This is a genomic window from Mesorhizobium sp., assembly GCF_017306585.1.
GTDB lineage: Bacteria > Pseudomonadota > Alphaproteobacteria > Rhizobiales > Rhizobiaceae > Mesorhizobium.
The window spans coordinates 1-56189 of sequence record NZ_JAFKIC010000123.1 but is presented as its reverse complement, the minus strand read 5'-3'; the positions used below and the strand labels follow the sequence as shown (position 1 = coordinate 56189).

The following is a 56189-nucleotide window of genomic DNA, read 5'->3' as shown; positions in this document are numbered from 1 at the left end:
TTCCGCGGCCGCGCGCTTGACGATGCCGAGCGCACGCACGATCGATGCCGGCTGTTTTTCCCAACCGATCTTGAAATTGCCCAGGGAACGCTGCGCCTGCGCACCCCAATAGCGGTCGGCGGCGACCTCGATGGGGCCGAAAGTATCGGTTTCGGTTCTGGTCTTGGGCGTGCTCACGGCAAGTCTCCGGTCTGTCGATTTGGGCAACGGCGTATCGCGTTGCACAATACGCATCAAGCGGAGATTGCGGGCTGTGTGAATGCAAATCGGTTGAAGAAGGTTTCGCGGCAGGATGCCTGGCAGGAAGCCGAACCGCGGCGCGGATTCGTGCCGCCGATCGCTAATCTCTCTTTTGATCCAGACGACCTAAAGGCCGCGGCGACCAAATCCGGTTGGACCCGTGGGACGCCTCGTTTGCGGCGCCACCGGTGCTGGGTCTGTCCTGCCGGTCTGCCGCACCATGCCAGCGGATCGCGGCTGCTGCTGCGCAAAGCGCTCGACCTTCATGCGCGAGATATGGGCGTTGAGATCGTTCCTCGACCCATCCGCACCCGGTGGCGGGCCATAGTCGTTGTTACCGTCCGAACCGGAGAAAAAGCCGCATTCGACCAGCACCCACAGCCCCCCGATATAGGGAATGAACAGGATCAGGGACCACCGGCCCGACTTGTCCAGGTCATGGTATCGCTTGATCGTCGCCGCGAAATTGATCCAGAGCGAAAGGGCGCCGCCGATGAGCAGCACCAGATTGACGCTCAGGCTTTTCGAGGGGAATGATCCGAGCCTGTGTCCCGATGCGCCTGCGACATGGACAAGGGCGGCGAGGGTCACCACCAGGAGAACCAGGATTGCCAACTGGGCCAGCCACCATTGCCCACGCCCGATGCGCCCGGAAAATCCAAAAAAGAGATTCATATACACACCCCCATTGGTGACGGGAGTTATTGCGTCATCAAAGTAAAAAGTCACTAAAGGCACTCTCATGGAATGGTAGATATGGCAAACGAGACGACATAGTAGTTAATCGACGTGAAACGACTTGCGTAAACAACGCTCGATATTATTGTCATGAGTGGGGATGGAATCCTGGCCAGAATGCGATCATCGCTTGGCCGCTTCTCAACCCGCCGTATATCCACCGTCGATGGCGAAGATACCGCCACTGGTCCACGCAGCTTCGTCACTGGCGAGATAAACTGCCATTCCGGCAAGGTCGTCTGGGCGGCCGATACGACCCAGCGGATAGCTGCGATCGACATAGGCTCTCAACTCCGCCTGCGCCGCCGCCGGCAGGTTGTCAACCGTCTTGCGCCGCATGGCCGTGTCGACCGTGCCGGGCGCAATCGCGTTGACGCGGATACCGCGTGGACCGAGTTCGAAGGCCAGCGACCTGGTCAGCGAGTTCAACGCGCCCTTGGACAGGGAATAGAGGCTTGATGGCCGCTTCGAGATCATCTTGCCGGCGAAATAGGAGGAGATGTTGATGACGGATGCGCCGGCGCCGAAATGCGGCAGCACCCCCTGGGTCAGGAAAAACGCGGCCGTCACATTGAGCGCGAAGGAGTGCTGGAATTGCGCCTGGTCGACGCTATCGAACGGCACGAGATAGGCGACGCCGGCATTGTTGACGAGGACGTCCAATGGACGGCCGGATCGTTTGACCTGCTCGACGACGGCTCCGATGCCGGTGTCGGTCGCCAGGTCGGCCGACAATGTCTCTACTGCACCGTGAACTCGTAGCTTCAGTCGCGCGGCTTCGAGTTTGCCGGCGTCTCGGCCGACGATCAGGACGTCGGCGCCCTCGCGCAGAAACCCCTCCGCGATCGCCAGGCCGATGCCGTCCGACCCGCCGGTCACGAGTGCGCGCTTGTCTTGAAGTCTCATCGGGTACTCCACGGCAACTTGGACGAGTCAAAGCACTCCATGTCGGCGGTCGAGGTCAAGCCGATGCCCTATCCCAAGGTATGAACTTCGCCGGTTTTCAGGTGCCGGAGGCCAAACGTCCCTGATCGGCCAGGCGCGCGCTGACATAGCCCTTGACCTGGCGGATCGCCTGTTCGCGCGAAACGCTGCCCGGCTGTAGGCCAAGCCGCAGCCACAGCCCATCGATCAGAGCGGTGACACCGAGCGCGATGTCGTCGGCTTCTCCGGGCGAGGTGAGGCCGCGCAGGCCCGACAACAGGTTCGAGCGCATGCGCCCGTGAATGACCTTCTGGATGCGCGCGAGCTTCTCGTCGCGCGGCACCTCGGCGCAGAGCGAAAGCCAGGCATGGCAAAGCGGCGGCAGGAACAGATGCTCCTCGAAATTGCCTTCTATCACCGCATCGAGGCGCTCGATCGGGGTGCGCGCCTGGCGAAGTCTGGCGACGACGGCATTGCACAGAACCGCATTGGCCTCCCGCATCGCATGCTCGAACAGCTCCTGCTTGTTGCGGAAATAATGCAGCACGATGCCTTTGGAAGCGCCTGCATGGGCGGCCACCTTTTCCAACGTGGCGCCGGCAATGCCTTCGCGTTCCAGGACCGCGAAAGCCGCCTGCCGCAATTCCTTGCGGCGTATGTCTCCGAGACGCTTCAGCTTCATGGGTTCAGTCCACGCATGACGAATCCACGTTGACATCTTCGTCCATCCAGATCAAGAATTGACCAGTGGGACAATAATTAGACCATTCGGTCAATTCAACAATGAGGAGAACGAGGATGTCGCGTATTTTCGCAGGTGGTGTGTGCCTTGCCGCGTTGATGCTGGCCCCCCATGCGGTTAGGGCCGCGGAGCCCGAGCAATGCCGGACCGTCCGCATGGCCGAACCTGGCTGGAACGATCTCGCTTTCACCACGGGGGTCGCCAATGTTCTGTTGCAGGCGCTCGGCTACCAGCCGCAAAGCGAGGTGCTCGGCATCAACGTCATCTACGAAGGCATGAAGAACCGGGATCTCGACCTGTTCCTGGGTTATTGGGACCCGGCCATGGTCACCTACTACGAGCCCTACAAGAAGGACGGCTCGGTGGAGAATGTCCGCGTCAATCTCGTCGGCGCCAAATACACCTTCGCCGTGCCGACCTATGTCTGGGAGGCCGGCGTCAAGGATGTCGCCGACCTGCACAAATTCGCCGACAAGTTCGGCAAGAAAATGTACGGCATCGAGCCCGGCTCGAACCAGCTGATGATGGACGCCATAGCCGATCCCGCCTTTGGCCTCGACGGCTGGCATGTGGTGGAATCGAGCGAAGCCGGCATGCTCTCCGAGGTCGGCTATGAGATCAAGGAGAAGCAGTTCATCGTCTTCCAGGGCTGGGCCCCGCATCCGATGAACACCATGTATGATTTCAAGTATCTGACCGGCGGCGACAAGTTCTTCGGTCCGAACTTCGGCGCCGCGACGGTGACGACCCAGGTGCGCAAGGGCTACTTGCAGGAGTGTCCGAACGTCGCGCAGTTCCTCAAGAATCTGGTTTTCGACATCGACATGGAGAATGTCGGCATGGGTTACCTCATCAATGACGGCATGAAGCCGGAGGAGGGGGCATTGAAGTCGATCCAGCTGAACAAGGGGCGTCTCGACACGTGGCTTGCGGGCGTCACCACATTCGACGGCAAGCCCGGCCTTGCCGCCGTCAAAGAAAAGCTCGGCCTGTGACACCGGCAGCGCAGGGTGCCTTGCCTGGTCTTGAAGCGGAGCAGGATGCCTGGGCCGGGCGCAAGCAGTTCGTCGATGTCGGCGGTCTCGAGATCGCCTATGTCGAGATCGCCGGGGCCGAACCGGCGCTGCTGCTGGTGCATGGGTTTACCGACACCAGCCGCAGCTTTTCCCTCCTGGCACCGCATCTGACCGGTCGTCGGCTGATCATGCCTGACCTGCGCGGCCACGGTGCGTCGTATGACGGCGGCCGCTATGCTGTCGCCGATTTCGCGGACGATATCGCCGGACTGATCCACCGCCTGCGATTGGACCGGCCGATCCTTGTCGGCCATTCGCTGGGTGGCATGGTGGCGATCTCGCTGGCCGCGCGACGGCCGGATCTCATCGGCGGCCTTGTCGTACTGGCCAGCACGTTGAACCCCGGCTTCATGCCGGGCCACCCGCTGCTGGCAGCAATCGAAGCTCTGCACGACCCGATATCGCCGGCCGACCCGCTCTTTGCCTGGTGGCACGCGTGCCAGCATGCTGTGCCGCTAGCCTTCCTTGCGGAATTGGCGAACGACGCATCGGCGATGCCGGCTCGGCGCTGGCGCGCCATCCTGGAGGAAATCTGCCGTACGGACCTGAACGGTTTGGCTCAAGCCGTACAGGCTCGAACACTGATCGTCGCCGGGGCCAGCGATCCATTGTTCGACGGACGGCATCAGCAGGTGCTGTCAAGCGCGCTACCTCACGCACATCTGGTCCAAGCGCAAGGTTGCGGCCACAACCCGCACTGGGAGGCGCCGGCATTTGTCGCCAGGGCCATCACCGATGCGTTTGGCCTCGCTGGTCCCGTGGAATAGTTACTTCAGCAAAGACCGTGCGGTGGGCGTGAGGCGCAGGGTCTCTGCCGGTCTGGCAAAGTCGGCTTCCGCGCGCTGGCGCAGGGCCTGCCAATCGGCCGATCGGCCAAGCGTCGCCGCGTGGCTCGCATGGGCCTCGGCGCTGTCGAATGCGGTCACGCTGACAAAGACATTCTCGCCCGAGCGCACAGGCAGGCGAGGAAAGCTGTTTTCAGCATGTTCCGTAACAAGCGCGGCCAGTGGCCGTGCCCCGTACATTGCCATCAATGGCTTCGCTTCGCCGTTGTAGCGGCTGGCGAAGCCAGCTACGGCGCCGGGCTTCAGATGATGAATCTGGATAACAAGGATGCCAGCCATCGGCTTGTTCTGAATTGGTTTTTTGCCGGCATTCAAATCTGCTCGTTGCGCTCCGGAGAGGTTGAAACCAGCGTTCGGCCATGCCGGCCTCAACAGCAGCACATCATCGGAATCGATCATTGTCGCATTGGCCGCATCGCGGTGCGCCCTCCAGATCGGACCGTCGTAAAATGCCGACAGGGCATCCTTGCGCGCCTCCATGCTGTCGAAGCCGCGCAGCCAGACGAACATGTCGGGGCGGTCAAGGTCCCGGAACTGGCCGATGATGGTCATCCCGGCATCTTCCTGACCTTCGATGAAATTCGCGTCGAAGAGGTCGATCAACGTCTCGCGCTTGCCTGGCTTCAATGTGTACTGGCGCAATTCAAGGATGGGCGAGGCAAGCGCTACAGGCTTCGGCGCGGCATTGAGGGGAAGGCTCATCGAGTGGTCTCCATAAACAGGATGATCAACCTGTTTATAAACAGACCGGTTGCCCTGTTTTGTCAACATGGTATTGTCCAGCAATGTCAGCAGAGACGATCATTCGAACCGTTCCTCGGGCGCGAAAACGCACCAACGATCCTGAAGGGATGCGCAAAAAGGTGTTGGACGTCGCCGAGGCCGCGTTTCAGGCCAGGGGCTATCATGCCTCCAGCCTGGGGGACCTGATGGCGGCGGCGGGTGTCACCGGCGGGGCGCTGCATCACCATTTCCCGACCAAGAAGGCGCTGGCGCTGGCGGTGATCGAGGAGCGCGTGGCGGCGGCGGTCGCGGAAACATGGATCGATCCGGTTTTGGCGGCGACGTCGGCGCGCGACGGGGTACGGTCGGTGTTCGAGGCCGTGGCGGCCGAACTCGAGAAGCAAGGGTTCGTGCGCGGCTGCCCGCTCAACAACCTCGCGCATGAACTGTCGCTTGCCGATCCCGATTTCCGCACGGCACTTGCCCGCATATTCTCGGCATGGCGCGAGGCGATCGCCGACAAGGTCAGGGCCGACCAGCAAAAGGGCAGGGAGCAAGGCACCGATCCCGAGCGCTTCGCGACGCTGGTGATCGCGGCCTATTCCGGTGCAATGTCGATGGCCAAGACGGCACAGGAGGCCACGGTGCTGCGTCAATGCCTGGCTGCCCTGCAGGCCCCTGGTCAGCCGGCGGCCTGATCCTCTCGCAGGCGTTTGGCGCCGTCGACGGTCAGGCCGTCTTGACGGCGATCGAAACTGGACGGAGAGGCGTCGCGTATGCTGAAACTGCGCGGATGATGAATCATCGCTTCCGCACATCGCTTTCGAGACGCAGCTTGTTGACTAAGGCCGCCGGTCTTGCCGCCGCCGGCGCGCTTTCACGCCCGGCGCTGGCTCAGACCGGGCAGCGCGTCCAGCCGATCGACGCCACGTTCCTGTTCATCGCCGATGTCCATGCCTGCCGCATGGCGAGTGGCTTGAGCCCCAACTGCCAGCAGGAGGGCAAGACCGATGCGGCGCTGCTGCGCAATGTCGCCGCGCTGAATGCCATTGGCGACAAGGATTGGCCGGCCGAGATCAACGGCGTCGCCACGGGCCTGCGTTCGGCCGGCAAGCGGATCGGCATGCCGCTCGGCCTCGTCGTCGGCGGTGACATGACCGACGATGGTGGCGGCCAGATCACCCAGCCAAGTGAGGGCACGCAACTTCTCCAGTTCAGCCAGCGCTACAGCCAGGGCGTCGGACCGGACCGCGTTCATATGCCGGTCTATGTCGGGCTCGGAAACCACGATCTCGACCAGAACGGTCCGCCGCAACATGTCGACTGGTACCGGCGCGAGATGCGCGACTATGTCGAGGTCAACCACCGCGCCGGCGTGTTCTTCAAACCACCCGTGCCGGCCACCAGCTACGACGTCGAAACCGACTGCTATTCATGGGACTGGGGTGGTCTCCATCTGGTTCAGACGCATCGTTTCGCCGGCGACACCGGCCACGGCGCCGACTCGAGCCTGCCATGGCTCAAGCAGGATCTGGCGACCTATGCGGCGGATGGCCGCCCTGTCATCCTGTTCCAGCACTATGGCTGGGATACGTTTTCGACGGAGCGATGGGACCCTGCCAGACGGACATTCGACGATGACGGTGCCGGCGCGCCGCATTGGTGGGCCGATGCCGACAGGCAGGCGCTGCTGGCGGCTCTGAAGGGTTACAATGTCGTTGCCGTCTTTCACGGCCACCAGCACGAGACGCCGCTGATCTATCGCGGTGACGGGATCGACCTGTTCAAGCCGAAGGCTGCCTATATGGGTGGTTTTGCGCTGGCGAAGGTGACCAGCGACGGCATGGACGTCGTGCTGGGCGAGGCGACGGACGACCAGGGCGGAATCGCTTTCACCAATGCCTTCAGCAAGGACTGGTCGATATGAAAAAGGCGGTCGTTACGACCGCCTTTCGCTACCACGAAGACAAGTGTTCGCCGTGATCAGAGCGCTTTCTTGACCTTATCCTTCACGTCGCCATAGGCTTTCTGCACCTTGCCGGCGGCCTTGTCCGCCATACCCTCGGCCTGTGTCTGCCGGTTGCCAGTGGCCTTGCCGGCCGCTTCCTTGACCGAACCCTTGACCTGTTTGGCCACGCCGGCGATCTGATCCTTGTTCACCATGTTCGCATCTCCTGGGAGTTTTGAATTCGGAGGAATTCATCCGCGGCTAGCTAACGAGCCGGCACCGGTTAGGTTCCAAGCTTCTTGCTGGCGACGATGAGTTTGCGCAGCTGCTTCCGGCGGCAAGGCTGGCAGGCTAGGTTGGCAAGACACGCTGGACGGAGATCCGGCTCGATTCTGCGCATGGGGAGGAAAATGGCGGAATTCACGCTCTACATCGGCAACAAGTGCTTCTCCTCATGGTCGCTCAGACCATGGGTGGCGATGAGGCATCTGGAAATCCCGTTCGAGGAGGGTTTCGTGCGGCTGCGCACGCCCGAGACCGCCGCCGATCTGGCGAAAGTATCGCCGACCGGCCAGGTGCCGGTCCTGAAGCATAGGCCGTTGAAGGGAGGGGACAGGATCGTCTGGGAAACCCTTGCCATCCTTGAATATCTCGCCGACCTGTTTCCGGAGAAGCAGCTGTGGCCCGCCGATCTCGGCGCCCGGGCGCTGGCACGCGCGGCGGCCACAGAGATGCATTCCGGCTTTCGCGAGGTCCGCTATGGCTGGCCGATGAATTTGCGGCGGCCGAAGGCCCACAAGCCGCTCGACGCCGAAGGCGACGCGCAGCGTGCGCGCATCGAGGCGCTGTGGCGCGAGTGTCGCGAAAAATACGGCAAGGGCGGCCCCTTCCTGTTCGGTCATTTCACCGCGGCGGACGCCATGTATGCGCCGGTCGTTACCCGCTTCGATACCTATGGCGGCGATCTTGCGCCTGACACCAGGGCCTATGTCGACGCAATCCTGGCAACACCGGCGATGCGGCAATGGTATGCCGAGGCGGCAAGGGAGACCTGGCCGGAGCCGGGTCCTGACGAATAGGCGCGAGTTCTGCCTAGCTTCTGGCCACTTCGGCAATTCCATCAATTGCCGTATTGCTTTGTGCTTGATCCTGGCCGAAGAGCTTCCCTGGACACGAACGGAGAGAAGATCGATGGCCACCAAACGCGTGCCACCAACGCCGATCGCTGCCGATGCCACCATCGCGGATATGGTCGAGGTGCTGGACAAGCCGGTCGAATATGTCCGGCGGGTGCTTGAAAGGCTCGAGCGCTGCAAGCGGGCATTTGGCGACGCGCAGGTGCGGATCGCCGTGCGCAGCCGCGCCGAATGCCCGAACTACCTGATCGAATATGTCCGCGAGGATCCCAAGACGCGCCAATTGGTCACTCGTCAGGACGCCGCCTATAGCGGCAGCACGCATCGAGAACTCGGGCCGCACCACATAGAAGCGGAAGGGATGTGGTCGCCTGAGGAAATGAACATTACGGCGGTTTCCGCGCTGATCGGCCGTCTACGCAATCCGCGTGCGCCGTCGCGCCCCGACAATGAGGACTGACATGGCCATTAAATTCTCCGCCAAGACCCAGCCTGCCGCGGCTCCTGTCGCCGCCAGTCCGGCCAAGGCCGCTGCCAAGACCCCGGCCGAGCCCGCCGCGACGGATCTTTTCAATGCTCCCGCGGAGCCGGCCAAGGGCAAACCCAGGAAGAAGAAATAGTCGTTTGAGCCAAGGAGCGGATCAAGATTCTGACCGGCCGCCGGTGCGCGGTCCGCTTTCACCCGTCTTCGACTGCCAGAGTTGCGGCGCCTGCTGCTCCTATTCGGCCGAATGGCCGCGTTTTTCCACCGAGGATGATGCGCAACTGGATCGCATCCCGGCGAAATTCGTCGCGGCCAATCAATCGGGCATGCGCTGCGAGGGTGTGCGCTGCTCGGCGCTGTCCGGCGAGGTCGGCAAGGCGACGGCTTGCGGCATATACGAGGTCCGCCCGGACGTGTGTCGCGCCTGCATGCCCGGCGACGACGATTGCCTGATGGCACGCTACGCACACAGATTACCGACATCGTAGTATCATCGGCGTATTGCGCACGGCCACGGCGCTCTCTACGCTGCTTCAGGGCAGGGCCGTGGAGGAAATCTTGAGCATCGAATTCCTGTTGACGTCGCTGATTATCGTGGCATCGCCCGGCACCGGCGTTCTCTACACGCTGAGCGCCGGCCTCTCACGCGGCGCGCGTGCCTCGATCGTGGCGGCCTTTGCCTGCACTCTGGGCATCATTCCCCATATGGCGGCAGCCATCACCGGGCTTGCCGCGGTGCTGCACACAAGTGCCATCGCCTTCGAGACGCTGAAATATCTCGGCGTCGCCTATCTGCTCTACATGGCCTGGAACACGCTCAGGGAGAACGGCGGCCTGAACGTCGACGAGGCGGCCGCGCCGCGCTCGACCGCCAGGACCATCACCTCCGGCGTCCTGATCAACATCCTGAACCCGAAACTGTCGATCTTCTTCTTCGCCTTCCTGCCGCAATTCGTCAGCACCACCGAGCCGCATGCCTTTGCCCGCATGCTGGAGCTCTCAGGCGTCTTCATGCTGATGACCTTCGTCGTCTTCGCCATATACGGCGTGTTCGCGGCGTCGGTGCGCAGTCATGTCGTGTCGCGGCCGATGGTGCTGACCTGGATGCGCCGGACTTTCGCCGGCGCCTTCGTGATGCTCGGCGCGAAGCTGGCGCTGGCGGATCGGTAAGAGCAATCTCAGCAAGAGTGTGCAACCTGCGCGGCAAACCCGTGTGGCCAGCGCGTTGACGCCGCTGTGTGACGTCAGGCTCCCTGGTTTGGAAAGCAGGCTTGCGCGGTGAGGTTCGGGCCGTTCGCCAGTGAGGTGATGAAGGCCGGCATCACGGTCGCGAATGTGTAGGAAACCTGAACGCTCGAGAAGCCGGACAGGCCCGAGCAGGTGGTGTTGTTGTTGATTGTGATGTTGGCGCCGCTCAGGATGATGCCGTCGGTCGCCGCCCGGTTGATGATATAGCTGATCGAACTGGCGGCGCTGTAGGCGCCGTTAACCGTGCATCCACTTTGGAGCACGCCCATGCAGCGCGCGCCTGCCGCGGCGATCTCATTCAGCACGTGCTGTGCCCAGTACATGCGGCCGAACTCGAAAGTACCCATCAGCATCAACAGCACCGGCACCGACAGAAGTGCGAACTCGACGGCATTGGCGCCGGATCTGTCGCGCAGGAATGACCGGTGGCGGCTCATTGCGGTTGCACCATGGACTGAACGGTGATGTTGCCGTTCTGGACGATGCCCAGGCCGCCGAAAATAGGTGTGTATGGCTTGCTTGCCGTGATCGTCACGAACTTTCCCGCGATCGTGCCGCTGCTGCAGACGCTGCCGCATGCCACCGGCGTGCTCCAGGCCACGGCGCCCGAGCTGGCGACGCAGTAGCAGAGGTCGGCATTGGCGGCTGTGCCTGTTTGTGTCGCGGTCGATGTGCTGGCGTCATAGGTAACCGCCGCGCCATTGTTGATGACGACCTGAACCCCGCCGCCATTGCTACCCAGACCGCTGGCGACGACTGTCGTGATATTGCCGGCAAGCGCGCTGCCGCCGGAGGAATTGACCTTGTCGCCATTGAGCAAGGCATAGTTGGAGCCCGCGGAGACGGCTGTGCTTAGCTCGAACCTTGCTTTCAGCAAGCCGCCAATATCGACGGTACCGGCAAGAATGAGCAGCAGCACCGGGCTGACCAGCGCGAATTCGACTGCCGATACCCCTGATGTCTCGCGCCGAAGGAAGGCGGCGAACGAGGAGAGGCGGCTGGCATATGAGTGCCTCTCGAAGGGGATCCGCGCTCTCATTGTACGAGGCTCACCTTGCTGCTCGTGCTGCTGCCGGGGGCGGCGATACATTGCGACGCTGCCGCGGTGCCGCCCGAAAGGGTGATGCGCGAGCCGATCATCTGCAGACATTTGCTCGTATCGCTCGGCGAGCCCAGTACGCTTGAACCGCCATTCATAATGATAGGGCCATAAGGAAAGTAGAAAGCTCCCGAAATCTGCGCATTGGAGCCGCCTTCGGCGAAGGTGGCGCCGGCGGTGATCGAGGTCGATGTCGGCCCGATGACGGCAAGCTTGGCCGTGGCGCCGGTCTGTGGCGCGGTCAGCACGATGTTGCTGTAACCGGCCGCCACGCAGAAGACATAGCCGCTGCAGCTTCCAGAACTCGACCTGGCCTTGCCCGACAGCACCAAAGTCACGTTGGTGCCGCTGACGCTGATCGTGCTGCCGCCGCAACTGGCGCTGCCGCCGCCGCTCCCGCCCAGCGCGAAATAGCCATCGATCGTGTAGACGCCGGCGCCGAGCAGCACCGCGCCCGAGGCAATGAAGTTGCCCTCTATGTCGTGCTGCGCAGTGGCCGGAATGACGAAGCAACTGCCGCCACCACCGCCATTCACATTGCCGACGACCTGGAATACGCCCGAACTGGTGGCGTCGGCCATGACTGTCTTTGAGCCGCCGCCGAGCGTGATGGCGTCACCATTGCCGCCGGGGCCGATCTTGTAGCTGTTCGATGTTCCTGAGCCGAAAGTGATCGTCGCACCACCGGTGTTGTTGAACCCGCCACCCAGTTCGAAGGTGCTCGGTCCGCCGAATGTAAGCGTGCTGGTGTTGCACAGGCTGACCCGCGCCGTGCCGCCGCAGGTGTTGTCGCTCATGCCGAATTTGAAAGTGCCGGCGCCGAATGTGGTGGTGGCGCCGCCACCGGTCGTTAGCCCCTTGGTGAAGTTGAACGTGCCAGCGCCGAACGTCGTGGTGCCGGCGGTGGTGACCTGCTTGCCGATATTGTAGGTGCCGGCGCCGAAAGTCGTGGTTCCCGCCGTAGTCAGCGTCTTGGCGAAATTGTAAGTGCCCGGGCCGAAATTGGTGGTGGCGCTGGTCGTGAAGTCGCCCGCGAAATTGTAGGTGGTCGTGGCCGCCCCTGCCGTGGCGAAGTTGAGGTTGATGCCGCCGCCAATGGTCACTGTGCCCAGATTGACCGTTGTTTTGCTGCCGCAGCTGAACGTCCAGGTCGGCTGCGACCAGGATGCGGTGCAGCCGGCTGCCATGGCCGCGTTCGTCGTCGCGGTCTGATCCCAGGCGAAGTCGATGTTGGTGCCGGTGGTGTTGGTCGGCGCTGCAGGAGCTGTAGCGGCCGACATTGCCGACACTGTGGAAAAGCGGGCCACGGCGGCCGCGACCGCCGCATTGCCCGCCAGCGGGTCGGCGGTCGATGTCTTGGTGATCACCGCCGCCGCCCCGCCGGGGCCGGTGATGCCATTGCATGGCTGGCTCGGCGCCGCGGCCGAATTGTAGTTGACGCCGATCGCCGAGATGCTGGTGCCGCAGGGAACAGTCACTGTGTTGTTCGAGGAGACGGTGCATGTCGGCGCCGAGATCGACGTGCCGCCGCTCAACGTTATGCCGGTCTGTGTGCCGTCAAGCGCCAGCATGCATCCAGGCGTTTGCGGCTGCGCGCCGATCTCGGCCACCGAATTGGCATAGATCTGCAGTTGCTGGCGGTCGCTCAGCACGCGCGCCAAGAGCAGGGTCTTGTAGGTATTGATCGAGACCGAGACAGCGTTGACGTTGGCCGTTTTGGGGGAGGCGACCAGGCTCACCTGCACATTGGCGGCCGGAACGCCGTTGAGCACCGCCACGCTGACAGCCGTGGCTGTCATTTGAGCGGTGGACTGGTTCTTGTTGTAGGCCAGCGCGCCGGCATAGGCCGACAGGTCCGCGACGCGCTGGTTGTCGGCGCGCTCGACCAGCGCGCCACCATACTCCGTGACCAAAGCGGCCATGCCGATCAGCAGCGGCATCACAAGCGCCGAGACGATCAGTACGTTGCCGTCGCGGTTTTGCGAAAATCGTCGGAGAAACTGCATCGATGATTACCCGACCCGATACACGCTGGAGCAACCTCGCCGTGCTCTTGGTGTTTAGTAATCTCAAATGTATTAAAAAATATTGCCCGACAATTCGTGAAGAGGTCACGAGGGTCGATGGAAGTTTCTGTTTTTGCTGGCGAAATGGCCAAAAGGATAATCAGCCGTCGATGGCGCAGCGACTGAGCTCGGGCGCCTAGGGCGCGGGCGAAGGTTGCTTAGCGCGACAAGGTGCATTTTCACAACCAGCGGCTGTTGCAGGCTTCCAACGAAAAAGGGCGGCATCGCTGCCGCCCTTTCTATATCTGCGACGGTACGGACTTCTTAGAAGTCCACGCCGCCACTCAAGTCCGCTTGCGGACTTGAGCAATGTCAGTTGATGGGCGTGCTCTATGGACTTCTTAGAAGTCCATGCCGCCACTCAAGCCCGCTTGCGGGCTTGAGCAATGTTAGTTGATGGGCGTGCTTTTATGGACTTCTTAGAAGTCCATGCCGCCCATGCCGCCCATGCCGCCGCCAGGCATACCGCCCGGCATGCCGCCGGCAGCTTCCTTCTTCGGAGCTTCGGCGATCATGGCTTCGGTGGTGACCAGCAGGCCAGCGACCGAGGCCGCGTCCTGGAGAGCCGTGCGCACGACCTTGACCGGGTCGACGATGCCCATGGCGATCATGTCGCCATATTCGCCGGTCTGGGCGTTGTAGCCGAAGGTCGCGCCCTTGTTCTCGAGGATCTTGCCGGCGACGATCGAAGCTTCGGCACCAGCGTTGGCAGCGATCTGGCGGGCCGGAGCCTGCAGCGCGCGGCGCACGATGTTGATGCCGGCAGCCTGGTCGGAGTTGACGCCGGTTGCCTTGACGTTGGCCGAGGCGCGCAGCAGGGCCACGCCGCCGCCGGCGACGATGCCTTCTTCCACGGCCGCGCGGGTCGCGTTCAGAGCGTCGTCAACGCGATCCTTCTTTTCCTTCACTTCCACTTCGGTCGCACCGCCGACGCGGATCACGGCAACGCCGCCGGCGAGCTTCGCCAGACGTTCCTGCAGCTTCTCCTTGTCGTAGTCCGAGGTGGTTTCCTCGATCTGCTGCTTGATCTGGGCGACGCGGCCCTGGATCTCGGCCTTCTTGCCGGCGCCGTCGACGATGGTGGTGTTCTCCTTGGAGATCGACACCTTCTTGGCGCGGCCGAGCATGTTGAGGCCGACATTCTCGAGCTTGATGCCGAGGTCTTCCGAGATGACCTGGCCACCGGTGAGGATGGCGATGTCTTCCAGCATGGCCTTGCGGCGATCACCGAAGCCCGGAGCCTTGACGGCGGCGATCTTCAGGCCACCGCGCAGCTTGTTGACGACCAGCGTGGCCAGAGCCTCGCCTTCGACGTCTTCCGAGATGATGAGCAGCGGCTTCGAGGTCTGAACGACGGCTTCGAGGACCGGCAGCATGGCCTGCAGGTTGGAGAGCTTCTTCTCGTGCAGCAGGATGTAGGCGTCTTCCAGATCGGCGACCATCTTGTCGGCGTTGGTGACGAAGTAGGGCGAGAGGTAGCCGCGGTCGAACTGCATGCCTTCGACGACTTCCAACTCGGTCTCGGCGGTCTTGGCTTCCTCGACGGTGATGACGCCTTCGTTGCCGACCTTCTGCATCGCTTCCGCGATCATCTTGCCGACCGACTCGTCGCCATTGGCCGAGATCGTGCCGACCTGGGCGACTTCCTCGGAGGTCTTGATCTTCTTGGCGGCCTTGCCGAGAGCGGTGACGACTTCACCGACGGCGAGGTCGATGCCGCGCTTCAGGTCCATCGGGTTCATGCCGGCGGCAACGGCCTTGTTGCCTTCCTGGACGATCGCCTGGGCGAGAACCGTCGCGGTCGTGGTGCCGTCGCCGGCGATGTCGTTGGTCTTCGAAGCGACTTCGCGGACCATCTGCGCGCCCATGTTCTCGAACTTGTCTTCAAGCTCGATTTCCTTGGCGACGGTGACGCCGTCCTTGGTGATGCGCGGGGCGCCGAACGACTTGTCGATGACGACGTTGCGGCCCTTGGGGCCGAGCGTGACCTTCACCGCGTCGGCGAGGATGTTGACACCGCGCAGCATGCGCTCGCGGGCGTCACGGGAGAATTTTACGTCTTTGGCAGCCATGTTTTAGCTCCTGGCAGGGGCTTGGGATCAAGCCCGAAAATTCAAGTTGAAGGTGAGGCCGATAATCAGCCGATGATGCCCATGATGTCGGATTCCTTCATGATCAGAAGGTCTTCGCCATTGAGCTTGACTTCGGTGCCCGACCACTTGCCGAACAGGATGCGGTCGCCGGCCTTGACGTCCAGCGGGACGAGCTTGCCGTTTTCGTCGCGGGCGCCCGAGCCGACGGCGATGATCTCGCCTTCCTGCGGCTTTTCCTTCGCCGTATCCGGGATGATGATCCCGCCGGCGGTCTTGGATTCGGATTCAACCCGGCGAACGACCACGCGGTCATGAAGCGGGCGGAACTTCGACTTTGCCATTTTTTCTTCCTCGAATGAGAACGGTGAGAACTGTTCCTCCGTCCGGCGACGCCGGACCTGTGGTTAGCACTCACCTGAGGCGAGTGCTAACGTGGCGCTGAAATAGGCTGGCGGCTTTTGAGAGTCAAGGTGCGGGGGAAGGGGCGGTGGCGCGAAATTTTTCTCGTCCCGCGCCGCTGCGGGAAATGCACTGACTTCCAGCGGCAAGAGAGGCGAACTTCACGCTGTTCGGCGCCTTGGCGATCGCAAGGTCAAAAGCGGGCATTGCTCGGCAAATCCATAACTGCCCGTCGAAACAGTGCCGACGTCGCCGAAGAAGGCCTTGGCTTCGCTGATCAGGGCCGAGACCGGGGCAAAGCTGTAGACGGCGTTTGAGTTGCGGTAGACGTCGATTGTGCCGATGACAGGCAACGCCCACCCGGTTTGAGCGCTGAGTTCCTGGCGATCCGGAAACAACTCATCGAACCTGTCCAGGATAGTCTTCACGGGAATGGCATGGTCAGGTGCGTTGCCGGCGGCGGTCATGGCGACACGCCACTTCAGTTCATGGAAAGTCGACACGGCTCCGGATAGCGCGAGCGCCTGCACATCCGCCGGCTTGTAAGGTATTTCCGGACCGGCAAAGAGACGCAGTCCGGCGCGACCGTCTGGGCGTAGCGTCTTCGCGATTGCCGCAAACAGCGATTGGCGCGCGATCGAGGAGGCGAGTGCCGAGAGGCAACCGTCACCGATCGCCGCCTCCATACCTGCATCGGGCAAAGGAAGGTCGAGCCAATCACCGTGGATCGCCTTTCGCATGTCCGTGTCTCCGGGCCAGATTCCGGCGATCATGTCGGAAGACTCATCCACCGCGGTCATCGCCGCGCCAAGTCCAGCGAGCTCCGGCGTGACTCCCAGCAAAACGACATGCGAGTTCGAGATATCGAGCACTCGTTTGTAGGTTTCCACCGCTTCCATCGGCGGCCGCAACGGCGGGCCAAGCAACTGCCAGTGACCTCGAATACGATTCCAATGACCGGTCACCGATAGCTCCCAAACCCACGCGGCATTGTATTGCAACGCATAATCGAGGACGCTTGCGAAACCAAGCAGGGGCGCATGGCACGGATCGCGGTTATCACGCATGAGTTTGACAGGTTCGAGCGTCGGCGCGGGCTGCTTCTGCGCCGCGAGAGCCCATACATGCTTGGCAACCTGTTGGAAGAGTTGAAGCGGCGTGGGCATTCCGTTCAGATATTGTCCGGCACGTCGGCGAAGCCGGAAGCCGACATCGCCGTGCTTCATGTCGACGCGACTGTGACACCGCCCGATTATGTCGAATATGCACGGGCCTTCCCGTACTGCCTGAACATCGGTGCCGCCGACATTTCCAAACGCCGCATCAGCGGCGCCGTGATCGGGAGGAACGACGGCTGGCAAGGGCCGGTGATCGTCAAGAGCAGTCTCAACAATCTGGGAACGCGCGAGCAGTCACTCAACCGGCGATCACGGCGCGCCGGAAAACCGGAACCGTTCCCGGGCGTGAGGGTCATGGCCGGCTACACCATCCATAACTCGCTCGCCGATGTTGCCGAGGCCGTGTTCGAGCGCGAGGATCTGGTCGTCGAGAAATTCATTCCCGAAGCCGAGCCTGACGGCTTTGGCGCCCGGTTCTGGATATTCTGCGGCGAGCGCGAGCGCTGCACCCGCCATGTCTCGCCGCAAAACCTGGTCAAGGGCAGCGACACGATCCGCCGCGAGCCGGTTCCCGTGCCGGAAGAACTCCGCGAGACAAGGCGCAAGCTCGGTTTCGACTATGGCAAGTTCGATTTCGTCATGCACGAAGGCAAGGCGGTGCTGCTCGACGCCAACAAGACCCCGGGTGGCGCCCGCAACCTGTCCAGCTTTCTGGCCGCCGGCAATGCCAATCTGGCGGATGGTTTCGAGGGTCTGATCCGCCAGTTTGCATAGCCGATGGCGAGATGCTTCTTTGAGGCGGCGCCCTAAAGAAACAAACGCAGCTGCGTGTGGATGATCGAGCGATAATCCTCGATCGTGCGCCGGCCTTCTTCCTTGTCCTGTGTCAGCGCCAGGCGGACAACGCCGCCGGCAAGCTGGAAGATCAGGAACACAAGTCTTGCGAAGGGCTCGCGCTGCTCGGGCCTCAGCATGGGTGAGACATGGTCGCACAAGATCTTTGATTGATGCCTGGTCTCGGCAATGTCGAGATGCTGCAAGGCCTTGTCGGCCTGGATGGCGTTCTGAAGGTCCTGGATGGCCGGATCGGCGGCGACGCGGCCGTAATAGTCGTCGAGCATCCGGTCGGCTGCCATGGTCACGTCAGCCGGTTCGCTGATTTCAGCGATGATGGCGCCGAAACGCGCGCGGCTTTCTTCCGAGAACCGCTCATAGAGCATCGCCAGGATGGCCGATTTGTTGGGAAAGTAGTGGTAGACGGTGGCGATCGGCCCGCCGGCCAGCGTGCCGACCTCCTTCATGGTGACGGCATCGATGCCTTTTTCACCGATCAGCCGCATGGTTGTCGACAGGATGGCGTCGATGCGCTCGCGGCTGCGCTCCTGCTTGGGCCTGCGCCTCGGCTGGGTCGGCGTCTGCCTTGCTTCTTCCATGCGCCGGTTCTCTCGCGGGATTGCGAATTCTGGTTGACAAAAAACATGATCAAGTATCAGGTTCTTGAATGCTGACAGATTGTCAGCTTTTTTGCCGAGCGGCAAGGACGTTGGGAGGCGCCTTTGACTTCGACAAGCACCGGCGATGGCGACTGGCTGGTCGGCAATCCGACTGGCGTGCAACTGGCGTCCGCCCTGTGGATCGGATCGGTCGGTCTGCTCATTCTCGGCCTGCAGCCCGTCCTGCTCGGGGCGCTTTACACCGAGGGCCATGTCAGTGGCGATGAACTGGCGCTGGTCGCCACCGCCGAGATGATCGCCATCGCGATCGGGTCGGCCATCGTCGCGATGCTGCTTTCGGCACACGCGATGCGCTGGAAAAGCGCGGTCCTTCTGCTCCTGCTGGCGCTCGCCAATGTCTGGACTGCCTATGCCGCCAGCGCCAATACCCTGATCGCCGCACGGGCGCTCGCAGGCCTTGCCGAAGGCGGACTGGTCGCGATCGCCACCGAATTGATCGCCCGTTCGCGTCGGGCCGAACGCATTGGCGGCTATTTCGTCACCATGCAGACGCTGGCGCAGTGCGCTCTTGCCCTGGTCCTGGCGCTTTATGTCATTCCCGCCGCCGGATCCGCGGGCGGGTTCATCGTTCTCGCCGCGGTCTGCGTCGCGTCGCTGGCGATCGCCTTTGTCGTCCCCGCCGACTATGCGGACCTGCCGAAGGACGAGAATCTGGCCAATGTGCTGACGGTTCCCTCGATCACCGCGCTGCTGTCGGTCTTCTGCTATTTCATGTTTTTCGGCGCGGTGTGGGCTTTTCTCGAGCCGCTGGGCGCCCAGTTCGGCATCGATGGCCGCACCGTCGGCCTGATCGTCTCGGCAAGCCTGGCGGTGCAGGTCCTGGGCGCGATGACCGCCACCGTGTTCGAGGCCCGCATCGACTATCGGCTGGCCATCGCGGCGATCGGCCTTGTCGCTCTGGTAAGTTCGCTGATCCTGGCCAGCGGACCGGGCCTCACCACATTCTGGGTCGCCGCCCTGGTCATGGGCTTCATCCTGCTGTTCATCGTGCCCTACCAGATCAGGCTGGCGATCACCGCCGACGAGACGCGCACCGCCGTGCTGCTGGTGCCGGCCGCCCAGCTGTTCGGTCTGGCCATCGGCCCGATTGCCGCCTCGCTGCTCATCGACGGCAAGGATTTTCGCCCGGTGCCGGAATTCGCCGCCGCAAGCGCTGTCGCCAGCGTGGCATTGCTTGGTCTGTTTGTCCTGGTCGCGCGGCGTCGCCGCGTGATCGCCTGACGGGTTGCCGCGACATGTCGAACAGCTGGAGCAACTGGTCGGGTTTCGTCACGGCTTCACCGAAGCTGATTGCCAGCCCGGCCGATGCAGGCGAACTCGGCGATCTCGTTCGCACTGCGCCGGGGCCGGTGCGTGTCGTCGGCGCGGGCCATTCCTTCACACCGCTGGTGAAGTCCGAAGGCACCATCGTCTCGCTGGAAAAGCTAGAGGGGTTGGTATCGCATGACAGCGCGAACAACCGTGCGCGGGTCCGGGCGGGCACACGCCTTGGCGCGTTGATGCACATCCTGCAAGGCATCGGCCAGGGCCTGCCCAATATGGGCGACATCGATCGGCAAGCGATCGGCGGCGCGCTGGGCACCGCGACCCACGGTTCCGGCCCGACGCTCGGCGCCTATCATACCCAACTCGAAACGGTGCAGATCGTCGATGGGCTCGGCAAAATCCGTGAGTTCAAGCGCAGCAGCGACCAGGACATGATCCACGCCACCGGTGTTGCGCTCGGCGCCTTCGGTGTGTTGAGCGAAGTGACCATGAACAACATCGCGACCTATCGGTTGCGCCGCCGCAAATGGGTGCTGCCGATCGCCGATATGCTGCGCGATTTCGAAACCATGATGACCGCTCACCGGTCGGCGGAATTCTATTACATTCCGTTCTCCGGCTATGCCCAGTTCATCGCCAGCGATCTGAGCGAGGCGGCGACCACCACGCGCCCGACCGAGGACGATGAGGGCTCCTTGCGTACGCTGCGCCGGCTGCGCACCGGATTGGCCTGGCTGCCCTCGCTGCGGCGCGCGCTGATCACCGGCGCGGTAAAAAAGGTGCCGGCCGAGGACTACGTGCAGGACTGGCTCAACGTCTATGCCAGTGACCGCCAGACCAGATTCAACGAGATGGAATATCATCTGCCCTTCGAGGACGGGCCGAAAGCGCTGGCCGAGATCATCGACCTGACCGAGAAGCGCTTTCCCGAAGTCTATTTCCCGATGGAGGTGCGCAGCGTCGCGCCGGACCGTTTCTGGCTCTCGCCTTTCTATGAGAGGCCGACCTGTTCCATCGCCATCCACCATGATGCGGCCAACGATCCGCTGCCTTTCATGCGCGCGGCGGAACCGATCTTCCGCAAGTATGGCGGCCGGCCGCACTGGGGCAAGATGCACAGTTTGAAAGCGGACGATCTGAAAAAACTCTATCCGCGCTGGGATGACGCCATGGCGGTGCGGCGCGACATTGATCCGCACAACCGCTTCATCTCGCCCTACATGGCTGGCCTGTTCGGCATTCAATCATGAGCACCTATTTCGCGGGTCTTTCGGATGCGCTGAGGCAAGCCGGCATATTCCAGCCGTGCCTGCTGCTCGACCGCGACCGGCTGGACCGCAACATCGCCCTGGTGAAGGAAAGGCTCGATCCCGGCCTTGCCGTGCGGCTGGTCGACAAGTCGCTCGCCTGCCTGCCGTTGCTCGCCCATATCGCCAAGGCACTCGCAGCCCATCGTTTCATGACTTTCCATCCGCCGATCAGCGCGGCGGTGCTGAACGCGTTTCCAAGTGCCGATTTCCTCTACGGCAAGCCGATGCCGGTGCAGGCGGCAAGGGCCGTGCTTGCGCAGGGCGCCACCGATTGGAAACGCGTTTGCTGGCTGATCGACAGCCAGGAAAGGCTGGCGGAATATGGCGCGCTCGCGGCGGAACTGGGGATCGAACTGCGCATCGCCTTCGAGATCGATGTCGGGCTGCACCGTGGCGGGTTCGCGGAACCGGAGGCCTTGTCGCAGGCGTTGAAGACGCTGTCGGACTACAAGGGCCTTCGCTGCGAGGGCGTCATGGCCTATGAGGCGCACGCACCGCATATTCCAGGCCTGTTCGGCGGGCCGGCGAGGGCGCTGGCGCAAGCCTCGGAGCGTGCCGCGGCTTTCGTTGCGTGTCTCGGCGCCGGCCAGCGGCACATCCTCAACATCGGCGGCAGCAAGACGGCGCTGCTTCATCATGGCGGGATTGCCAATGAAGTCTCCATGGGTTCGGCCTTCGTGCTGCCCGGCGATTTCGACACGCCGGGCCTGGATGGGTTCCAGCCGGCCTCCTTCATCGCCACGCCGATCCTGAAAGTGGTCGAGCCGATGCTGCCCGGCCCGCCGGCGGTGTCCCGCATGCTGCAGGCGCTCGGCCGGTTTCCGCGCAAGGGCTGCTACCTCTATGGCGGCAAATGGATGGCTGAACCGGTGTTCCCCGAGGGCATGAGCACGAACGGTCTGCTCGGCCTCTCCTCCAACCAGCAATTCATGGGCCTGCCCGCCGACACCATGGCAAAGCCTAGCGATTACGCGTTCCTGCGGCCGACGCAGAGCGAGGCGGTGCTGCAACAGTTCGGGCCGATCGTCGTGCTTTCAGGCGGCAGGATTGTCGATCGCTGGCCGGTATTGCCAATGGCGTGAGCTCCGAGCTTGGCTCCAAAATAGTTGACTAAGTCAAGTTAATGGTTGATCCTGTGTTCACAGGAGACGAACCATGACCATTCACCATCAACCCGACAGGGAAGCGCCCGGCAAGGACCTGATCGATGCGGTGCGGGCCTTCAACCGCTTCTATACGCGCCAGATCGGACTGCTCGACGAAGGGTTGCTGAAAAGCGCTTTCTCACTGACCGAGGCGCGGGTGCTTTACGAACTGGCGCACCGTGACGACCTGACCGCGACCGACCTTGGCCGCGATCTCGGCCTCGACGCGGGCTATGTCAGCCGTCTGCTGAAGAAGTTCGAGCGCCGTCATCTCATCTCGAGGTCAACGCTGGCTTCGGATGCGCGTCAGTCGTCGATCGCGCTGACGAAAGCGGGCAGGGAGGCCTTTGCGCCGCTGAACAAGGATTCGCACAACCAGGTCGCCGCCTTGCTTAGCCGACTGCCGGCGTCGGAGCAGCACCGGCTGGTGAAATCCATGCGGACCGTCCAGGGACTGCTGGGGGAAAGCGCGGAGCCGAAAGTCCCCTATCTGTTGCGGCCGCTGCAGGTCGGCGACATCGGCTGGATCATCCGCCGGCAAGGCATGCTCTACGCCCAGGATTATGGCTGGGACGAGACCTATGAGGCGCTGGTCGCCGAGATCCTTTCGGCCTTCGTGAAATCCTTCGACCCGAAATGGGAGCGCAGCTGGATCGCCGAGAGGGAAGGCGAGGTCGTCGGCTCGGTCTTCATCGTGCGCAAGTCGGATCAGGTGGCGAAGCTTCGCCTCCTCTATGTCGAGCCTTCCGCACGCGGCCTCGGCATCGGCAAGCGGCTGGTCGAGGAATGCATCGGCTTTGCCCGCGCCAGGGGGTACAAGACGCTGACCTTGTGGACCAACGACATCCTCACCGCCGCCCGCCATATCTACCAGGCCGCCGGCTTCAAATTGATCGAGGAAGAGGCTCATCATTCCTTCGGCAAGGATCTGGTAGGCCAGACCTGGGATCTCGACCTCTAGCTGATCCCGTGTCGAACGAGCGTGGTTGTTGGCGGCTGGCGCCGGTGCTATGAACTGCTGGTCGAAAAGGACCCTGGAGTGGCAAACGGTAAGCCCGCTCCCTTCCGCCAACTGGAAGCTCCGTTCCCATTCGGTATGGGAACCCTCGGCAAGCCCAGGGCGTGCTTTTACGCCCGGCTTGGCGCGCGGGGTTTTCGCGGATTTTGCGTTCCTTCGTTTGCCAGGCGCCAACGAAGGAGAAGAAAATGCCCATCATTCGCGCCGACACCGGCGTCATCACCCAGATCAATGTCTTCGACGTGCCAGAGGGCGGCCAGCAGGCGCTGATTGGGCTGCTGCGGGAGGCGGCGATGAGTTGCCGCGACATTCCCGGCTGGATGTCGGCCAGCCTGCACCGGAGCCTCGACGGCACGCGCGTAGTCAACTACGCGCAGGCGCGGGATCAGGCGGCCATGCGACGTGTCTTCGAGCATCTGCTGAGCAGCGGTTTTCTCGAGCGCAACAAGGCCCTGGGACAAGCCCATCCCGGCCTCTATGAAGTCGCTCTCACCGTAGAGTAGGAGGCGGGCCGTGCTTCGGCCGGCACGTCGGAGCACGGTCTTTCTGAGGCTTATGACTTGACCGGTATCCAGATCTCCAGCCCGCCATTACCGGTGCGCGGATCGAAATCGGGACCATAGCGTTCGAAATCAGGAGCATCTGATATTTCGTGCCCGGAGGCCGGCAGCCATCTGTTCCAGATCGTGTTGACCGTGCGGCGGATCGTCGAGATGTGCTCGCGATGGGCGAAGACCGCAAATTTCCTGGCAGGCACCCGCACGCGCGCGAATTCTCTGGGAAGGTCGGAAAAGTCCGACACCTCGACGCCGGCGATGTAATCGAAATTGCCGGCATCATCGCCATTGACGCAGACCCCGTAAGCGACGTCGCCGGTCTCACCCGGGATGTTGCCGATATAGGGACCGAAGCGTTGCCACTGCATGGGAATGGCGGCGCTGGTTTCGCAGCTGTAGCGCTCGCCAAGGCCCGCGATCAGCAATGGCCGGCTGATCTCGAAGCGCGGCGGTTCGAGATGGGCGAGAAGGGATTGCTCCATGAGGATCGGCTCCACGAGATCCAGGGTCTTGGTAGAACCCTGCGCACGCACCAGCTCCGGCGTGGTGCCGAACTGGTCGCGGAAGGCGCGGGTGAATGCCTCATGCGAGTTATAACCGGCGTCGAGAGCGACGCGGAGTATGTCGGGCGCCCCGCCGGCCAGACGGCGTGCCGCCTCGGTCAGCCGGCGGGCGCGCATGTAACCCATCACCGAGCGCCCGGTGGCGGCCCCGAAGGCGCGCGTCACATGGAAGCGCGACACGCCGCTGCTTGCCGCAACATCGTCGAGGCTGATGGCTTCGGGCAGATGGCTTTCGACAAACCAGAGCGCTTTCTCGGCCGGGTTCATGGTTCCTCGCATTTGGCCGGCTCACCCTAGCGGCCGCGCCGACAGTCAGTTTGATCGAAGTTGCGCATGGCGCAATCGATCCGCGACGGCGCGGATATGTCCGCGCGTGTTCGCATGCTCGGCTAAACATTTATGCCGGCTTGAAAAACTCGTCCGTTCTTATTGCGCCTTAGAAATCCCGGAGGCTTTTCGAAAATTTTCCGATGGTTTGGTGAGTTGGGCCAGGGAGGGATTGACAGCTAGGCGCTGAGCCGTTGTATGTAATGTTATCACATAAAACGATGCGAACAAAGGTGCTCTATCCTGGTCAGGTCGTTGGACAGCTTCGCGCTACGACGGGTTCACGTGCAAGGCCGTTGCGACTTTGGCGGGGACAAACTAGGTTGCTGCCAAAGATGGTCCCCGTGCCGAAAGGCGAGGGGTGAAAAGGGAACACGGTAACACCCTCAAGAGGGGTCGAGGCCGTGGCTGCCCCCGCAACTGTAAGCGGTGAGCAAGATCCGCAATGCCACTGGCCGGCAAGGCTGGGAAGGCAGGATTGAGCCGAGACCCGCGAGCCAGGAGACCTGCCATCCGCATGAGTTGACCGGACGGGGTGTGCCGGGAGGAGACGTGGCCTCCGGTCTTGTCGGCCGGCCCGCCAAAATCCTTCCGTCGACAGTTTTGGAAAGTGACGGAAAGTTGGACGGCGCCATCGATCGTATTCACCGCATTATCGTGTGCACGCTTTGCCGCGACGTCCCGACGGGGGTGAGGTCCGGTGAAGCCTTGTGCATCGACTTGCGCTCCCGGCTCGCGGCCCACCACGAGCCCGACGTTGCGAATGGCTTTGCTGTCGAGGGTGTCGCTTGCATGGCGGGTTGCTCCCGGCCGCTGACTGTGGCCTTCCAGGCGCCGGGCAAGGCCGCCTATCTCTTCGGCTCCATCGACGCCGAGGCCGACGCCGGCGACCTCGTGCGGTTTGCCAGCCTCTACGCCTCGCTCCCGGACGGATGGTGTAGTTCCGGACAACGTCCGCCCAGACTGGCCGGCAAGACGCTGGCCCGCATCCCGGGCGCGATTGCGGGTGAACCCCGATGACCGTGCCGCTTCTCGAAGCGCGCGACCTCGGCGCGACGGCGAATGGCCGCGATCTGGTGCATTCGGTCAGCCTGTCGGTGGCGGCGGGCGATCGCCTCGCCATCATTGGTCCCAATGGCGCCGGCAAGACCACGTTGCTGCGCATGCTGTCCGGAATGCTCAGCCCAAGCTCCGGAGAGGTGAAGCTCGGCGGGCGCCGCCTGGACAGGATTTCGGCCACCGAGCGCGCCCTGCATATCGCCGTCGTGGGCCAGACCGACCAGCCCGATGCGCGCCTGGCGGTGATCGACTATGTCGAGCTCGGCCGCGTACCCCATGCCGGCCGCAGGCGTCGCAACGAGGACCGCGACATCGTCGTCGACGCGCTGCGACAGACGGGCCTGTTGCCGTTGCTTGGCCGCACCATCGGCTCGCTGTCGGGTGGTGAGCGCCAGCGGGCGCAACTGGCCCGCGCCATCGCCCAGGAGCCGAAAGTGCTGTTCCTCGACGAGCCGACCAACCATCTCGATCCCCGTGCCCGCGGCGAACTGCTCGAACTCGTGGCCGGTTTCGGCATGACGGTGATCGCGGTGCTGCACGATCTGGCTCTCGTGGCGCCTTTCGCCACCCGGGTCGCGGTGATGAACGAGGCCCGGCTGCATGCGCTGGCGTCGCCGCGCGAGGCGCTCACCCAGCAACTCATCCGGGAGATCTTCGGCGTCGACGTCTTTCGCCTGCGCCACCCCACGGAAAACCGCGAACTGACGGTGTTCGATGTTCCGAACCGAGCAGCGCCGCCAGGCTGACCGACACTTCCCCCAATCAACACTGTTCAACCAAGGAGCAAAATCCGTGAAACGTCTCGCTTTGTCGCTCGTCTTCTCGCTGCTGGCCTCTACGGCCTTCGCCTTCCCGGTCACCGTCGACAGTTGCGGCAAACCACTGACCTTCGATGCACCGCCAAAGCGCGCGGTCATCCATGACCTCAACATGGCCGAGATGGCTTTTGCGCTAAAACTGCAGCCCTCCATCGTCGGACTGACCGGTATCACCGGATGGTACAAGGTTGGGCCAGAATTCAAGGCCGAACAGGGCTCCATTCCGGAACTCGCCCCGAAATACCCGACGATCGAGAACCTTGTCGCGGTCGAGCCCGATTTCTTCTTCGCCGGTTGGTACTATGGCATGAAGCCGGGCGGCGACGTGACGCCCGACACGCTCGCCCCGCACGGCATCAAGACGCTGGTGCTGACCGAAAGCTGCGTCCATCTCGACAAGAACCGCCCCGCGGCTTCCATGGACCTGCTGTATGGCGACGTCGAAAAGCTGGGCAAGATCTTCGGTAAGGAGACAGAGGCGGAAAAACTCGTCGCCGGCTGGAAGGCGCAACTCGCCGACATCACCGCCAAGATCGGCGATCGCATGGGAACGCGCGTATTCCTGTACGATTCCGGTGAGGACAAGCCGTTTACCGCCGGAAAATTCGCTATCCCGAGCGCCATGATATCAGCCGCCGGCGGCGAGAACATCATGGCCGACATGGACACCAGCTGGGGCAATACGGACTGGGAGACGGTGGCTGCCCGCAATCCACAATTCCTCATCCTGCTCGATTATCAGGATGGCGGCGGCTACAAGAAACTGCTCGATTTCCTCAAGGCGCACCCGGCGATGAAGGAGACCGATGCCGTCAAGAACGAACGTTTTGTCGCCCTTCGCTATGCCGAGCTGACGCCAGGCCCGGCCAACATCGAGGCGATCGGCAAGATCGCCAAGGCGATGCATCCGGAAGCGTTCTGATGCATCTTGCCCCGAAACATGAATCCGGCGCGCTTTCGGGGCACCAGGCATTCGCGGCGGCCATGGTGGCGGGCGTGGTGGCGCTCGTCGCTTTGGTGCTGCTGTCGATCGCCTACGGGTCGACACTGATCCCGCTGACGGATGTCGTGGCCGCCCTCGGTCACGCTGTCGGGTTGGCGGAACACCAGGTGTCGGGCCCGGTCGGCAAGATCGTCGTCGATCTGCGGCTGCCGCGCACCCTGCTCGCGGTCTGTGTCGGCGGCGGGCTGGGGATCGTTGGCGCATTGCTGCAGACGGTGACCCGCAACGACCTTGCCGATCCCTTCCTGTTCGGCCTGTCGTCGGGGGCCGCCGCAGGGGCGGTTTCCGTCATCACCGTCTTCGGCGACAGCTTCGGCATCTGGACCTTGCCGGTCGCGGCCTTCACCGGCGGCATACTGGCGGCCTGCATCGTCCTGCTGCTGGTCGCGCGGGTCAGGGGGCAGGGGCCGGAGCGGCTGATCCTCGCAGGCCTCGCCGTCTCCTTCCTGTTCACCGCCTTGACCAACTATCTCGTCTTTGCCGGCGACCAGCGCGCCGCCCATTCGGTGCTGTTCTGGACCATGGGCGGGCTTGGACTGGCGCGTTGGGACAATGTGTGGCTGGGCGCGGTGGGCGCCGGCACGATCGCTGCCTACGGCCTGTGGAACCATCGCCGGCTGGATGCCTTCCTGGCCGGAGAAAGTGCAGCCGAAAGCCTCGGCGTGCCGGTGGCCAGGATGCGCAGGATCACGTTCCTGGTCGCCGCTTTCTCGACCGCGATCCTTGTCTCGGTCGCCGGTGTCATCGGCTTCGTCGGGCTGATGATCCCGCATCTGTCGCGCCCGCTGGCCGGCCCGCTGCATCTGCGCCTGATCGCAAGCTGCGCGCTGTTCGGGGCGGTGCTCCTGCTGGCAAGCGACCTGCTGGCCCGGACGCTGCTGCCGCCGCAGGAACTGCCGATCGGCATCATCACCAGTTCGCTCGGAGCTTTCTTCGTCGTCACCATGGTTGTTCGAAACCGTTTGTGAAACGTCTGTTTTCGTGTGCCGGCTTCATGGCGGTGCGGTGTTCATTCGTCGCTAACCATGATTGCGGTGGACGGCTGCCATCCCGATTTGCCGGCTTCTGGCGCAATGCGGCATCTTGAATAGTAAGCACGCTTATTATAGGTATCGCTCATGGTTTCCGACGGCATCGATAGATTGGGATTTTTGATCCACGACGTGCAGCGTCTGTTGCGCAAGCGTTTCGAGACGCGCGCCAGCGGGCTTGGCCTGTCCTCCGCGCAGTGGCGCCTCATGGTGCGTGTCGCAAAGGAGGCCGGCGTCACCCAGGCCAGGCTCGCCGAATTGCTCGAAATCGAGCCGATCAGCGTCTCGCGCCTCGTCGACCGCATGGAGGAGGGTGGCTGGATCGAACGCCGTGCCGATGCCGCCGACCGCCGCGTGCGCATGATCTTCCCGACGGAGAAGGCGAGTGCCGCCTATGCCGACGTGAAGAGCCTTGCCGGCGAGGTCTATGAGGAATCGCTGAGCGGCGTTTCGCAGGAAGACCGTCGCCTGCTGATCCGGGTGCTCGATGCAATCGTGCAGAATCTGACGGACGGCGAAGCGTCGTCGCTTGAGAAGATGAAAAGTGCGGAAGGCGCGGCAGCATGAACGCGGTGGCAAAGGTAAAGGAAAATCCTTCCGAGGTGGAGATGGAAGCGCCGGCACAGCCTGTCGCCGCGCCTGTCGCAGTCGCTCCTCCCGTCCAGCCGGTCCAGGCGCCGAAGAAGAAGCGGCGCCTCGGCCGCTTCTTTTTGATGTTCGCGCTGCCGGCCGCGCTCATCGTCGGCGGCGGCTATGTCTGGGTGACCGGCGGACGCTACCAGGAGACGGAAAACGCCAATCTGCAGCAGGCCAAGGTGTCGATCGCCTCGGATACTGCCGGACGCGTCGTCCAGGTCGCCATAGCGGACAATCAGATGGTCAAGCAGGGCGATCTTCTGTTCGCCATCGACCCCGAGCCGTATCGCATCGCGCTTGCGCAGGCCGACGCGGCGGTGGCTGCCGCGCGCCTCAATGTCGAGCAGTTGCGCGCCGCCTACAGCCAGGCGCTGGCGCAGCAGAAGTCCGATTCCAGCGAGGTCGACTACGCGCAGTCGCAATACGACCGGGCCGCCGATCTTGCCCAGAAGGGCATCAACGCCAAATCCTCGCTCGATCAGGCGAGGAACGACCTCGACAAGGCAAAGCAGCAGCTGGCCGTTGCCGAGCAGGGCATCATCAGCGCCAAGGCGGCGCTGGGCGGCAATCCCGACATCGAGACCGACAAGCACCCGACCGTGATGTCGGCGCTCGCCGCGCGTGACAAGGCCGCCTACGACCTGGCGCAGACCACGGTCAAGGCGCCCGCCGATGGCGTGATTTCCCAGGCCTCGTCCTTCAAGGTCGGCCAGTTTGTCGGCGCCGGCACGCCGCTGTTTTCACTGGTCGAGACCGGCGATACCTGGATCGATGCCAATTTCAAGGAAACCCAGCTCACCAACATGAAGCCGGGCCAGAAGGCCGAGATCGTCGTCGATACCTATCCGGGCAAGACCTTCGAGGCGACCGTCAAGGCGATCGGGGCGGGAACCGGCGCGGAATTCTCGCTGCTGCCGGCACAGAACGCCACCGGCAACTGGGTCAAGGTCACACAGCGCATTCCCGTGCGCCTGGAGCTGACCGACCCTGACGCCAGGATGGCGCTGCGTACGGGCATGAGTGCCTCCGTCAGCGTCGATACCGGCGTTGCCCGCGGCTTTCCCGCCATATTCGGTCACGCCAAGGCTGGCGAGGCCGCGCAGTAGAAGTCGGCTGAAGCCCGCGGCGACCCCGCGGGCGGAGGTGGAGAGCAGGATTGGTCTGATGGGAGGAGTGAGAAGGATCGGAACTTGGTTCGAGCCGCCGAGCGGTTTGGCCCGACTCTGAAATCCTCGACACGGACCCGTCGGTCCTCATGTTTCCGGGCGGCAGGCATCCGCTGGCACAGAGACTTTCAGTCGATGTAACCCCCACATCGACAAATCGCGTCCCACCGCGATGAGGGTCTCTCAACGGAAGGCGTTGCCGCCCGGAAACCCTGTGTACACGTTTTTGTTACCTGCTGGAAGTTCCGCGTCATGAGCACGCCAGAACCATTTCGGGAAGTGCCGCATCGCGGGCTGATCACGGTCGCGCTGATGCTGGCGACGATCATGCAGGCGCTCGATACCACCATCGCCAATGTCGCCCTGCCGACCATGACCGGTGATCTCGGCGCCTCGCCCGACAACATCAACTGGGTGCTGACCTCCTACATCGTCGCCGCCGCCATCATGACGCCGGTCACCGGCTGGCTCGCCGACCGCTTGGGCCGCAAGGAATTGTTCCTGACGGCGGTGGTCGGCTTCACCATCTTCTCCATGCTATGCGGCCTGGCATGGAGCCTGGAAACCATGGTGTTCTTCCGGCTGATGCAGGGCGTATTCGGCGCCGCCATCGTGCCGCTGTCCCAGACCTTCCTGCTCGACATCAATCCCAGGGAACGTCACGGCCAGGCGATGGCCATCTGGGGCGCCGGCATCATGCTGGGGCCGATTCTGGGGCCGACGCTGGGCGGCTGGCTGACCGAGAATTTCAACTGGCGCTGGGTGTTCTTCATCAACCTGCCGGTCGGCATCGTCGCCTTCCTCGGCATGGCTGCCTATCTGCCCGCTGTCGCCCGGCGGGTGCGCAGCTTCGATTTCTTCGGCTTCGCCATGATATCGCTCGGCGTCGGCGCGCTGCAGCTGCTGCTCGACCGTGGCGGCGAGGTCGACTGGTTCTCCTCGGTCGAAATCTGGATCGAGCTCGGCCTGTCGATCACCGGCTTCTGGGTATTCATCATCCATACGGTGACCGCGGAGCATCCGTTCATCGACCCCAAGATCTTCCTCGACCGCAATTTCGTCACCGGTCTCGCCTTCATCTTCGTCATGGGCGTGCTGATCCTGGCCTCCATGTCGCTGCTGCCGCCCATGCTGTCGAGCATCTTCGGCTATCCGACCGTCACCATCGGCATCGTCATGGGACCGCGCGGTGTCGGCACGATGATTTCGATGCTCGTCGTTGGGCGGATCATGGGCAAGATCGACGCCAGGATTCTCGTCGTCGTCGGCTTTCTGCTGACGGCGCAGTCGCTCTACACCATGGCAAGCTTCACACCGCAGATGGACAACTGGCTGATCATCAGCTCGGGCGTCATCCAGGGTCTGGGCATGGGCATGGTCTTCGTGCCGCTGTCGACCGTCGCCTTCGCCACACTCGACGCGCGCTACCGCACCGACGCAACCGCGCTGTTCAGCCTGGTGCGCAACCTCGGCTCATCGATAGGAGTGTCGGTCGTGACTGTGCTGCTGGTGCGTAACACACAGGTCAACCACGCCGAGCTTTCCACCTTCATCAACCCGTTCAATCCCAATCTCTGGGCGGCTTCGCCAGCCGCCGCGAGCGGCGATCCGATGGCGCTGTCGGAAGTCGATCGCATGGTCAACCTGCAGGCCATGATGATCTCCTACGTCAACGATTTCAAAATCCTGATGGTGATGACGCTGGCCGCCATCCCCTTTGTCTTCCTGCTGCGCAAGCCGAAGGCCGGCCCGGCAGGCGGGGGAGCCCCCGCCGCGCATATGGACTAGCCAGCCATTGGCTCCTCACCATGCTGAAGGGGCGCTTGACACGTTTTTAATGGCAGTGGCCGGCTATTCTGGTGATTGCGGATATCCAGGCGGCCACCAGTCCGTCGTCGAATCCTCAGCATCGTCGAACCATATTAAAGGTCCCAACGAATTTGATCTGGACGGAGCGAATCGATCCGAGGCAGGCTCGTATTGTCGCAACCATCGTTCGAGCATGGCATGCGTGTTCACCTCGCGGTCTCGGGTGATCTCGCCTGATCGAAAGTGAATGATACGTTCCCGCTCAAACCAATGCGACCAGCCTTGGTGACTGTAGACTAGTTGCCTGCCGATCGGAATTCGGATGCTGCCGGTGAACCAATGTGCGTTGACCGGGAAACCGGTGCAGCCGGCCGCTCGGAACACGCGGGCAGCTATCCCGTCAGGCATCGGGATTTCCTCTTGCCCATTCCACGACAACTGCACTAGGCGGAGATGACGATCACGAATTTCCCATGTTCCAATGTAGCCTCGGTAGTTATCCGTGCTGTAATAATCGGGACAACCGAGGTCGATCCGGAAATGCTTGATGAGTCTGTAAAGCGGTTGAGCGTAAAGTTCACGAGGGCGACCGTCGAGAATGATACGTTCCGGGGACTGAGCAGTCATCGGGCTCTCAAACCAGAGGTTTCCTGGCCACCGCCTTTGGCAGTTGGAGGCGAGGCAGTTGCCCTCAGAGATTACCAGAAAGCTGCTTAAGGTGCAAATTTGCACGCGTATAAGCTTTTGAAATATATGCGATAATTTGCATTTTTTTGGGTGTCGATTATCTGTCTCGATAAGCCGAGCGTCGAGTGCCGTCCTGTGGCTACCGGCCGAGCACCAGTGCCCAGTAGCGCAGGCTGGGATCCTTGCCGTCGCGGACATAGGCCAGCCCGAAGCGGCTGAAGTCCGGATCGAGGATGTTGCGCCGGTGGCCCTGCGAATTCATCCAGATATCGAACAGTTTTTTCTGGTCGAAACGGCCCTCGGCGATGTTCTCTGCCGCCGCGCCGCGCACGCCGTTGTCCTTCATACGCGAGGCGAAGTCCTTGCCCCAGCCGGTCGTGTGGCTCATGCGCTCGCGCTGTGCCATGTAGCCGGCCTGCTGCAAGGCCGCCTGTTCGAGCTGGGCGTCGGGAACGAGGGGTCCGCGCCCTGCTGCGGCGCGCAGACTGGACAGGGTGGCCGTAGCGGAGGAGGAAGCGCCGGCGCCTTCGCCCGTGGGGACGGAAACTGTGCTGCAGGCCGCCAGCCCGGCCAGGGCGGCAACGCCTGCTATCTTGAGTAAAGCGCGCCTGTTCATCGCCGGCGGGCGATTGTCGGTATCGGTCAGCATCATGCTGTCTGACATAGCGGGGATCATGGCTTTTGCCGGGCAACGCGGCAAAAATAGCGTGCACGGGTCAGATTCGATCGGCGCGTTGCGCCTGGAAGAAGGGGAGTTCCTGTCGATATGCTTCACCACATCTCCCTTGGCGCGTCGGACATCGAGCGCTCAGCCGCCTTCTATGACGCCGTTCTGGCGCCCATTGGATATGTGCGTGTCTGGGATGACCTCAGGCCCGGCGAGGACGATCAGGCCGTGGGCTATGGGGTTGCCGGCGGTGGCGACAAGTTGGCGATAAAACATTCCCATAAAGGCAACCGTCCGCCTGGTCCCGGTTTTCATCTGGCCTTCGCGGCTCCAGATCGCGAAAGCGTTGCGCGATTTCACGCCGCAGCGCTCGCTCATGGAGGCAGGGATAACGGCGCGCCAGGGCTACGCGCTCACTATGGTCCGCACTACTATGCCGCCTTCGTCGTCGATCCGGACGGTCATCATATCGAGGCGGTGTTCAACGCACCGCTATAGCGTTCATCGGCCCGGCCGCTACCCGATGACAATCCCGTGAGGGTGTGCCCAGGGCCAGCGATCTGGCGACAAGCCCTGGCAAATCGGCTATGCTGCCACATCTACTAATGGCAGCTGCGGGCGGCCATCATGGCGGTGACCGCCCCCCGACAAACGGGAGGAAGGTTATGGCCGGCTTTCATGTCATGGCGGACGCCTATGGGATGCACGTGCAGCCCACCGTGCGCCGCATCACCACGGCGGACCTCTGGGATGCGCTCAGGCTCGGCGCCGAGGATTTCTGGGCGAAGCCCTCGCATTACGTGTTCCTGTGTCTGATCTATCCGGTCGTCGGGCTGATCCTGACGCAGTGGACATCGGGCTCCAATGCCATCCAGCTTGTCTATCCCTTGATGTCGGGCTTTGCCCTCATCGGTCCTTTTGCCGCGATCGGCCTTTACGAAATCAGCCGCCGGCGCGAGCTTGGCATGAACACGGATTGGCGCCATGCGCTCGATGTGCGCCGTTCGCCGGCCTTACCGTCGATAGCGGTCATCGGCATCATGTTGTTCGCGCTTTTCCTTTTGTGGCTGTTCACCGCGCAATCGATCTACACCGGCCTGTTCGGTGACCAGCCGCCGGCCTCGATCGGTGCATTTGTTCGTGACGTGCTGACGACCGGCAAAGGCTGGATGCTGATCCTTGCCGGCAATGCCGCCGGCTTCATCTTCGCCGTGGTCGTGCTCGCCACCACGGTGATTGCTTTTCCGCTGCTGCTTGACCGCGATGTGGGGGCGGTTTCGGCAATCGAGACCTCGGTGCGCGCTGTGATGGCAAATCCGCTGCAGATGGCGCTGTGGGGCCTGCTGGTCGCCGTGCTTCTGGTCATCGGCTCGATCCCGCTCTTTGCCGGACTGGCGATTGTCATGCCTATCCTTGGCCATGCCACCTGGCATCTCTACCGCAAGATGGTCGAGCCGGCCCAGATCCGGCCGCCACGCCGCCCGATGTAGGCTGAAGGGTGATACCTCGAGGAGTTCTCAGCGTTGCGCGTCGGTCGCCATCTTCACCGCGAGCGCCGTCAGCACCGTTCCCATCATCCAGCGCTGGATGACCAGCCACAAGGGCCGCCCGGCGAGGAAGGTGGCGATCGAGCCGGCCGTCACCGCGATGATCGCGTTGACGGTGAGGCTGATCGAAATCTGCGTGGCGCCCAGCACCAGCAGCTGCGACAGGACATGGCCCTTGCCGATGGTGATGAACTGCGGCAGCAGCGATAGATAGAGCACCGCCACTTTCGGGTTGAGCAGATTGGTCATCAATCCCATGGCGAACAGTTTGCGCGGCCTGTCCTTCGGCAGATCGCGCACCTGAAACGGCGAGCGTCCGCCGGGCTTCACCGCTTGCCAGGCCAGCCACAGAAGGTAGAGCACGCCAGCAAAGCGCAGCGCATCGTAGGCATAGGGCACGGCCAGCAACAGTGCGGTGATGCCGAACGCGGCCGACACAACATAGAAAAGAAAACCGACGGCCACCCCACACAGCGAGATAAGGCCAGCCTTCGGTCCTTGCGACAGCGAGCGCGAGATCAGGTAGATCATGTTCGGGCCCGGCGTCAGCACCATGCCGAGGCAGACCAGCGCGAAGGCGAGATGATTGGCGGCCTCAGGCATTGTTCGTCTTCCTGTGCGCGGGAATGCGCCACCCGCAGGCGCCCCGATATGTGCCCGTTCACAGGCGCGGCGGCAAGGGCTTGGCGACTCGGATCGTTGCGCCAGAAAGGCTAGCCGACCACGCGCAGGTTCGACAGCTCGTTACCGATTTCCTTGAAATCGTTCGACAGGCTGGCGCCGGTCGCGTTCCAGAACAGTTTCGCCGGCTTGCTCTGATCCGCCGGATCCTTGCGGAAGCGTGAGTCCGACGAGCAGGATTTCAGCGCGTCGATCGCCAGCTTGTCGGCGGGCTTGGTGGCTGACAGGTCGAGCGCCACCGTCATCACCATGATGTTGGCTGCTTTGGCGTTGTTGCAGAGCGTTGCCATCTGTTCGTTGAGCGCGTTGGTGTAGTTTCCGTTCGAATAGTCGAACTGACCGACGGCGCTTGAGGTGCCCATGAACATGCGGCCGACCGAGGTGCCGTTGTAGCCGGGATTGAGATAGCCGTAGGACGCGTAGGTCGATTTCGAATCCGCAGGGTCGGAATAGTTCAGCGAGGAAGGTGTGTAATAGGTGTTGGCGCCGTCGGTCAGCACGATCACCACCTTGTCGTTGCCCCTCTCTGTTTCCGGGCGCCCCTGGGTGAACGGCTCGCCGCTCGACACCACTTTCCAGCCCCAGGCCATGCCCTCGGGGACATTGGTGCCGCCATTGGGCTGCATCAGGTCGATCGCGGCCTTGATCGAGGTGAGCCCGGCGGCAGTGCTGACATCGGTCAGCGGCGTGATCGGATTGGTGGTGCAACTGTAGTTGGGACCATTGCCGGCGGCCAGCGCAGGCGCATCGATCGGCCTCGGCTGGAAATACTTGGCCATGTTGCGCAGCCTCGACTGGCCGGCTCTGCTCGATGGATCATCGTTCCACCAGCTGTTGACGGCGCCATAGGTCACTGGCGCCGCCTCGTTCGGGTCCTGTGTCAATTTCCAATGATTGCCGGGCTCGTCGGGAGCAAACATCGGCACGAACATCGTAGCAGGATCACCAACCCCTATCCCTGTGTTCGCCGATCCTCCCGAGGGCGGTGCGTCGTTGACATTGTAGGGGTAGGGGCGGGCTTCGACACAGCCCTGCCAACTGGCGAAGGGACCATAGGAATCAATGTAGTCATATTCGTCGTGGCTGCGTTTGCAGGTGCTGTTCGAATTGTATTCGTCGCAAACCACGCGCTTGCTGCTTTTGACGCGCTCATGGCTGGTGACGACCTTCATGTCGCGGTAAAGCGAAAAGCGGGTCAGCATCTGGCCTTCCTCGCTGCCCCAGCCAGTGCCGCGCTTGTACCAGATGCCGTTGGTCTGCTGGGCGTATTTGTTGGCGGCGTTGAGCGTCGACCAGTCGAAATTCTCGTTCGACACCGGCGACAGGCCCTCGGTGTCCATCCAGGAGGCGTTGCCGTTGGCTGGCCCGACATTGACCGAAGCGGCAAAGGGCACGAGACCGAACTGTACCGGCCTGTCGATCTGCTTGATCATCGCCGCCTGCTGGGCGAGCGTGTCGACAAGCTGTTTGGCGGCGGTCTTGAGAAGATCGATGCGCTGCTGCCGCGAGCCCGTGCCAGCAGTGGTCATGGATCCGGAATTGTCGAGCACCAGGGCAACTTCCAGCGTGTTCTTCAGCCGCACCTGCGAGGTGACATTGAAGCTGAGCCTTTTGTTCGCATCGTCCGCCGATTTGCCGACAAGCTGGGCGAAGGCAGGATAGAAATAGGGCTTGTAGTTGAGCTGGGCGGTCATGGTGAGCAGGCCGCCGCCCGTGGTGTTGCTAGGCAGGGCGACGCTGAGCGTCGTGCTGGCGGGGTCGATGTCGTTCAGGTTGGCGTTGAAAAAGTCGAGCGCATAGGCTTTCAGCTGATCGTCGGTCGCGCCTTCCGTCAGCCGTCGCGCCGTAGCGAAGTTGGCGGCGTCGAGTGCGTGCGAGACCGTCTGCTTCTGGCGGTTCATCTCCGTGAAATCGACCGCGATCGCGACGCCGCCCATCAAGGGCAGCATCGCCACGACCGTCATAAGAGCATAGTTGCCGCGCCTGTCGCGGCCGAACTGACGCCAGATTTCATGCATGTCTTGCAGCGGCCCCCGCCGGCGAAGTCTCAATGGTGCCAGCATCCCACAAAACGCTGAAGGACGGGTTTGAGAAACCGCTCTATTGCTTGGTTGGCGCTTCACCGACCGCTAACCAATTCGAGGTTTTCCCGATACCGGTCAAAACGAAACGCCCCGCCGAGGCGGGGCGTTTATGCCGGCGGATCGATAGGGTCAACTGACAATACGCAGGTTGGACAGCTCGTTGCCGATCGCCTTGAAGTCGTTGGAGAGTGTGGCTCCGGTCGAATTCCAGAACAGTTTCATCGGCTTGCTCGGATCGGTTGGATCCTTGCTGAAACGGGAGTCCGACGAGCAGGCCTTCAGCGCGTCCATCTGCGCCTTCTCGGCCGTGTTCTTCGAGTCGAGATCGAGTGCGATGGTCATGACGATCACGCCGGCGGTCTTGGCATTGTCGCAGAGCGTGGCGAAATGCTCGTTCATCGCCTTGGTATAGTTGGCGTTCGAATAATCGGTCTTGCTGATGCTGCTGCTGGTGCCGAGGAACATGCGGCCATAGCTATAGGTGTTGTTGTAGGGTTTGACATAGCCCAGGGCCGAGTAGATGGCCTTTGCGCCTGCCAGGTCGTTGCCGCCGGAAGCCCAGTTGGTTCCGGAATAGGTCTGCGCCGTTACCGACGTCGGCGTGTAGTACGTGTTGGCGCCGTCGGTCAGGACGATCAGAACCTTGTCATTGCCTCTTTCGGTCTCCGGCCTGCCGTCGGTGAAGGGAGCGCCGCTGGAGAGCGTTCGCCAGCCCCAGGCCATGCCTTCCGGCACATTGGTGGCGCCGCTGGCGTTCATGGCGTCGATCGCAGCCTTCACGGAATTGGCTCCAGCCGTGGTGGAGACATCGGTGAGCGGTGTGATCGGGGTCGTGCTGCAGCTCGTGTTCGGCCCGGCGTTCATGCCGTAGGCGGGCGTCACACTGGTGCCCACGGTAAAGTACTTCGGCATGTAGCGCTGGCGTTCGGCATCGGTGCCGCTCGAACCGTCGGCGCCCCAATTGTTGTTCGCCGGCAGCCTTGAGGACGTGTCCGTGTTGTCGGTCTCGTCAGGCGCGAACATCGGCACGAACAAGGTGGCCGGGTTGCCGGTGGTCGCTGGTGTATCCTGGATATTATAGGGATAAGGACGGGACTCGACGCATCCACCCCAGGCCGCGACGCTGCCATAGGTCGCCGGTGTCGTCGTGGTCGTGCAGACCTTGTTGCGGCCGCTACCGGTACATGTCGTGTTCGTCGAGCTTTCGGTCACGACGCGCTGCATCTGGTTGTAGATCGAGAAACGCGTCAGCGGCTTGTCCTTCTGGGTGGCATCCCAACCAGTGCCTTTCGCATACCAGACGCCATTCGTCTTCTCGGCGTATTTGGTCGAGGAGTAGGACGAACTCATCGTTGTCCAGTCGAAATTCTCATGGTGGATCGGCGAGATGCCGGTCGTATCCATCCATGCCGCCGACGCATTGCCTGCACCGACATTCACCGAGGCGGCGAAGGGGACAAGGCTGAACTGGACCGGGTTGCTGATCTGCCGCATCTGCTGGGCTTCGCCGGCCAACTGGTCAACGAGCTGCTTAGCGGCGCTCTTGAGCAGGTCGAACCGGACCTTGTTCGAGCCCTTGCCGGTCTCCGTCATCGAGCCTGAATTGTCGAGCACGAGCGACACTTCCAGAGTGTTCTTCAGCCGGACCTCGGAGCACGTGTCGAAGGCTATGTTGGCGGCGCCGGGAGTGCCTCCCAGCAATATCCTCGCCGCCGGCTGGAAGTAGGGCACATAGGTCAGGGTTCCGCAGAGCTTCAATGTTCCGCCGCCCGTATTGTTGTTGGGCAGCGTTACGGTCAGCGTGGTGTTGGCGGGGTCGATATGCGCAAGGTTGGCTTCGAAGAAATTCTTGGCATAGGTCTTGGCTTCGGTGTCGCTGGCGCCGGCAACGATCTGCTGGGCGGTGGCAATGCCGGCGGCATCCAGCGCATTGAGCGCGTTCTGCCGCTGACGCACCATTTCCGTATAGTCGACGCCGATCGCCAGGCCACCCATCAGCGGCACCATGGCGAGAACCATCATCAGCGCGTAATTGCCACGCCTGTCGCTTCCGAATTTCCGGATCATTGCCTCGAACCGCCCCCGAAAGATCAAATATCGGTGACGACCGTGTCATAAATCGTTAAATTTCAGGTTGCCGGAATATATCCAAGGTCGGGCTGCCTGTTCAAAGCTCGTTAACCAAATGCCCGTTGGTCTCGTTTTTTACCTCTGAAACGATAACGCGATTGTGCCAGCGGACGGCCCCGATGCCGGCCTCCGGTTGGCAGGCGGGCAAAAGCTGGTGACAGCATGGGCCGGTTCGGTTAATTCGAACCGGCCGCGACGGAGCGTCGGCCGCGGCTCTTGCAACGATCATAGTGAAGGAAACGGCATGGCGGGTTCGCCTGAAATCGTCGGCTCGCTCCAGGACGTGTCGAAAGCCTACTCGGCAATTCTGTGCGACGTCTGGGGCGTGGTCCACAATGGCGAATGGCATTTTCCAGCCGCGGCGGCCGCGCTGGCGGCGGCGAGGGCAGCCGGCATTCCTGTTGTTCTCATAACCAATTCACCCCGCCGCAGCGCCGATGTCGTGGCCCAGATGAGCGTGATCGGCGTTCCGCCGGCAGCCTACGATCGGGTTGTGACCTCGGGCGATGTGACCCGCGATCTGATCGCGGAAGGTCCTCGCAAGGTCTTCCATATCGGAGCCGACCGCGATTTGACCCTTTATGATGGCCTCGATGTCGAACTGGTCGAGGAATTCGAGGCCGCCGGCGTCGTTTGCACCGGCCTGTTCGATGACGAGGCCGAAAAGCCGGAAGATTATACGGATCTGCTGCGGCGGCTGCGCGCCAGGAACCTGCCGTTCATCTGCGCGAATCCCGATATCATGGTCGAGCGGGGCGAACGCATTATCTGGTGCGCCGGCGCCCTGGCGCGGGACTATGCCCAGCTCGGCGGTCGCACCCTGATCGCCGGAAAGCCCTATGCGCCGATCTACGATCTCGCCATGAGGGAGGTCGCCGAGACGCTCGGGCGCCGGGTTGAGCGTTCCCAAGTACTGGCCATCGGAGATGGCATGATGACCGATGTGAAGGGGGCCGCTGACAATGGCTTCGATGTCCTCTACGTCTCCGGCGGCATCCATGCCCGCGACTATGGCGATGCATCACGGCCCGATCCGGCGAGGCTCGGGCTCTTCCTGGAACGGCACGGCTACCGGCCAGTCGCCGTCATAGCCAGACTGCAGTAGGTGGCGATGGCAGCTTTCCATCATCTTTCGGCGACCGCGCCGCTACCTGCCGATCTGCGTGGCGGCGTGGTCGCGATCGGCAATTTCGACGGCGTCCATCGTGGCCATCAGGCCGTGCTGGAACGGGCGTTGGCGGAGGCCTTGCGGCGAGGCGTGCCGGCGCTGGTGCTGACCTTCGAACCGCATCCGCGAAAGGTCTTCAGGCCAGATTTGCCGCTGTTCGTGCTGACGCCGCCGCCGATGAAGGCGCGGCTTCTGTCGCTGCTGGGCTTTGCCGCGCTCGTCGAGCAGCCGTTCACGCGGGACTTCGCCTCGCTGTCGGCGGAAGCTTTCGTCACCGAGGTGCTGGAAAGAACGCTCGGCATCACCCACGCCGTGACCGGGTTCGATTTCCATTTCGGCAAGGATCGCCAGGGTGGGCCGGCCTACCTGATGGCGGCTGGCGAGCGTCACGGCTTCGGAGTCACGCTTGTCGACGCTTTTCGCGACGAGGGCGCCGAGGTGATTTCGTCGAGCCGGATCCGAAACCTGCTCTGCGACGGGGAGGTGGCCGAGGCCGCCGGGCTGCTCGGCTATCGCTTCACGGTGGAAAGCGAGGTCGTGGGTGGTCAACAGTTGGGCCGAACGCTGGGCTTTCCGACCGCGAACATGAAACTTCCCCTAGAAGCAGGGCTCAAGGAAGGCATTTATGCCGTTCGTTTCAGGCGCGCCGACGGCACCTTGCACGATGGCGTCGCCAGTTTCGGCCGTCGCCCGACGGTGGACGACAATGGCGCGCCGCTCCTGGAAACCTTCGTCTTCGATTTTTCCGGCGATCTCTATGGCCAGATCTGCGAGGTGTCATTCTTCGGCTTCCTGCGCAGCGAGATCAAGTTCGACGGGCTCGATGCGCTGATCGTGCAGATGAAACGCGACGAGGAAGAGGCCCGCGCGCTGCTTGCCGGCGTCAGGCCGCTTTCGCAGCTCGACGCGGCCATTGCGTTCTGAGGCCCGTTTTCCGGCAGTTGCGCAGGCAAACCGCTGCGCGCTTTGCCGGGAATTGGTCTAGTTTTTCAGCGCAAGACCCACTGCGATGAAGGTCCAGCCCTGGAAGATCAGGTCGATCGCCAGGAACAGTCCGAGCACCCACAGGCTGTTGACAGGCCAGCCCATGGCGATGACCAGCCCCGCGAGCACACTGATGAGACCCGCGGCGACGATCCAACCCCACCCGCGCTCCGGACGATGACTGTAGCCGACCCAGGCCCGCAGCGCGCCGGACGCAACGAGTGCAACGGCCAGCAGGAACGTCAGCACCGCCGAGGCCAGCAGGGGATTGTCGAAGGCGAAAAACCCGGCGACCGCGTAAAGCAGTCCGCTGAGCAGCCAGTAGAAGAACCGGCCCCAGGTCTTGACGCCGAAAGCATGCATGATTTCGATGATGCCGGCCACCAGCATCAGCCATCCAACGACATAGACGGAGGCGACCGTGGCTATGAACAGATTGCCGAAGGCGATGCCGCCGAGAATCAGCAGCAGCACGCCCAGGCCGACAAACCATCCCCACTTGTCTCTCGTCTGGCCGATCGCGTTCTTCAGTGTATCGCCGTGCAGGGTCATGTCATTACCTCCATCGAGGACCGCCGCAATGCAATGACGTTAGCTCTGGTGCCGGCCCGCGTCCAGCGCAGGGGAGATGCAGGCAAGGCGGGCCGGATATCTCGCTCTTAAATCAAATTTTACCAAAGCCCCGTCAAAGCTGTCGCATGGGGGCAGTCGTATTGTGTTCGTGGAGTGGCCATGAGTCCGGTCTGGAAGATTTCTGTAGCCTTGGCCATCTCCACATTGGCCGCGCCAGGCATTGCCAGGGCTGGCGACGGCCCCTTCGGCTGGCTCTCCGGCGACTGGTACCTGACGGTCGGCGCCACTGGCCTCGTGGCTCCCGATTTCGAGGGCGCGAAGAAGTACATGCTGAGTGCCCAGCCTATAATCTCGCTGGGCAAGGCCGGTCCGGAGGCACGCTTCACCTCGCGCAACGACAATATCTCGCTGGCGCTTGTCGACGATGGCGGGGTTCGCGCGGGCTTGACGGGCAAGTTCCTGTTTTCGCGCAGCAGCGACGACGAGCTCAAGGGCCTCGACCCGGTTCGCTGGGGCGGCGAGGTCGGCGGCTTCTTCGAATTCTATCCGACCGACTGGATGCGCGCGCGCGCCGAGTTGCGGCATGGCATCCGCGCCCATAACGGCTTTGTTGCCGATATCGCCGTCGATGCCTTCTACGACGTAACGCCGACCGTCAGGATTTCGGGCGGCCCGCGTGTATCTTTTGCTTCGGCCAACTATTTCGATGCCTATTACGGCGTCAACGCGCAGGAAGCAGTGGCCTCGGGCCTGAGCCAGTACAATCCCGGCGGCGGCCTGAAATCCGTCGGCCTGGGCGGCGCGATAACCTGGAAGGTGACGGACCCGATGACGGCCAGCCTGTTCGGCGAGTATTCGCGCCTTCAGGGGCCGGCGGCCGATTCCAGCCTGGTCAGGGAGCGCGGCGACCGCAACCAGTTCATGGTCGGCGTGTCGACCACCTACCGCTTCGACTTCAAGATGTAGCTATTCCCAAAGCGCGGCAGGCCTCAATTCCGCGCTTTATTCCTGCCTCCGCATCGGCTAAAAGCCCGGGGATGACGCATTTCACCAGCGCATTCGCGGTCGCGATACGAATTACCAGCCCGGTGTTCCTGGCGGCCTGAAGGCTGCCGGAGCCGCCGGGAATCTTGCGCGCGGCCTCTCGCGCTTTTCCAGATCATCAAGGCATGTCGCCCGGATTGGCCCGGTTTTGGGAAAACGGCATGCGTATGAAGTAGAATTTCACGCCGCAAGCCTCGTGGCCCGGCATGCACATGGCAGACCAATGACCGACGACAATCACTCAACGATCGACTATTCCAAGACGCTCTACCTGCCGCAGACGGATTTCCCGATGCGCGCGGGCCTGCCCGAGAAGGAGCCGGTGCTGGTCAAGCGCTGGCAGGACATGGATCTTTATCGCAAGCTGCGCGAGAGCGCGGCCGGCCGGCCGAAATACGTGCTGCATGACGGCCCGCCTTACGCCAACGGCAATATCCATATCGGGCACGCGCTGAACAAGATACTCAAGGACGTCATCACCCGCTCGTTCCAGATGCGCGGCTATGACTCGAACTACGTGCCTGGCTGGGACTGCCATGGCCTTCCGATCGAATGGAAGATCGAGGAACAGTATCGCGCCAAGGGCAAGAACAAGGACGAGGTGCCGGTCAACGAATTCCGCAAGGAATGCCGCGAGTTCGCCTCCCACTGGATCACCGTGCAAGGTGGTGAGTTCCAGCGCCTCGGCGTCATCGGCGACTTCAAGAACCCCTATACGACGATGGCTTTCCACGCCGAGTCGCGCATCGCAGGCGAACTGCTGAAATTCGCCATGTCGGGCCAGCTCTATCGCGGTTCCAAGCCGGTGATGTGGAGCGTGGTCGAGCGCACGGCGCTCGCCGAGGCCGAGATCGAGTACCAGGACTACGAGTCCGACACGATCTGGGTGAAGTTCCCGGTGGCCAACCTCGTCGTCGCCAGTGTCGTCGACGGGCAACCGGCGGAGCTCAATCCGGACCTCAGCGGGCGGTCGCTGAATCTGCTGGATGCCCATGTCGTGATCTGGACGACGACGCCATGGACGATCCCGGGCAACCGCGCCGTCAGCTATTCGCCACGTGTCGCCTATGGCCTCTACGAGGTTACGGCGGCCGAGAACGCGTTTGGTCCGCAGCCGGGGGAGAAGCTGATTTTCGCCGACGCCCTGGCCGAGGACAGCCAGGCGAAGGCCAAGATCACCATGAAGCGCCTTCATGGCATCAGCGCCGAACAGCTTGCAAATCTTGTGCTTTCGCACCCCTTCAAGGGCCTCGGCGGCGGCTATGAATTCCCCGTGCCGATGATTGCCGGCGATCACGTCACCGACGATGCCGGTACCGGGTTCGTCCACACCGCCCCCAGCCATGGCCGGGAGGATTTCGATGCCTGGATGGACGCGGCCCCGGGCCTGCGCGAACGTGGCATCGATACCGTCATTCCGTTTACCGTCGATGACGCCGGTTTCTTCACGAAGGATGCGCCCGGCTTCGGTCCCGACCGTGACGGCGGGCCGGCGCGCGTGATCGACGACAACGGCAAGAAAGGCAATGCCAACCAGTCCGTTATCGACGAGTTGATCAAGCGCAACGCTCTCTTCGCGCGTGGCCGGCTGAAGCATAGCTACCCGCATTCCTGGCGTTCGAAGAAGCCGGTCATCTTCCGCAACACGCCGCAATGGTTCGTCTACATGGACAAGGATCTCGGCGACGGCACGACGCTGCGCAGCCGCGCTTTGAAAGCCATCGACGATACACGCTTCGTGCCGTCGGCCGGCCAGAACCGCATCCGCGCCATGATCGAGGAGCGCCCGGACTGGGTGTTGTCGCGCCAGCGAGCCTGGGGCGTGCCGATCGCCGTCTTCGCCGACGAGGATGGCAATGTGCTGAAGGACGAGGCCGTCAACCAGCGCATCATGGACGCTTTCAAGCAGGAGGGCGCCGACGCCTGGTTCGCCGCCGGCGCCAAGGAGCGGTTCCTGGGCAATCACGACGCGTCCAGATGGAAGCAGGTGACCGACATCCTCGACGTCTGGTTTGATTCCGGCTCGACCCATGTCTTTACGCTGGAGGACCGCCCGGATCTGAAATGGCCGGCCGATGTTTATCTCGAAGGTTCCGACCAGCATCGCGGCTGGTTCCACTCCTCGTTGCTCGAAAGCTGCGGCACCAGGGGCAGGGCGCCCTACGACACTGTCGTCACCCATGGCTTCACCATGGATGAGGACGGGCGCAAGATGTCGAAATCGCTCGGCAACACTGTGGTGCCGCAGGATGTGATCAAACAGTCCGGCGCCGACATCCTGCGGCTCTGGGTGGTGACAACGGATTACTGGGAAGACCAGCGGCTCGGCAAGAACGTGCTGCAGACCAACATCGACGCCTACCGCAAGCTGCGCAACACCATTCGCTGGATGCTGGGCACGCTCGCCCATGACGATGGCGCGGAGGTGCCGGTGAGCGAGATGCCGGAGCTGGAGCGGCTGATGCTGCATCGGCTGGCCGAGCTCGACGAGGTGGTACGGCAGGGCTACGACGCCTTCGAATTCAAGCGTATTACCCGCGCGCTCATCGACTTCATGGTCGTGGAACTGTCAGCCTTCTATTTCGACATTCGCAAGGACGCCCTCTATTGCGACGCGCCGTCGAGCGTGAAACGCAAGGCATCGGTGCAGGTGGTGCGCCATCTCTTCGACTGCCTGGTGAAATGGCTGGCGCCGATGCTGCCGTTCACCATGGAAGAGGCATGGCTCGACCGTCATCCCGATGCGGTGTCGCTGCATCTCGACCAGTTCCTGCAAATCCCGGCGGACTGGAAGAACGAGGCGCTGGCGGAGAAGTGGCGCAAGGTCAGGCAGGTGCGCCGCGTCGTCACCGGCGCGCTCGAGATCGCACGTGCCCAGAAGGTGATCGGTTCCTCGCTCGAGGCCGTCCCGGTTGTCACGATCAACGATGCGACGCTCGGGAGCGCGATCTCGGATATCGACATGGCCGAGATGGCGATCACCAGCGATCTCGTCATTGCCCATGGCCACGCACCGGAAGGCGCCTTCACGCTCGATGATGTGAAGGGCGTCGCGGTGGTGGTCGAGAAGGCCGAGGATCGCGGCCTGGTCAAATGCGCGCGTTCCTGGCGCTACACGGCCGATGTCGGGCAGGATCCCGCCTTTCCCGATGTCTCCGCCCGCGACGCCGCCGTACTGCACGAGTTGAAAGCGCTTGGCCGGCTTTGACGGCCGTGGCTTATCGGTGCACAAATATCACGCCGGGCGGCGCAAATCCGCCCGCGCGTTGCCCTTAACGAGTGGTTGAGGTAAAGACGCGAGACTCCGGAAGACAAATTGTCGCCGGAATTCCGTCGCAAGTGCTTAGACGATGGGGACCGGACACTGGACCGGTGACGATCGAGAGGCTGTCTAGAGTGGGACGTTTTGGCATGACCGAGAGACACAAAGCGCGCCTTGCGCTGCTGGCGCCGCTTTTCGCATCGGGCCTTGCTCTGGCCGGCTGCATGGGCTCTCCGACCTATGGCACCGACAAGACCGCTGGCGAACAGCTCGCCGGCGATTTGACGGGTGCCTTGTCCATCACGCCCAAGCAGAAGGAAAGAATCGACTACAAGCCCCGGCCGACCCTGGTGAAGCCGGCGCCCGGTCAGAAAGATGCTTTGCCGGCTCCGCAGGAAAGCATCGAAACGGCGAGCGCCGAATGGCCCGAATCACCCGAACAGCGCCGCGCCCGCCTGCGTGCCGAGGCCACCGCCCACCAGAATGACCCGAATTATCAGGCAGAGATCGTCGACGACGTGCAGACGGATCCGGCTGCCGTCAAGAAGGCGATGGAAGAGTCCGGCTCGAGCCACCCGCCGGCATGGTCTCCCGCCGATTCAGACAAAGGTCGAGCGGCTGAAATCCAGCGCCGCCTTGCCGACAGCAAGCAGGGCGATCCGAACACGCGCAAATATCTGAGCGAGCCGCCATTGGCCTACCGTGTCGCATCCGACACCGCGCCGCAGAACGAACTCGGCGAAGACGAATACAAGAAGGAACGCCGTATCAAGGCGCAGGCCGAAGGCAAGAAGAGCGGCGGCTGGTTCGACTGGCTCGGCCTCTAGTCCGTGAACGGCGCGATCAGCTTTCGCGCCGCCCCCTGAAAAAATCTCTGAGAATGATGGCCGCTTCGGTCTCGGCCATACCCGCATAGACATCTGGCGTATGGTGGCAGGTGGGCGAGGCGAAGAAGCGCACGCCATTGATCACCGCGCCGCCCTTTTCATCCGCCGCGCCGAAATAAAGCCGACGCAGTCTGGCGAAGGAGATGGCGCCGGCGCACATGGCGCAAGGCTCCAGCGTTACGTAGAGATCGTGGCCTGTAAGCCGCTCGCTCGAAATTTTGCCGCAGGCTTGGCGAATCGCCAGCATCTCGGCATGCGCGGTCGGGTCGGCAAGTTCGCGCGTGCGGTTGCCGGCGCTGGCAATGACCGTATCGCCCCTGGCGATAACGGCGCCGACCGGCACCTCGCCGCGCAGGGCCGCCGCTTCGGCTTCCTTCAGCGCCAGAGCCATGAAATCCGGCCGCTTCACGCGCTTTCCATTCCGATTATCTCCTCGCCACCCGGCGGCGATCCTGTTATTGAGCGCATAACCTCGAAAATCGGACTCGATTTTCGGAAATGATCATGCGCCAAATCAAAAATGCTACAGCGTTCGTTGCGCGCCCGAAAGGATGCGCCACGCTGTAGCAGCGCAAATGGACAAAGGCCACATGGACGACAACGACAAGAAATCTCCTCGCCAAAAAGGACCGGGCAAGAAGCCCGCGGCTCCGCGGGGCGACAGGGCCGGCAAGCCATCCTTCGGCGCCAAAAAACCGTACGCACCGCGTGGCAGCAAGCCAATGGCCGCGGAAGGCGACCGGCCAAAGCGTGATTTCAAGGGCGGCGACAAGCCCTTCAGCAGGGGGCCGCGTCCCGAGGGCAAACCCTACGAGAAGCGCGAAGGTCCGCGCAAGCCTTACGCGCCGCGTGGCGAGCGGCCGATGACGGCAGAGGGCGAACGCAAACCCTATGAAAAGCGCGAGGGGCCGCGCAAACCATACGCGCCGCGTGGCGATCGTCCGATGCCGGCGGATGGCGAGCGTAGGCCTTATGAGAAGCGCGAAGGGCCGCGCAAGCCCTATGCGCCACGTGGCGATCGTCCGGCCGCTGCAGCCGTCGAAGGCGGTGAAAAGCGGTTCGAGCGCCCGAAGCGCGATTTCAATGACCGTCCGAAGCGTGACTTCGCCGATCGCCCGAAGCGCGACTTCAGCGATCGTCCCAAGCGTGATTTCGGTGATCGTCCCCAGGGCGGATCGGGTAGCTTCAAGCCGCGTCCGCGTCCGGCCGAAGCGACAGAGGAGGCCGGCGAGCGCATCGCCAAGCGCCTTGCCCGCGCCGGCCTTGCCTCGCGCCGCGACGCCGAGGACCTGATCGCGGCCGGCCGCGTCAAGATCAATGGCAAGGTCCTGGCTTCGCCCGCCTTCAATGTCATGCCCGACGACATCATCCATCTCGACGGCATGGAAATCCCCAAGATCGAACGCACGCGGCTGTTTTTGTTCCACAAGCCGGCCGGCGTCGTGACCACCAACCGGGATCCCGAAGGCCGCAAGACGGTCTTCGACGTGTTGCCGGCGGAGTTGCCGCGGCTGATGACCATCGGCCGGCTGGACATCAACACCGAAGGCTTGCTGCTGCTCACCAACGATGGCGGCCTGTCGCGCGTGCTCGAACTGCCGGCCACCGGCTGGCTGCGTCGCTATCGGGTCCGCGTTCACGGCAAGGTCGAGGAAAGCGCGCTTGCCGGCCTGCGCGAGGGCATTGCCGTCGATGGTGTCTTCTACGGCGCCATCGAGGCCAGCCTCGACCGCGAGCAAGGCACCAACGCCTGGCTGACGATCGGCCTTCGCCAAGGCAAGAACCGCGAGGTCAAGAACATCCTTGGCGCACTTGGCCTCGACGTGACGCGGCTGATCCGCATTTCCTATGGCCCGTTCCAGCTCGAGGATCTTCCCGAGGGCCATGTGCTGGAGATCAAGGGCCGCGTGCTGCGCGACCAGCTTGGTGAGCGTCTGGTCGAGGAATCCGGCGCCAATTTCGATGCCGAGATAACAAAGCCGTTCTCCAACAAGCCGGTGCGGCGTACCGAACCGCGCAAGGAAGAAGCTGAGCGGTCGAGGGTTATGCGCGAGGGCGACCACCGGCCGGTCGGCGAGGGCGGCCTTATCAAGAACCGCAAGCGTAGGGAAGGCAGCCGCGACGAGGCGCTGGGCAAGCTCTCGACAAGCCCCGACAGGGGCGCGCGACCCGAGAAGAGTTTTGGCGAACGCGGTCCGAGGCCGGAACGCGGTGGTTTTGGCGACAAGCCACGCGGCGGTTTTGGCGACAAGCCGCGCGCTGGTTTCGGCGGCAAGAAAGCCGAGCGTGAGCAGCGGCCGATCGAGCCGCCCGGCCAGCGCAAGGCCAATGTCTGGATGGCGCCCGGCGCCCGGCCGATCGGCAAGGGCAGGGCGGAGGCCGATGCCGCCAAGGCGGCGGAGGCCAAGGCGCGCAAGGCCTCGTTCAAGCCGGCCTATGGCAAACCGGGCGGTGCAAAGCCGTTCGGCAAGCCGCGCGGCGAGCGCCCGGACGGAGCTGGCGGCGCGGATCGCCCGCGCGGCCCGAAAGGCCCCAGGACGAGATGAGGCCCGGGCTGACATGAGAATCGTTGGTGGCGAGTTTCGCGGGCGCCCATTGGCGACGCCACGCGGCAGCGCCATCCGTCCAACGACCGACCGCACCCGCGAGGCGGTTTTCAACGTGCTGGCGCATCGCTTCGGCGGGCAACTGGACGGCGCACGCGTGCTCGACCTTTTCGCGGGCACTGGAGCGCTTGGTCTGGAAGCCCTGTCGCGCGGCGCCTCCTACGGGGTCTTCATCGAGGAATCGGCGGAAGGCCGTGGTCTGATCCGCGACAATGTCGAGGCCTTCGGCCTGACCGGGCGCACGAAGATATTCCGCCGCGACGCAACCGCGCTTGGCGAGGCAGGCACGTTGGCGCCGTTCGGCCTCGTCTTCGCCGACCCGCCCTATGGCAAGGGCCTTGGCGAGCGCGCCCTGCAGTCGGCCAGGGCCGGCGGCTGGCTGCGTCCCGGTGCGCTGTGCGTGGTGGAGGAAACGGCGGCGGTTGCCTTCGAACCTGGCTCCGGCTTCGCGGTGCTCGACGAGCGTAATTACGGGGAAACTGTCATCCGCTTCATCGAGGCCACCCTGTAGGCCGCTCCCCGGTGCCTCTTTGCCGCCGCCTTTGCCGGCAACATGAGCAACGATTCACTTTGCTTGTCGCCGGCACCTTGCCTATCGTCGTGCCATATCGCGGAACCGGAGCCATTGATGACATCCAGGACTGAATGGCTGCGGACGGCACTGCTGGCGACCTCGCTGACAGTCTTTGTTAACAATTCCGCTTTGGCTGAAAGCGCGGTTCCGGCGGCCGCCGCGCCGTCCGAGTTCAAGGTGACCGATTTTCTGCTCGACAACGGCATGGAAGTGGTCGTCATTCCCGATCATCGCGCGCCGATCGTCACCCATATGGTGTGGTACAAGATCGGCAGCGCCGATGAGCCGCCCGGTAAATCCGGCATCGCCCATTTCTTCGAACATCTGATGTTCAAGGCGACGACCAATCACGCCGCAGGCGAGTTCGATCGCGCCGTCTCCGATATTGGCGGCTCCAACAACGCCTTCACCTCGTATGACTACACTGCCTTCCACGAGACAGTGGCGCCATCGGCTCTCGAACTGATGATGAGTTTCGAGGCCGACCGCATGCGCAACCTCATCCTCACCGACGATGTCATCAAGACCGAGCGCGACGTCATCCTGGAGGAGCGTCGCTCGCGTATCGACAACAATCCACAGGCCGTGCTGGACGAGGAGGTCAGCGCGACGCTTTGGCAGAACCAGCCTTACCGCATTCCGGTCATCGGCTGGATGCAGGAGATGGAGCAGCTCAACCGCACCGATGCCGTCGCCTTCTATGACAAATACTACCGGCCCAACAATGCCGTGCTGATCGTGGCCGGCGATGTCGAGCCAGAGACGGTCAGGGCGCTCGCCGAGAAGACGTTCGGTAAGGTTGCTCGCGGGCCTGATCTGCCGCCGCGCGTACGACCCGTGGAGCCGGAGCAGAACACGAAACGCACCGTCACGCTCTCGGATGCTCGCGTCAGCGTGCCGAGCTTCTCCACGCAGTGGGTGGTGCCGTCCTATCACACCGCCAAGCCGGGGGAGGCCGAGGCGCTCGACCTGCTGGCCGAGATACTTGGCGGTGGCAATCGCAGCCGGCTTTACCAGGAACTGGTAGTCAGACAGGGCATTGCTTCCGCTTCCGGCGCCTATTTCCAGGGCACCATGCTCGACGATACCAACTTCACCGTCTACGGCACACCGCGGGGTGATGCAAAGTTGGCCGATGTCGAGGCGGCGGTCGACGCCGAGGTGGCTCGCATCGCCAAGGATGGCGTCACCGACGATGAGTTGGACAAGGCCAAGGATCGCTATGTCAGGTCGATGATCTTTGCCCGTGACAAGCAGGATTCGATGGCCAACATCTATGGCGCCGAGCTTGCGACCGGCGGCACGGTCCAGGACATCGAGCAATGGCCGGACCGTGTGCGCAAAGTGACTGCCGACGAGGTCAAGGCAGTTGCAGCGAAGTACCTGGTGCTTTCCCGATCGACGACTGGTTATCTGCTGCCGCAGCAACAGGCGGGGAATTGACGATGAGCCTGGTTCTCGAACGCTTGAGCGTCATTCCCTCGACCGAGAAGGAAGAAGGAAAGGTCTATCGGGCCTGCGCCACGCTCTGCTTTGCTCTTTTCTTCCTGCTTTTGCCGGTACTCGCCGCCCGCGCCATGGAGATCCAGGAAGTCACCTCGCCGAAGGGCGTTTCCGCCTGGCTGGTCGAGGATTATTCGGTGCCGATCATCGCCGTCCGCTTCGTCTTCGGCGGCGGTTCGACACAGGATCCGCCGGGCAAGGAAGGCCTCGCCAATCTGATGACCGGCCTGTTCGACGAAGGGGCCGGCCCGCTCGATTCGGACGCCTTCCAGATCAAGCTGGACGACGCCGGCGCCGAGATGAGTTTCGACGAGACCCGCGACGGCATCTATGGTTCGATGCGCATGCTGGCCGAACAGCGCGACGACGCCTTCGACCTCTTGCGGCTCGCGGTCAACGAGCCGCGCTTCGACCAGGCGCCGATCGACCGCATCCGCGCGCAGATCCTGTCCGGTATCATTGCCGGGGAAAACGATCCTGATACGATCGCGCAGAACCGGTGGGCACGCGCTATCTACGGCGATCATCCCTATTCGCGCAACGATCAAGGCACCAGGCAGAGCATCGCCGCCATCACGCAAGCCGATCTCAGGGCCTTGCACAAGGACGTGTTCGCGCGCGGTGGCCTGCATGTCGCGGTGGTCGGCGCCATCGATGCCGAAACGTTGAAGAAGAAGCTGGACATGGTGTTCGGCGACCTGCCTGCGAAGCAGACGCTCGTGTCCGTCGCCGACGTCGAGCCGAAGCTGGCGCAGCATGTCGAGGTGAACTACGACCTGCCGCAGACCTCGCTTCAGCTCGCCTGGCCTGGCGTGAAGCGCAAGTCGCCGGATTTCTTCCCCGCGGTGCTGATGAACGAGATACTCGGCGGCGGCACCTTCACCTCGCGCCTGTTTGAGGAAGTGCGCGAAAAGCGCGGGCTGGCCTACAGCGTCAATTCCTCGCTGATCAACCAGGACCATGCCAATGCCTTGATCGTCGCCACCGGGACGCGCTCGGACCGCGCCGGCGAGACGCTTGCCATTGTGCGCGACGTGGTCAAGCGCCTGGCCGAGGACGGCCCGACCGAAGCGGAAATGGCGGCGACCAAGAAATACCTGATCGGCGCCTACGCCATCAACAATCTGGACTCATCGAGTTCCATCGCGGCCACGCTGGTCGAATTGCAGCTCGACGATCTCGGTGTCGATTACATGCAGCGCCGCGCCGGCTACATCAATGCGGTGACGATCGACCAGGTGAAGGCGGTGGCGAGGAAACTGCTTTCGGCCGAACCGACCATCATGGTTGTCGGACCCCCGCTGGCCGCGGCAGGCAAGGGATGAGCCCCACCTTCGGCATAGCTTTTGGCGGCGGCGGCGCGAGAGGTCTGGCGCATATCCATGTCATCGAGGCCCTGGACGAACTGGGCATTCGGCCGGTGGCGATTGCCGGCTCGTCGATCGGCGCCATCATGGGCGCCGGCATGGCTTCGGGCATGACCGGCAAGGATATCCACGACTATGCCCGGTCGATCCTCGGCCGCCGCGCCGAAGTGGCGAGCCGCATGTGGCGGGCGCGGCCGGGCACGATCGCGGAAGCCATGCAGAACGGCATCCGGGTCAGCCAGTTCAATGTAGAGCGTATCCTCAAGGCCTTCTTGCCGGAGGCTATTCCCGAAACCTTCGCCGAATTGAAAATCCCGCTGAAGGTGACGGCGACGGATTATTTCGGGCACAAGCTCGCGGTCTTCGCCGATGGCGACCTGCACTCCGCGCTTGCGGCCTCGGCCGCCATTCCCGCCGTGTTCCGCCCGGTGACGCGCGACGGCAGGCTGTTGATCGATGGCGGCATCTACAATCCCGTGCCGTTCGATTTGATCGAGAAGGACGCCGACATCATCATCGGCGTCGACGTGGTCGGCGCGCCGGAAGAGGCCGATCGCAAGCAGCCGACGTCCGTCGACCTGATGTTCGGCGCCACGCAATTGATGATGCAGTCGATCATCGCCAACAAGCTGAAGCAGTGCCAGCCCGATATCCTGGTCCGGCCGGCAGTGTCGAAATACCGTGTGCTCGATTTCATGAAGATAGACGCGCTGATGAGCGAGACAGCCGATATCAAGGATGAACTGAAGCGCCAGGTCGACAAGGCACTGGAGGCGCGCTCCGGCGCCGCCCGGCTCAAGCGCGGCAAACGCGGTCTGGACTGAGCCTTGGGTCGGCCGAAGCCCGCAGCCGTGATCTGATGCGCGCCCCAGCGGTGCTCGTCACGGGTGCCCGGGCGCCGGTGGCGTTGCATCTTGCGCGGCTGCTCCACGGTGCCGGTCTGCGCGTGATCCTGGCCGACACTCCGGCCCACCCGCTTGCCGCCGCGAGCATCGCCTGCGCCTCCTATCACCGCTTGCCGCCGCCGCGCTTTGCCCCGCAAGCTTACGCTCAAGCGGTACAGGACCTGATCCGCGCCGGGGGCATTCAATTGGTGATCCCGACCTGCGAGGAGATTTTTTACCTCGGCCAGGCATGGCGCGACCGAACCATGCCGGCTCGTCTCTTCGCTCCCGACATGGAATTGCTGACGCGGGTTCACGACAAGCACGCTTTTATCCGGCTGGCGCAAGCTCTTGGTCTCGCGGTGCCGGAAACGACACTGCTGGAGTCCGCCGATGATGTCGCGACTGTGCGTAGCCGCGCGCGCGAACTGGTGTTCAAGCCGGTTTGGTCGCGGTTCGCCAGCCATGTGCTGCTGCGTCCGTCTCCCGCCGCGCTTGATGCAATCAGCCCGTCGGCGGCAGTGCCCTGGGTGGCGCAACGCTTCATCGCCGGCGATGAAATCAGCGCCTATGCGCTGGCGCACGACGGCAAGCTCGAGGCGCTGGCGCTCTACCGCTCGCGTTATCGGGCAGGAAAGGGGGCCGGCATATGGTTCGAGCGGGTCGAGGATGCCGCGGCCCGTCATTTCGTCCAGGCCTTCGTCGCAGGCACCGGCTGGACCGGGCAGATCTCCTTCGACCTGATGCGGGAAGAGGACGGCACCGTGCTGCCGCTCGAATGCAATCCCCGTGCCGTCAGCGGTCTGCACTTCTTCCGTGATCCGGAGCCGTTCGTTGCCGCATTGTTGGACGGCGCTGAGGTCAGGCCCGACCTCGACAGGCCGCAGACGGTGCGGCTGGCCATGTGGGTGTATGGTCTGCCGTCGGCCGTGCTTTCAGGCGGGATCGGGCATTTTCGCCAGGCGATGCACGATGCCGATGAACTCCTGGATTGGCCTGGTGATCCCGAGCCCAAGCGGGCACAATGGCGCGCGCTCGCGGAGATCGCCGGCACGGCGCTGCGCCAGCGCATCAGCCTGCAGGCGGCCTCGACCCGCGATATCGAATGGAATGGGCCGCTTCAAAGCTCGATCTGATGCATACGCGGCGTTGCCGCGGCCGGCGGCATGTCGCCCGCCATGATGGCCGCGATGTCGCGGCGCAGGAAATCCAATGGGCCGATCGCCGGCATCGCATGGGGTGGGTGACGGGCATTGTCGCTCGCCGATTTCAGCACCTTGCGGTCCTGCTGCAGGGCTATGTCGAACAGCGGTTTGAAGGCGAGCGCCTTGAGGTGGCCGAGCCCGCCCTGACGTGGCCCGATCAGCCAGCCGATCCCTTCGACAGTGGTCTCGTCAGCCTGGCGCAGATGGAAAGTCGTCGCCAGCGCCAGCCCGTCCT

General features: G+C 63.0%; 56 protein-coding genes, 1 pseudogene and 1 riboswitch (1 of these 58 running past the window's edge). Of the genes and pseudogenes, 35 read left to right on the top strand and 22 right to left on the bottom strand.

All coding sequences use genetic code 11. The features are described from left to right. From fumC to betI, 4 genes are all read right to left on the bottom strand, one after another. On the bottom strand, positions 1-177 hold the 5' portion of the coding sequence (gene fumC, locus J0I79_RS10860; RefSeq protein WP_292857497.1) for a class II fumarate hydratase. The gene continues 1221 nt to the left of window position 1, outside the view; 177 of the gene's 1398 nt are visible here — the first part of the coding sequence; its start codon is at positions 175-177; its stop codon lies beyond the left edge, outside the window. A 189-nt stretch (positions 178-366) separates the two neighbouring features. Then, entirely contained in the window at positions 367-915 is a 549-nt protein-coding gene (locus tag J0I79_RS10855; RefSeq protein WP_292857494.1) for a DUF805 domain-containing protein, read from the bottom strand. Between the two features lie 204 nt (positions 916-1119). Beyond that, entirely contained in the window at positions 1120-1884 is a 765-nt protein-coding gene (locus tag J0I79_RS10850) for an SDR family oxidoreductase (protein WP_292857491.1), read from the bottom strand. 97 nt (positions 1885-1981) lie between these two features. After that, positions 1982-2584 carry a transcriptional regulator BetI gene (gene betI, locus J0I79_RS10845; RefSeq protein WP_292857488.1) on the bottom strand — a complete coding sequence of 201 codons (603 nt, stop codon included), beginning with the start codon at positions 2582-2584 and terminating at the stop codon, positions 1982-1984. Between the two features lie 116 nt (positions 2585-2700). On the opposite strand from betI, the gene choX reads away from it, so the two are divergent. Together choX and J0I79_RS10835 are read left to right on the top strand one after the other, a co-directional pair. Beyond that, positions 2701-3639, top strand: coding sequence for a choline ABC transporter substrate-binding protein (gene choX / locus J0I79_RS10840; RefSeq protein ID WP_292857485.1), 939 nt, complete (start codon positions 2701-2703; stop codon positions 3637-3639). A 20-nt stretch (positions 3640-3659) separates the two neighbouring features. Further along, positions 3660-4487: an alpha/beta hydrolase gene (locus tag J0I79_RS10835; protein WP_292857482.1), complete on the top strand. Its 828-nt coding sequence runs from the start codon at positions 3660-3662 to the stop codon at positions 4485-4487. On the opposite strand, the gene J0I79_RS10830 is transcribed toward J0I79_RS10835, so the two are convergent. Then, entirely contained in the window at positions 4488-5336 is an 849-nt protein-coding gene (locus J0I79_RS10830) for an NIPSNAP family protein (protein ID WP_366014203.1), read from the bottom strand. 80 nt (positions 5337-5416) lie between these two features. Between J0I79_RS10830 and J0I79_RS10825 the strand changes: the two genes are divergently transcribed. Next, positions 5417-5986, top strand: a complete 570-nt coding sequence (locus J0I79_RS10825; protein ID WP_292857479.1) for a TetR/AcrR family transcriptional regulator — start codon at positions 5417-5419, stop codon at positions 5984-5986. Positions 5987-6081: 95 nt separating this feature from the next. Further along, positions 6082-7215: a metallophosphoesterase gene (locus J0I79_RS10820; RefSeq protein ID WP_292857476.1), complete on the top strand. Its 1134-nt coding sequence runs from the start codon at positions 6082-6084 to the stop codon at positions 7213-7215. 56 nt (positions 7216-7271) lie between these two features. On the opposite strand, the gene J0I79_RS10815 is transcribed toward J0I79_RS10820, so the two are convergent. Then, positions 7272-7451, bottom strand: coding sequence for a CsbD family protein (locus J0I79_RS10815; RefSeq protein ID WP_137933720.1), 180 nt, complete (start codon positions 7449-7451; stop codon positions 7272-7274). 195 nt (positions 7452-7646) lie between these two features. Here J0I79_RS10815 and J0I79_RS10810 point away from each other — a divergent pair, with 195 nt between their 5' ends. The 5 genes from J0I79_RS10810 (at position 7647) to J0I79_RS10790 (ending at position 10026) form a co-directional block, all read left to right on the top strand. Then, complete coding sequence (locus tag J0I79_RS10810) at positions 7647-8315, top strand: glutathione S-transferase family protein (protein WP_292857469.1); 669 nt, start codon at positions 7647-7649, stop codon at positions 8313-8315. Positions 8316-8427: 112 nt separating this feature from the next. Next, positions 8428-8832: a hypothetical protein gene (locus tag J0I79_RS10805; RefSeq protein WP_292857465.1), complete on the top strand. Its 405-nt coding sequence runs from the start codon at positions 8428-8430 to the stop codon at positions 8830-8832. A 1-nt stretch (position 8833) separates the two neighbouring features. Next, entirely contained in the window at positions 8834-8992 is a 159-nt protein-coding gene (locus J0I79_RS10800) for a hypothetical protein (RefSeq protein ID WP_292857457.1), read from the top strand. A 43-nt stretch (positions 8993-9035) separates the two neighbouring features. Continuing rightward, positions 9036-9344 (top strand): YkgJ family cysteine cluster protein, encoded by a 309-nt coding sequence (locus tag J0I79_RS10795; protein WP_292857509.1) that lies wholly within the window; start codon positions 9036-9038, stop codon positions 9342-9344. A gap of 70 nt (positions 9345-9414) precedes the next feature. Next, positions 9415-10026: a LysE family translocator gene (locus J0I79_RS10790; RefSeq protein WP_292857454.1), complete on the top strand. Its 612-nt coding sequence runs from the start codon at positions 9415-9417 to the stop codon at positions 10024-10026. A 74-nt stretch (positions 10027-10100) separates the two neighbouring features. Here J0I79_RS10790 and J0I79_RS10785 read toward each other — a convergent pair whose 3' ends face one another. The 6 genes from J0I79_RS10785 to J0I79_RS10760 all read right to left on the bottom strand — a co-directional run bounded on the left by J0I79_RS10785 (position 10101) and on the right by J0I79_RS10760 (position 16828). Next, complete coding sequence (locus J0I79_RS10785) at positions 10101-10541, bottom strand: TadE family protein (RefSeq protein ID WP_292857451.1); 441 nt, start codon at positions 10539-10541, stop codon at positions 10101-10103. After that, on the bottom strand, positions 10538-11143 hold the full coding sequence (locus tag J0I79_RS10780; RefSeq protein WP_292857448.1) for a TadE/TadG family type IV pilus assembly protein: 606 nt from the start codon (positions 11141-11143) through the stop codon (positions 10538-10540). Before J0I79_RS10780 ends, J0I79_RS10785 begins: the two co-directional genes overlap by 4 nt. After that, positions 11140-13209 (bottom strand): pilus assembly protein TadG-related protein, encoded by a 2070-nt coding sequence (locus J0I79_RS10775; RefSeq protein WP_292857445.1) that lies wholly within the window; start codon positions 13207-13209, stop codon positions 11140-11142. The genes J0I79_RS10780 and J0I79_RS10775 overlap by 4 nt, the downstream gene beginning before the upstream one ends. A gap of 479 nt (positions 13210-13688) precedes the next feature. Next, entirely contained in the window at positions 13689-15341 is a 1653-nt protein-coding gene (gene groL, locus J0I79_RS10770) for a chaperonin GroEL (protein ID WP_292857442.1), read from the bottom strand. A gap of 65 nt (positions 15342-15406) precedes the next feature. Continuing rightward, a complete protein-coding gene (gene groES, locus J0I79_RS10765; RefSeq protein ID WP_073987612.1) occupies positions 15407-15703 on the bottom strand; it encodes a co-chaperone GroES in 297 nt (98 codons plus the stop codon). Positions 15704-15922: 219 nt separating this feature from the next. Next, complete coding sequence (locus tag J0I79_RS10760; RefSeq protein WP_292857439.1) at positions 15923-16828, bottom strand: class I SAM-dependent methyltransferase; 906 nt, start codon at positions 16826-16828, stop codon at positions 15923-15925. Between J0I79_RS10760 and J0I79_RS10755 the strand changes: the two genes are divergently transcribed. Continuing rightward, positions 16802-17653 carry a hypothetical protein gene (locus J0I79_RS10755; RefSeq protein ID WP_292857436.1) on the top strand — a complete coding sequence of 284 codons (852 nt, stop codon included), beginning with the start codon at positions 16802-16804 and terminating at the stop codon, positions 17651-17653. The genes J0I79_RS10760 and J0I79_RS10755 overlap by 27 nt on opposite strands. A gap of 32 nt (positions 17654-17685) precedes the next feature. Here the strand turns inward: J0I79_RS10755 and J0I79_RS10750 are convergent, their stop codons facing one another. Beyond that, complete coding sequence (locus tag J0I79_RS10750) at positions 17686-18312, bottom strand: TetR/AcrR family transcriptional regulator (RefSeq protein ID WP_292857433.1); 627 nt, start codon at positions 18310-18312, stop codon at positions 17686-17688. Between the two features lie 123 nt (positions 18313-18435). Here J0I79_RS10750 and J0I79_RS10745 point away from each other — a divergent pair, with 123 nt between their 5' ends. The 5 genes from J0I79_RS10745 (at position 18436) to J0I79_RS10725 (ending at position 23635) form a co-directional block, all read left to right on the top strand. Further along, positions 18436-19614 carry an MFS transporter gene (locus tag J0I79_RS10745; protein WP_292857430.1) on the top strand — a complete coding sequence of 393 codons (1179 nt, stop codon included), beginning with the start codon at positions 18436-18438 and terminating at the stop codon, positions 19612-19614. A gap of 14 nt (positions 19615-19628) precedes the next feature. Next, positions 19629-20909 carry a D-arabinono-1,4-lactone oxidase gene (locus J0I79_RS10740; protein WP_292857427.1) on the top strand — a complete coding sequence of 427 codons (1281 nt, stop codon included), beginning with the start codon at positions 19629-19631 and terminating at the stop codon, positions 20907-20909. After that, positions 20906-22051 (top strand): alanine racemase, encoded by a 1146-nt coding sequence (locus tag J0I79_RS10735; protein WP_292857424.1) that lies wholly within the window; start codon positions 20906-20908, stop codon positions 22049-22051. The genes J0I79_RS10740 and J0I79_RS10735 overlap by 4 nt, the downstream gene beginning before the upstream one ends. Before the next feature lie 73 nt (positions 22052-22124). Next, on the top strand, positions 22125-23075 hold the full coding sequence (locus J0I79_RS10730) for a helix-turn-helix domain-containing GNAT family N-acetyltransferase (RefSeq protein WP_292857419.1): 951 nt from the start codon (positions 22125-22127) through the stop codon (positions 23073-23075). 245 nt (positions 23076-23320) lie between these two features. Further along, positions 23321-23635, top strand: coding sequence for an antibiotic biosynthesis monooxygenase family protein (locus J0I79_RS10725; protein WP_292857416.1), 315 nt, complete (start codon positions 23321-23323; stop codon positions 23633-23635). Positions 23636-23685: 50 nt separating this feature from the next. Here the strand turns inward: J0I79_RS10725 and J0I79_RS10720 are convergent, their stop codons facing one another. Continuing rightward, positions 23686-24519, bottom strand: a complete 834-nt coding sequence (locus tag J0I79_RS10720; protein ID WP_292857413.1) for an AraC family transcriptional regulator — start codon at positions 24517-24519, stop codon at positions 23686-23688. A gap of 379 nt (positions 24520-24898) precedes the next feature. Next, a riboswitch (cobalamin riboswitch) is annotated at positions 24899-25108 on the top strand. A gap of 92 nt (positions 25109-25200) precedes the next feature. On the opposite strand from J0I79_RS10720, the gene J0I79_RS10715 reads away from it, so the two are divergent. From J0I79_RS10715 to J0I79_RS10685, 7 genes are all read left to right on the top strand, one after another. Continuing rightward, positions 25201-25599: a DUF1636 family protein gene (locus tag J0I79_RS10715; protein WP_292857410.1), complete on the top strand. Its 399-nt coding sequence runs from the start codon at positions 25201-25203 to the stop codon at positions 25597-25599. Beyond that, entirely contained in the window at positions 25596-26384 is a 789-nt protein-coding gene (locus J0I79_RS10710) for an ABC transporter ATP-binding protein (RefSeq protein ID WP_292857407.1), read from the top strand. Before J0I79_RS10715 ends, J0I79_RS10710 begins: the two co-directional genes overlap by 4 nt. 46 nt (positions 26385-26430) lie before the next feature. Further along, on the top strand, positions 26431-27378 hold the full coding sequence (locus J0I79_RS10705) for an ABC transporter substrate-binding protein (protein ID WP_292857404.1): 948 nt from the start codon (positions 26431-26433) through the stop codon (positions 27376-27378). Then, on the top strand, positions 27378-28427 hold the full coding sequence (locus J0I79_RS10700) for an iron ABC transporter permease (RefSeq protein ID WP_292857401.1): 1050 nt from the start codon (positions 27378-27380) through the stop codon (positions 28425-28427). The genes J0I79_RS10705 and J0I79_RS10700 overlap by 1 nt, the downstream gene beginning before the upstream one ends. 150 nt (positions 28428-28577) lie before the next feature. After that, positions 28578-29057 (top strand): MarR family transcriptional regulator, encoded by a 480-nt coding sequence (locus tag J0I79_RS10695; protein WP_292857398.1) that lies wholly within the window; start codon positions 28578-28580, stop codon positions 29055-29057. Continuing rightward, positions 29054-30232 carry an HlyD family secretion protein gene (locus J0I79_RS10690; protein WP_292857395.1) on the top strand — a complete coding sequence of 393 codons (1179 nt, stop codon included), beginning with the start codon at positions 29054-29056 and terminating at the stop codon, positions 30230-30232. Before J0I79_RS10695 ends, J0I79_RS10690 begins: the two co-directional genes overlap by 4 nt. A 312-nt stretch (positions 30233-30544) precedes the next feature. Further along, on the top strand, positions 30545-32080 hold the full coding sequence (locus J0I79_RS10685; protein ID WP_292857392.1) for a DHA2 family efflux MFS transporter permease subunit: 1536 nt from the start codon (positions 30545-30547) through the stop codon (positions 32078-32080). 63 nt (positions 32081-32143) lie between these two features. On the opposite strand, the gene J0I79_RS10680 is transcribed toward J0I79_RS10685, so the two are convergent. Beyond that, a complete protein-coding gene (locus tag J0I79_RS10680; protein ID WP_292857389.1) occupies positions 32144-32728 on the bottom strand; it encodes a hypothetical protein in 585 nt (194 codons plus the stop codon). Positions 32729-32927: 199 nt separating this feature from the next. Beyond that, the gene (locus J0I79_RS10675; RefSeq protein WP_292857506.1) at positions 32928-33440 is read right to left on the bottom strand and encodes a CAP domain-containing protein; all 513 of its coding nucleotides are present in this window, start codon (positions 33438-33440) and stop codon (positions 32928-32930) included. 114 nt (positions 33441-33554) lie between these two features. Here J0I79_RS10675 and J0I79_RS10670 point away from each other — a divergent pair, with 114 nt between their 5' ends. Together J0I79_RS10670 and J0I79_RS10665 are read left to right on the top strand one after the other, a co-directional pair. After that, positions 33555-33953 (top strand): VOC family protein, encoded by a 399-nt coding sequence (locus J0I79_RS10670; RefSeq protein ID WP_292857385.1) that lies wholly within the window; start codon positions 33555-33557, stop codon positions 33951-33953. A 167-nt stretch (positions 33954-34120) separates the two neighbouring features. Continuing rightward, entirely contained in the window at positions 34121-34945 is an 825-nt protein-coding gene (locus tag J0I79_RS10665; protein ID WP_292857382.1) for a DUF2189 domain-containing protein, read from the top strand. A 27-nt stretch (positions 34946-34972) separates the two neighbouring features. Here the strand turns inward: J0I79_RS10665 and J0I79_RS10660 are convergent, their stop codons facing one another. From J0I79_RS10660 to J0I79_RS10650, 3 genes are all read right to left on the bottom strand, one after another. Further along, positions 34973-35605, bottom strand: a complete 633-nt coding sequence (locus tag J0I79_RS10660; protein ID WP_292857379.1) for a LysE family translocator — start codon at positions 35603-35605, stop codon at positions 34973-34975. 110 nt (positions 35606-35715) lie between these two features. Beyond that, on the bottom strand, positions 35716-37701 hold the full coding sequence (locus J0I79_RS10655; protein WP_292857376.1) for a TadE/TadG family type IV pilus assembly protein: 1986 nt from the start codon (positions 37699-37701) through the stop codon (positions 35716-35718). Between the two features lie 195 nt (positions 37702-37896). Beyond that, on the bottom strand, positions 37897-39834 hold the full coding sequence (locus tag J0I79_RS10650; protein ID WP_292857373.1) for a pilus assembly protein: 1938 nt from the start codon (positions 39832-39834) through the stop codon (positions 37897-37899). Between the two features lie 307 nt (positions 39835-40141). Between J0I79_RS10650 and J0I79_RS10645 the strand changes: the two genes are divergently transcribed. Further along, complete coding sequence (locus tag J0I79_RS10645) at positions 40142-41002, top strand: TIGR01459 family HAD-type hydrolase (RefSeq protein WP_292857370.1); 861 nt, start codon at positions 40142-40144, stop codon at positions 41000-41002. A gap of 6 nt (positions 41003-41008) precedes the next feature. Next, on the top strand, positions 41009-41989 hold the full coding sequence (locus tag J0I79_RS10640; RefSeq protein ID WP_292857367.1) for a bifunctional riboflavin kinase/FAD synthetase: 981 nt from the start codon (positions 41009-41011) through the stop codon (positions 41987-41989). A 57-nt stretch (positions 41990-42046) separates the two neighbouring features. On the opposite strand, the gene J0I79_RS10635 is transcribed toward J0I79_RS10640, so the two are convergent. Then, positions 42047-42601, bottom strand: a complete 555-nt coding sequence (locus J0I79_RS10635) for an HdeD family acid-resistance protein (RefSeq protein ID WP_292857364.1) — start codon at positions 42599-42601, stop codon at positions 42047-42049. Between the two features lie 180 nt (positions 42602-42781). On the opposite strand from J0I79_RS10635, the gene J0I79_RS10630 reads away from it, so the two are divergent. The 3 genes from J0I79_RS10630 to J0I79_RS10620 all read left to right on the top strand — a co-directional run bounded on the left by J0I79_RS10630 (position 42782) and on the right by J0I79_RS10620 (position 47755). Further along, positions 42782-43588 carry a MipA/OmpV family protein gene (locus tag J0I79_RS10630; RefSeq protein ID WP_292857361.1) on the top strand — a complete coding sequence of 269 codons (807 nt, stop codon included), beginning with the start codon at positions 42782-42784 and terminating at the stop codon, positions 43586-43588. A gap of 301 nt (positions 43589-43889) precedes the next feature. Next, positions 43890-46874 carry an isoleucine--tRNA ligase gene (gene ileS / locus J0I79_RS10625; protein ID WP_292857358.1) on the top strand — a complete coding sequence of 995 codons (2985 nt, stop codon included), beginning with the start codon at positions 43890-43892 and terminating at the stop codon, positions 46872-46874. Positions 46875-47077: 203 nt separating this feature from the next. Continuing rightward, the gene (locus J0I79_RS10620) at positions 47078-47755 is read left to right on the top strand and encodes a hypothetical protein (RefSeq protein WP_292857355.1); all 678 of its coding nucleotides are present in this window, start codon (positions 47078-47080) and stop codon (positions 47753-47755) included. Positions 47756-47771: 16 nt separating this feature from the next. On the opposite strand, the gene J0I79_RS10615 is transcribed toward J0I79_RS10620, so the two are convergent. Continuing rightward, the gene (locus J0I79_RS10615; RefSeq protein WP_292857352.1) at positions 47772-48224 is read right to left on the bottom strand and encodes a nucleoside deaminase; all 453 of its coding nucleotides are present in this window, start codon (positions 48222-48224) and stop codon (positions 47772-47774) included. 181 nt (positions 48225-48405) lie between these two features. Here J0I79_RS10615 and J0I79_RS10610 point away from each other — a divergent pair, with 181 nt between their 5' ends. The 6 genes from J0I79_RS10610 (at position 48406) to J0I79_RS10585 (ending at position 55885) form a co-directional block, all read left to right on the top strand. Next, entirely contained in the window at positions 48406-50361 is a 1956-nt protein-coding gene (locus J0I79_RS10610) for a pseudouridine synthase (protein ID WP_292857349.1), read from the top strand. Positions 50362-50374: 13 nt separating this feature from the next. After that, positions 50375-50932, top strand: a complete 558-nt coding sequence (gene rsmD, locus J0I79_RS10605) for a 16S rRNA (guanine(966)-N(2))-methyltransferase RsmD (RefSeq protein WP_292857346.1) — start codon at positions 50375-50377, stop codon at positions 50930-50932. A 117-nt stretch (positions 50933-51049) separates the two neighbouring features. Next, entirely contained in the window at positions 51050-52438 is a 1389-nt protein-coding gene (locus tag J0I79_RS10600) for a pitrilysin family protein (RefSeq protein ID WP_292857343.1), read from the top strand. A gap of 2 nt (positions 52439-52440) precedes the next feature. Then, the gene (locus J0I79_RS10595) at positions 52441-53823 is read left to right on the top strand and encodes a pitrilysin family protein (protein WP_292857340.1); all 1383 of its coding nucleotides are present in this window, start codon (positions 52441-52443) and stop codon (positions 53821-53823) included. After that, positions 53820-54689, top strand: coding sequence for a patatin-like phospholipase family protein (locus J0I79_RS10590; protein WP_292857337.1), 870 nt, complete (start codon positions 53820-53822; stop codon positions 54687-54689). Before J0I79_RS10595 ends, J0I79_RS10590 begins: the two co-directional genes overlap by 4 nt. Positions 54690-54724: 35 nt before the next feature. After that, complete coding sequence (locus J0I79_RS10585; RefSeq protein ID WP_292857334.1) at positions 54725-55885, top strand: hypothetical protein; 1161 nt, start codon at positions 54725-54727, stop codon at positions 55883-55885. On the opposite strand, the pseudogene J0I79_RS10580 reads toward J0I79_RS10585, so the two are convergent. Then, positions 55870-56189: pseudogene (locus J0I79_RS10580) on the bottom strand ((2Fe-2S)-binding protein); the annotation flags it as partial. The gene J0I79_RS10585 and the pseudogene J0I79_RS10580 overlap by 16 nt on opposite strands.

Coding starts and splice junctions, on each gene's coding strand:
- J0I79_RS10855 (WP_292857494.1), bottom strand. CDS start 915: ATGAATCTCTTTTTTGGATTTTCCGGGCGCATCGGGCGTGGGCAATGG.
- J0I79_RS10850 (WP_292857491.1), bottom strand. CDS start 1,884: ATGAGACTTCAAGACAAGCGCGCACTCGTGACCGGCGGGTCGGACGGC.
- betI (WP_292857488.1), bottom strand. CDS start 2,584: ATGAAGCTGAAGCGTCTCGGAGACATACGCCGCAAGGAATTGCGGCAG.
- choX (WP_292857485.1), top strand. CDS start 2,701: ATGTCGCGTATTTTCGCAGGTGGTGTGTGCCTTGCCGCGTTGATGCTG.
- J0I79_RS10830 (WP_366014203.1), bottom strand. CDS start 5,336: ATGTTGACAAAACAGGGCAACCGGTCTGTTTATAAACAGGTTGATCAT.
- J0I79_RS10825 (WP_292857479.1), top strand. CDS start 5,417: ATGCGCAAAAAGGTGTTGGACGTCGCCGAGGCCGCGTTTCAGGCCAGG.
- J0I79_RS10820 (WP_292857476.1), top strand. CDS start 6,082: ATGATGAATCATCGCTTCCGCACATCGCTTTCGAGACGCAGCTTGTTG.
- J0I79_RS10815 (WP_137933720.1), bottom strand. CDS start 7,451: ATGGTGAACAAGGATCAGATCGCCGGCGTGGCCAAACAGGTCAAGGGT.
- J0I79_RS10810 (WP_292857469.1), top strand. CDS start 7,647: ATGGCGGAATTCACGCTCTACATCGGCAACAAGTGCTTCTCCTCATGG.
- J0I79_RS10805 (WP_292857465.1), top strand. CDS start 8,428: ATGGCCACCAAACGCGTGCCACCAACGCCGATCGCTGCCGATGCCACC.
- J0I79_RS10800 (WP_292857457.1), top strand. CDS start 8,834: ATGGCCATTAAATTCTCCGCCAAGACCCAGCCTGCCGCGGCTCCTGTC.
- J0I79_RS10785 (WP_292857451.1), bottom strand. CDS start 10,541: ATGAGCCGCCACCGGTCATTCCTGCGCGACAGATCCGGCGCCAATGCC.
- J0I79_RS10780 (WP_292857448.1), bottom strand. CDS start 11,143: ATGAGAGCGCGGATCCCCTTCGAGAGGCACTCATATGCCAGCCGCCTC.
- J0I79_RS10775 (WP_292857445.1), bottom strand. CDS start 13,209: ATGCAGTTTCTCCGACGATTTTCGCAAAACCGCGACGGCAACGTACTG.
- groL (WP_292857442.1), bottom strand. CDS start 15,341: ATGGCTGCCAAAGACGTAAAATTCTCCCGTGACGCCCGCGAGCGCATG.
- groES (WP_073987612.1), bottom strand. CDS start 15,703: ATGGCAAAGTCGAAGTTCCGCCCGCTTCATGACCGCGTGGTCGTTCGC.
- J0I79_RS10755 (WP_292857436.1), top strand. CDS start 16,802: ATGGCACGGATCGCGGTTATCACGCATGAGTTTGACAGGTTCGAGCGT.
- J0I79_RS10760 (WP_292857439.1), bottom strand. CDS start 16,828: ATGCGTGATAACCGCGATCCGTGCCATGCGCCCCTGCTTGGTTTCGCA.
- J0I79_RS10750 (WP_292857433.1), bottom strand. CDS start 18,312: ATGGAAGAAGCAAGGCAGACGCCGACCCAGCCGAGGCGCAGGCCCAAG.
- J0I79_RS10740 (WP_292857427.1), top strand. CDS start 19,629: ATGTCGAACAGCTGGAGCAACTGGTCGGGTTTCGTCACGGCTTCACCG.
- J0I79_RS10735 (WP_292857424.1), top strand. CDS start 20,906: ATGAGCACCTATTTCGCGGGTCTTTCGGATGCGCTGAGGCAAGCCGGC.
- J0I79_RS10730 (WP_292857419.1), top strand. CDS start 22,125: ATGACCATTCACCATCAACCCGACAGGGAAGCGCCCGGCAAGGACCTG.
- J0I79_RS10725 (WP_292857416.1), top strand. CDS start 23,321: ATGCCCATCATTCGCGCCGACACCGGCGTCATCACCCAGATCAATGTC.
- J0I79_RS10720 (WP_292857413.1), bottom strand. CDS start 24,519: ATGAACCCGGCCGAGAAAGCGCTCTGGTTTGTCGAAAGCCATCTGCCC.
- J0I79_RS10710 (WP_292857407.1), top strand. CDS start 25,596: ATGACCGTGCCGCTTCTCGAAGCGCGCGACCTCGGCGCGACGGCGAAT.
- J0I79_RS10700 (WP_292857401.1), top strand. CDS start 27,378: ATGCATCTTGCCCCGAAACATGAATCCGGCGCGCTTTCGGGGCACCAG.
- J0I79_RS10695 (WP_292857398.1), top strand. CDS start 28,578: ATGGTTTCCGACGGCATCGATAGATTGGGATTTTTGATCCACGACGTG.
- J0I79_RS10690 (WP_292857395.1), top strand. CDS start 29,054: ATGAACGCGGTGGCAAAGGTAAAGGAAAATCCTTCCGAGGTGGAGATG.
- J0I79_RS10685 (WP_292857392.1), top strand. CDS start 30,545: ATGAGCACGCCAGAACCATTTCGGGAAGTGCCGCATCGCGGGCTGATC.
- J0I79_RS10680 (WP_292857389.1), bottom strand. CDS start 32,728: ATGACTGCTCAGTCCCCGGAACGTATCATTCTCGACGGTCGCCCTCGT.
- J0I79_RS10675 (WP_292857506.1), bottom strand. CDS start 33,440: ATGATGCTGACCGATACCGACAATCGCCCGCCGGCGATGAACAGGCGC.
- J0I79_RS10670 (WP_292857385.1), top strand. CDS start 33,555: ATGCTTCACCACATCTCCCTTGGCGCGTCGGACATCGAGCGCTCAGCC.
- J0I79_RS10665 (WP_292857382.1), top strand. CDS start 34,121: ATGGCCGGCTTTCATGTCATGGCGGACGCCTATGGGATGCACGTGCAG.
- J0I79_RS10660 (WP_292857379.1), bottom strand. CDS start 35,605: ATGCCTGAGGCCGCCAATCATCTCGCCTTCGCGCTGGTCTGCCTCGGC.
- J0I79_RS10655 (WP_292857376.1), bottom strand. CDS start 37,701: ATGCATGAAATCTGGCGTCAGTTCGGCCGCGACAGGCGCGGCAACTAT.
- J0I79_RS10650 (WP_292857373.1), bottom strand. CDS start 39,834: ATGATCCGGAAATTCGGAAGCGACAGGCGTGGCAATTACGCGCTGATG.
- J0I79_RS10645 (WP_292857370.1), top strand. CDS start 40,142: ATGGCGGGTTCGCCTGAAATCGTCGGCTCGCTCCAGGACGTGTCGAAA.
- J0I79_RS10640 (WP_292857367.1), top strand. CDS start 41,009: ATGGCAGCTTTCCATCATCTTTCGGCGACCGCGCCGCTACCTGCCGAT.
- J0I79_RS10635 (WP_292857364.1), bottom strand. CDS start 42,601: ATGACCCTGCACGGCGATACACTGAAGAACGCGATCGGCCAGACGAGA.
- J0I79_RS10630 (WP_292857361.1), top strand. CDS start 42,782: ATGAGTCCGGTCTGGAAGATTTCTGTAGCCTTGGCCATCTCCACATTG.
- ileS (WP_292857358.1), top strand. CDS start 43,890: ATGACCGACGACAATCACTCAACGATCGACTATTCCAAGACGCTCTAC.
- J0I79_RS10620 (WP_292857355.1), top strand. CDS start 47,078: ATGACCGAGAGACACAAAGCGCGCCTTGCGCTGCTGGCGCCGCTTTTC.
- J0I79_RS10610 (WP_292857349.1), top strand. CDS start 48,406: ATGGACGACAACGACAAGAAATCTCCTCGCCAAAAAGGACCGGGCAAG.
- rsmD (WP_292857346.1), top strand. CDS start 50,375: ATGAGAATCGTTGGTGGCGAGTTTCGCGGGCGCCCATTGGCGACGCCA.
- J0I79_RS10600 (WP_292857343.1), top strand. CDS start 51,050: ATGACATCCAGGACTGAATGGCTGCGGACGGCACTGCTGGCGACCTCG.
- J0I79_RS10595 (WP_292857340.1), top strand. CDS start 52,441: ATGAGCCTGGTTCTCGAACGCTTGAGCGTCATTCCCTCGACCGAGAAG.
- J0I79_RS10590 (WP_292857337.1), top strand. CDS start 53,820: ATGAGCCCCACCTTCGGCATAGCTTTTGGCGGCGGCGGCGCGAGAGGT.
- J0I79_RS10585 (WP_292857334.1), top strand. CDS start 54,725: ATGCGCGCCCCAGCGGTGCTCGTCACGGGTGCCCGGGCGCCGGTGGCG.